The sequence below is a fragment of the Pseudomonas sp. B19(2017) genome (genome assembly GCF_002113165.1).
GTDB lineage: Bacteria > Pseudomonadota > Gammaproteobacteria > Pseudomonadales > Pseudomonadaceae > Aquipseudomonas.
The window spans coordinates 224,156-281,206 of sequence record NZ_NEJR01000001.1 but is presented as its reverse complement, the minus strand read 5'-3'; the positions used below and the strand labels follow the sequence as shown (position 1 = coordinate 281,206).

48 protein-coding genes and 1 pseudogene (2 of these 49 only partly in view) are annotated in these 57,051 nt (G+C 64.3%); 25 read left to right on the top strand and 24 right to left on the bottom strand.

Annotated features, from left to right (window positions below; translation table 11 throughout):
- Positions 1-1,602 carry the 5' portion of a polyphosphate kinase 1 gene (gene ppk1 / locus CAF70_RS01365; protein ID WP_085621571.1) on the bottom strand. 642 nt of this gene lie to the left of the window's left edge, so the window shows 1,602 of its 2,244 coding nt (coding positions 1-1,602); its start codon is at positions 1,600-1,602; its stop codon lies beyond the left edge, outside the window.
- Between the two features lie 213 nt (positions 1,603-1,815).
- Between ppk1 and CAF70_RS01360 the strand changes: the two genes are divergently transcribed.
- Positions 1,816-2,460, top strand: a complete 645-nt coding sequence (locus CAF70_RS01360; protein WP_178076335.1) for a DedA family protein — start codon at positions 1,816-1,818, stop codon at positions 2,458-2,460.
- Positions 2,461-2,961: 501 nt separating this feature from the next.
- Here CAF70_RS01360 and CAF70_RS27795 read toward each other — a convergent pair.
- Positions 2,962-3,354, bottom strand: a pseudogene (locus CAF70_RS27795) (sterol desaturase family protein); the annotation flags it as partial.
- 3 nt (positions 3,355-3,357) lie between these two features.
- Positions 3,358-3,588, bottom strand: coding sequence for a hypothetical protein (locus CAF70_RS27790; RefSeq protein ID WP_256573236.1), 231 nt, complete (start codon positions 3,586-3,588; stop codon positions 3,358-3,360).
- Positions 3,589-3,700: 112 nt separating this feature from the next.
- Between CAF70_RS27790 and elbB the strand changes: the two genes are divergently transcribed.
- Positions 3,701-4,369, top strand: a complete 669-nt coding sequence (elbB, locus tag CAF70_RS01350) for an isoprenoid biosynthesis glyoxalase ElbB (protein WP_085621570.1) — start codon at positions 3,701-3,703, stop codon at positions 4,367-4,369.
- 244 nt (positions 4,370-4,613) lie between these two features.
- Here the strand turns inward: elbB and CAF70_RS01345 are convergent, their stop codons facing one another.
- The gene (locus CAF70_RS01345; protein WP_085621569.1) at positions 4,614-5,066 is read right to left on the bottom strand and encodes a YaiI/YqxD family protein; all 453 of its coding nucleotides are present in this window, start codon (positions 5,064-5,066) and stop codon (positions 4,614-4,616) included.
- Between the two features lie 173 nt (positions 5,067-5,239).
- Between CAF70_RS01345 and CAF70_RS01340 the strand changes: the two genes are divergently transcribed.
- The gene (locus CAF70_RS01340) at positions 5,240-8,095 is read left to right on the top strand and encodes a class I adenylate cyclase (RefSeq protein ID WP_085621568.1); all 2,856 of its coding nucleotides are present in this window, start codon (positions 5,240-5,242) and stop codon (positions 8,093-8,095) included.
- A gap of 92 nt (positions 8,096-8,187) precedes the next feature.
- Here the strand turns inward: CAF70_RS01340 and rnk are convergent, their stop codons facing one another.
- The 3 genes from rnk to cyaY all read right to left on the bottom strand — a co-directional run bounded on the left by rnk (position 8,188) and on the right by cyaY (position 9,303).
- Positions 8,188-8,598, bottom strand: a complete 411-nt coding sequence (gene rnk, locus CAF70_RS01335) for a nucleoside diphosphate kinase regulator (RefSeq protein WP_085621567.1) — start codon at positions 8,596-8,598, stop codon at positions 8,188-8,190.
- A 146-nt stretch (positions 8,599-8,744) separates the two neighbouring features.
- Positions 8,745-8,969, bottom strand: a complete 225-nt coding sequence (locus CAF70_RS01330) for a DUF1289 domain-containing protein (protein WP_013974742.1) — start codon at positions 8,967-8,969, stop codon at positions 8,745-8,747.
- A 1-nt stretch (position 8,970) separates the two neighbouring features.
- The gene (cyaY, locus tag CAF70_RS01325) at positions 8,971-9,303 is read right to left on the bottom strand and encodes an iron donor protein CyaY (protein ID WP_085621566.1); all 333 of its coding nucleotides are present in this window, start codon (positions 9,301-9,303) and stop codon (positions 8,971-8,973) included.
- A gap of 333 nt (positions 9,304-9,636) precedes the next feature.
- On the opposite strand from cyaY, the gene CAF70_RS01315 reads away from it, so the two are divergent.
- Genes CAF70_RS01315 through CAF70_RS01290 form a run of 6 tightly spaced genes read left to right on the top strand, consistent with a single transcriptional unit; the run spans position 9,637 to position 14,254 of the window.
- Complete coding sequence (locus CAF70_RS01315) at positions 9,637-9,846, top strand: lipoprotein (RefSeq protein WP_085621565.1); 210 nt, start codon at positions 9,637-9,639, stop codon at positions 9,844-9,846.
- A 10-nt stretch (positions 9,847-9,856) separates the two neighbouring features.
- A complete protein-coding gene (gene lysA, locus CAF70_RS01310) occupies positions 9,857-11,104 on the top strand; it encodes a diaminopimelate decarboxylase (RefSeq protein WP_085621564.1) in 1,248 nt (415 codons plus the stop codon).
- Between the two features lie 4 nt (positions 11,105-11,108).
- A complete protein-coding gene (dapF, locus tag CAF70_RS01305; RefSeq protein WP_085621563.1) occupies positions 11,109-11,939 on the top strand; it encodes a diaminopimelate epimerase in 831 nt (276 codons plus the stop codon).
- A gap of 13 nt (positions 11,940-11,952) precedes the next feature.
- Positions 11,953-12,663: a DUF484 family protein gene (locus tag CAF70_RS01300; RefSeq protein ID WP_015272252.1), complete on the top strand. Its 711-nt coding sequence runs from the start codon at positions 11,953-11,955 to the stop codon at positions 12,661-12,663.
- On the top strand, positions 12,663-13,562 hold the full coding sequence (gene xerC / locus CAF70_RS01295; RefSeq protein WP_013974746.1) for a tyrosine recombinase XerC: 900 nt from the start codon (positions 12,663-12,665) through the stop codon (positions 13,560-13,562). Before CAF70_RS01300 ends, xerC begins: the two co-directional genes overlap by 1 nt.
- Positions 13,559-14,254 carry an HAD family hydrolase gene (locus tag CAF70_RS01290; protein WP_013974747.1) on the top strand — a complete coding sequence of 232 codons (696 nt, stop codon included), beginning with the start codon at positions 13,559-13,561 and terminating at the stop codon, positions 14,252-14,254. The genes xerC and CAF70_RS01290 overlap by 4 nt, the downstream gene beginning before the upstream one ends.
- A 137-nt stretch (positions 14,255-14,391) precedes the next feature.
- On the opposite strand, the gene sutA is transcribed toward CAF70_RS01290, so the two are convergent.
- The 3 genes from sutA to glnK all read right to left on the bottom strand — a co-directional run bounded on the left by sutA (position 14,392) and on the right by glnK (position 16,867).
- Complete coding sequence (sutA, locus tag CAF70_RS01285) at positions 14,392-14,721, bottom strand: transcriptional regulator SutA (protein ID WP_085621562.1); 330 nt, start codon at positions 14,719-14,721, stop codon at positions 14,392-14,394.
- A 429-nt stretch (positions 14,722-15,150) separates the two neighbouring features.
- Positions 15,151-16,482, bottom strand: a complete 1,332-nt coding sequence (locus tag CAF70_RS01280) for an ammonium transporter (protein WP_085621561.1) — start codon at positions 16,480-16,482, stop codon at positions 15,151-15,153.
- Positions 16,483-16,528: 46 nt separating this feature from the next.
- Entirely contained in the window at positions 16,529-16,867 is a 339-nt protein-coding gene (gene glnK, locus CAF70_RS01275) for a P-II family nitrogen regulator (RefSeq protein WP_002555808.1), read from the bottom strand.
- 402 nt (positions 16,868-17,269) lie between these two features.
- On the opposite strand from glnK, the gene CAF70_RS01270 reads away from it, so the two are divergent.
- From CAF70_RS01270 to CAF70_RS01260, 3 genes are all read left to right on the top strand, one after another.
- Complete coding sequence (locus CAF70_RS01270; RefSeq protein ID WP_085621813.1) at positions 17,270-17,536, top strand: accessory factor UbiK family protein; 267 nt, start codon at positions 17,270-17,272, stop codon at positions 17,534-17,536.
- Entirely contained in the window at positions 17,537-17,890 is a 354-nt protein-coding gene (locus CAF70_RS01265; protein WP_085621560.1) for a gamma-glutamylcyclotransferase family protein, read from the top strand.
- A gap of 163 nt (positions 17,891-18,053) precedes the next feature.
- The gene (locus CAF70_RS01260; protein WP_085621559.1) at positions 18,054-19,544 is read left to right on the top strand and encodes a YifB family Mg chelatase-like AAA ATPase; all 1,491 of its coding nucleotides are present in this window, start codon (positions 18,054-18,056) and stop codon (positions 19,542-19,544) included.
- Positions 19,545-19,697: 153 nt separating this feature from the next.
- Here the strand turns inward: CAF70_RS01260 and CAF70_RS01255 are convergent, their stop codons facing one another.
- Positions 19,698-20,066 (bottom strand): response regulator transcription factor, encoded by a 369-nt coding sequence (locus CAF70_RS01255; RefSeq protein ID WP_178076334.1) that lies wholly within the window; start codon positions 20,064-20,066, stop codon positions 19,698-19,700.
- Complete coding sequence (locus CAF70_RS01250; RefSeq protein ID WP_085621557.1) at positions 20,063-21,055, bottom strand: response regulator; 993 nt, start codon at positions 21,053-21,055, stop codon at positions 20,063-20,065. Before CAF70_RS01250 ends, CAF70_RS01255 begins: the two co-directional genes overlap by 4 nt.
- A 238-nt stretch (positions 21,056-21,293) precedes the next feature.
- Here CAF70_RS01250 and CAF70_RS01245 point away from each other — a divergent pair, with 238 nt between their 5' ends.
- Entirely contained in the window at positions 21,294-26,342 is a 5,049-nt protein-coding gene (locus tag CAF70_RS01245; RefSeq protein ID WP_085621556.1) for an ATP-binding sensor histidine kinase, read from the top strand.
- 117 nt (positions 26,343-26,459) lie between these two features.
- Here CAF70_RS01245 and ycaC (CAF70_RS01240) read toward each other — a convergent pair whose 3' ends face one another.
- Both ycaC (CAF70_RS01240) and CAF70_RS01235 read right to left on the bottom strand, forming a co-directional pair.
- A complete protein-coding gene (gene ycaC, locus CAF70_RS01240; RefSeq protein ID WP_085621555.1) occupies positions 26,460-27,086 on the bottom strand; it encodes an isochorismate family cysteine hydrolase YcaC in 627 nt (208 codons plus the stop codon).
- 72 nt (positions 27,087-27,158) lie between these two features.
- The gene (locus CAF70_RS01235; protein WP_085621554.1) at positions 27,159-27,521 is read right to left on the bottom strand and encodes a helix-turn-helix domain-containing protein; all 363 of its coding nucleotides are present in this window, start codon (positions 27,519-27,521) and stop codon (positions 27,159-27,161) included.
- A gap of 137 nt (positions 27,522-27,658) precedes the next feature.
- Here CAF70_RS01235 and CAF70_RS01230 point away from each other — a divergent pair, with 137 nt between their 5' ends.
- The 3 genes from CAF70_RS01230 (at position 27,659) to CAF70_RS01220 (ending at position 31,404) form a co-directional block, all read left to right on the top strand.
- Complete coding sequence (locus tag CAF70_RS01230; protein ID WP_085621553.1) at positions 27,659-28,633, top strand: GlxA family transcriptional regulator; 975 nt, start codon at positions 27,659-27,661, stop codon at positions 28,631-28,633.
- A 237-nt stretch (positions 28,634-28,870) separates the two neighbouring features.
- Positions 28,871-30,658, top strand: a complete 1,788-nt coding sequence (locus tag CAF70_RS01225; protein WP_085621552.1) for a monovalent cation:proton antiporter-2 (CPA2) family protein — start codon at positions 28,871-28,873, stop codon at positions 30,656-30,658.
- Between the two features lie 452 nt (positions 30,659-31,110).
- Positions 31,111-31,404, top strand: a complete 294-nt coding sequence (locus tag CAF70_RS01220; RefSeq protein ID WP_085621551.1) for a hypothetical protein — start codon at positions 31,111-31,113, stop codon at positions 31,402-31,404.
- Positions 31,405-31,582: 178 nt separating this feature from the next.
- Here the strand turns inward: CAF70_RS01220 and ycaC (CAF70_RS01215) are convergent, their stop codons facing one another.
- Positions 31,583-32,212 carry an isochorismate family cysteine hydrolase YcaC gene (gene ycaC, locus CAF70_RS01215; RefSeq protein ID WP_085621550.1) on the bottom strand — a complete coding sequence of 210 codons (630 nt, stop codon included), beginning with the start codon at positions 32,210-32,212 and terminating at the stop codon, positions 31,583-31,585.
- 280 nt (positions 32,213-32,492) lie between these two features.
- Between ycaC (CAF70_RS01215) and CAF70_RS01210 the strand changes: the two genes are divergently transcribed.
- The 3 genes from CAF70_RS01210 to CAF70_RS01200 all read left to right on the top strand — a co-directional run bounded on the left by CAF70_RS01210 (position 32,493) and on the right by CAF70_RS01200 (position 36,469).
- The gene (locus CAF70_RS01210; protein WP_085621549.1) at positions 32,493-33,404 is read left to right on the top strand and encodes a LysR substrate-binding domain-containing protein; all 912 of its coding nucleotides are present in this window, start codon (positions 32,493-32,495) and stop codon (positions 33,402-33,404) included.
- 202 nt (positions 33,405-33,606) lie between these two features.
- Positions 33,607-34,869 (top strand): OprD family porin, encoded by a 1,263-nt coding sequence (locus CAF70_RS01205; RefSeq protein WP_085621548.1) that lies wholly within the window; start codon positions 33,607-33,609, stop codon positions 34,867-34,869.
- 1 nt (position 34,870) lies between these two features.
- Positions 34,871-36,469 carry an MFS transporter gene (locus tag CAF70_RS01200; RefSeq protein WP_085621547.1) on the top strand — a complete coding sequence of 533 codons (1,599 nt, stop codon included), beginning with the start codon at positions 34,871-34,873 and terminating at the stop codon, positions 36,467-36,469.
- Between the two features lie 167 nt (positions 36,470-36,636).
- Here CAF70_RS01200 and CAF70_RS01195 read toward each other — a convergent pair whose 3' ends face one another.
- From CAF70_RS01195 to ycaC (CAF70_RS01180), 4 genes are all read right to left on the bottom strand, one after another.
- Positions 36,637-38,478: an amidohydrolase gene (locus CAF70_RS01195; protein WP_178076338.1), complete on the bottom strand. Its 1,842-nt coding sequence runs from the start codon at positions 38,476-38,478 to the stop codon at positions 36,637-36,639.
- Between the two features lie 391 nt (positions 38,479-38,869).
- Positions 38,870-39,688, bottom strand: a complete 819-nt coding sequence (locus CAF70_RS01190; protein WP_085621545.1) for an alpha/beta fold hydrolase — start codon at positions 39,686-39,688, stop codon at positions 38,870-38,872.
- Positions 39,689-39,727: 39 nt separating this feature from the next.
- Entirely contained in the window at positions 39,728-40,036 is a 309-nt protein-coding gene (locus tag CAF70_RS01185) for a hypothetical protein (RefSeq protein WP_085621544.1), read from the bottom strand.
- Positions 40,037-40,151: 115 nt separating this feature from the next.
- Entirely contained in the window at positions 40,152-40,781 is a 630-nt protein-coding gene (gene ycaC / locus CAF70_RS01180; RefSeq protein WP_015272313.1) for an isochorismate family cysteine hydrolase YcaC, read from the bottom strand.
- Positions 40,782-41,098: 317 nt separating this feature from the next.
- Here ycaC (CAF70_RS01180) and CAF70_RS01175 point away from each other — a divergent pair, with 317 nt between their 5' ends.
- Entirely contained in the window at positions 41,099-42,526 is a 1,428-nt protein-coding gene (locus CAF70_RS01175; protein ID WP_085621543.1) for a mechanosensitive ion channel family protein, read from the top strand.
- A 93-nt stretch (positions 42,527-42,619) separates the two neighbouring features.
- On the opposite strand, the gene CAF70_RS01170 is transcribed toward CAF70_RS01175, so the two are convergent.
- Positions 42,620-43,906 carry an FAD-binding oxidoreductase gene (locus CAF70_RS01170; protein ID WP_085621542.1) on the bottom strand — a complete coding sequence of 429 codons (1,287 nt, stop codon included), beginning with the start codon at positions 43,904-43,906 and terminating at the stop codon, positions 42,620-42,622.
- 165 nt (positions 43,907-44,071) lie between these two features.
- Positions 44,072-45,562, bottom strand: coding sequence for an aldehyde dehydrogenase family protein (locus tag CAF70_RS01165; protein ID WP_085621541.1), 1,491 nt, complete (start codon positions 45,560-45,562; stop codon positions 44,072-44,074).
- A 136-nt stretch (positions 45,563-45,698) separates the two neighbouring features.
- Here CAF70_RS01165 and CAF70_RS01160 point away from each other — a divergent pair, with 136 nt between their 5' ends.
- Both CAF70_RS01160 and CAF70_RS01155 read left to right on the top strand, forming a co-directional pair.
- A complete protein-coding gene (locus tag CAF70_RS01160) occupies positions 45,699-46,589 on the top strand; it encodes a LysR family transcriptional regulator (RefSeq protein WP_085621540.1) in 891 nt (296 codons plus the stop codon).
- 203 nt (positions 46,590-46,792) lie between these two features.
- Entirely contained in the window at positions 46,793-48,187 is a 1,395-nt protein-coding gene (locus CAF70_RS01155; RefSeq protein ID WP_085621539.1) for a VOC family protein, read from the top strand.
- Positions 48,188-48,311: 124 nt separating this feature from the next.
- Here CAF70_RS01155 and CAF70_RS01150 read toward each other — a convergent pair whose 3' ends face one another.
- Positions 48,312-49,238: a LysR substrate-binding domain-containing protein gene (locus CAF70_RS01150; protein WP_085621538.1), complete on the bottom strand. Its 927-nt coding sequence runs from the start codon at positions 49,236-49,238 to the stop codon at positions 48,312-48,314.
- Positions 49,239-49,393: 155 nt separating this feature from the next.
- Between CAF70_RS01150 and CAF70_RS01145 the strand changes: the two genes are divergently transcribed.
- The gene (locus tag CAF70_RS01145; RefSeq protein ID WP_085621537.1) at positions 49,394-50,782 is read left to right on the top strand and encodes a NorM family multidrug efflux MATE transporter; all 1,389 of its coding nucleotides are present in this window, start codon (positions 49,394-49,396) and stop codon (positions 50,780-50,782) included.
- A 100-nt stretch (positions 50,783-50,882) separates the two neighbouring features.
- On the opposite strand, the gene CAF70_RS01140 is transcribed toward CAF70_RS01145, so the two are convergent.
- Positions 50,883-52,550, bottom strand: a complete 1,668-nt coding sequence (locus CAF70_RS01140; RefSeq protein WP_085621536.1) for a bifunctional diguanylate cyclase/phosphodiesterase — start codon at positions 52,548-52,550, stop codon at positions 50,883-50,885.
- A 254-nt stretch (positions 52,551-52,804) separates the two neighbouring features.
- Between CAF70_RS01140 and rep the strand changes: the two genes are divergently transcribed.
- Both rep and CAF70_RS01130 read left to right on the top strand, forming a co-directional pair.
- On the top strand, positions 52,805-54,814 hold the full coding sequence (rep, locus tag CAF70_RS01135; protein WP_085621535.1) for a DNA helicase Rep: 2,010 nt from the start codon (positions 52,805-52,807) through the stop codon (positions 54,812-54,814).
- Positions 54,815-54,879: 65 nt separating this feature from the next.
- Positions 54,880-55,452 (top strand): xanthine phosphoribosyltransferase, encoded by a 573-nt coding sequence (locus CAF70_RS01130; RefSeq protein ID WP_009683322.1) that lies wholly within the window; start codon positions 54,880-54,882, stop codon positions 55,450-55,452.
- Positions 55,453-55,562: 110 nt separating this feature from the next.
- Here CAF70_RS01130 and CAF70_RS01125 read toward each other — a convergent pair whose 3' ends face one another.
- A protein-coding gene (locus CAF70_RS01125; protein WP_085621534.1) for an acetyl-CoA hydrolase/transferase C-terminal domain-containing protein crosses the window boundary here: on the bottom strand, positions 55,563-57,051 show its 3' portion. Its footprint extends 371 nt past the window's final position; only the last 1,489 of its 1,860 coding nucleotides appear in the window; its start codon lies off the right edge, out of view; the stop codon is at positions 55,563-55,565.

The following is a 57,051-nucleotide window of genomic DNA, read 5'->3' as shown; positions in this document are numbered from 1 at the left end:
GTCAGAGGTCAGCAGGCTGTAGTCGGTGTACAGGCGGGCGTTGCCGGCGTGGTAGTTGCCGGTGCCCAGGTGCGCATAACGCACGATCTCGCCCTGCTCACGACGCAAAATCAGCATCATCTTGGCGTGGGTCTTGAAGCCGACCACGCCGTAGATAACCACCGCACCGGCTGCCTGCAGGCGGCTGGCCATCTGCAGGTTGGACTCTTCGTCGAACCGCGCCCGCAGCTCGATCACCGCGGTGACCTCCTTGCCGTTACGCGCCGCGTCCACCAGCGCGTCGACGATTTCCGAGTTGGCCCCGGAACGGTACAGGGTCTGGCGTACGGCGAGCACGTGCGGGTCCTTGGCGGCCTGGCGCAGCAGGTCGATCACCGGGGTGAAGGACTCGAACGGGTGCATCAGCAGGATGTCCTGCTTGCCGATCACGCTGAAGATATTGTCGGCGTTCTGTAGCAGCTTGGGGATCGCCGGGGTGAATGGCGTGTACTGCAGCTCGGGGTGGCTGTCCAGGCCGGTAATGCTGAACAGGCGGGTTAGGTTGACCGGGCCGTTGACCTGGTACAGCTCGCTTTCACTGAGGCTGAACTGCTTGAGCAGGTAGTCCGACAGGTGTTTCGGGCAGGTGTCGGCTACCTCCAGGCGCACGGCGTCACCATAGCGGCGCGAGAACAGCTCGCCGCGCAGGGCGCGGGCCAGGTCGTCGACCTCTTCGGAGTCCAGCGCCAGGTCGGCGTTACGGGTCAGGCGGAACTGGTAGCAGCCCTTCACCTTCATGCCTTGGAACAGGTCGTCGGCGTGGGCATGGATCATCGACGACAGGAACACGTAGTTGGCACCTGGGCCACCCACTTCTTCCGGCACGCGGATGACCCGCGGCAGCAGGCGCGGGGCCGGGATGATCGCCAGGCCCGAATCACGGCCGAAGGCATCGACCCCCTCGAGCTCGACGATAAAGTTGAGGCTCTTGTTCACCAACAGCGGGAACGGGTGGGTCGGGTCGAGGCCGATCGGGGTGATGATCGGGGCGATTTCGTCGCGGAAGTAGCGGCGCACCCAGGTCTTGAGCTTGGGTGTCCAGTAGCGGCGGCGGATGAAGCGGATATGGTGCTTTTCCAGCTCGGGCAACAGCACGTCATTGAGGATCGCGTACTGGCGCTCGACTTCGCTGTGTACCAGGTCGCTGATACGCGCCAGCGCCTGGTGCGGCTGCAGGCCATCGGCACCGGCCTGTTCCCGGGCGAAGTTGATCTGCTTTTTCAGGCCGGCGACGCGGATCTCGAAGAACTCGTCGAGGTTGCTGGAGAAGATCAACAGGAACTTGAGGCGTTCGAGCAGCGGATAGCTCTCGTCCAGTGCCTGCTCCAGCACCCGGATGTTGAACTGCAGCTGCGAGAGTTCGCGATGAATGTACAGGCTGCTGTCGTCCAGGCCCGGGACGGCGATCACCGGGGCTGGTGCAGGCGCCGGCGCCACGGGCTCGGCCACCGCTTCCACTGCGGGCTGGGGCGCCGGCGGCAGGTCTGGCGGAGTCTGCACCATCTCTTCGGGGATTTCCTGAGCATCCTTGATCGCGACAGGGGTTAGCACTTCATTATTCATCTGGCGTTCCTGAGGACGTTAACGCCCTATCATCAATTGAGCGGCAAGATAAGCGCCCATTATGACGCCTGTGTTACACGCCAGGGCAAGCCATGGCGCGTGGCTTCTGGCATTCTCCGAGCAGGCATTGTTCATGTCGAGACACATTTGGACACTTTCACGAACGCGCGCGAAGGGGTAGGCTTCGCGTTCATTTCGCCAGCACCTCAGAAAATGCTTCAACAATTCCTGCAGGATTTCGGCTACTTCGCCCTTTTTCTAGGCACCTTCTTTGAAGGCGAGACCATCCTGGTGCTTGCGGGGTTCCTTGCGTTTCGCGGTTACATGGACATTAACCTGGTGTGCCTGGTGGCGTTTTTCGGCAGCTATGCCGGCGACCAGCTGTGGTACTTCATGGGCCGTCGCCACGGGCGCAGGATCCTGGCGCGCAAACCACGCTGGCAGGCGATGGGCGACCGGGCGCTGGACCACATCCGTCGCCACCCCGACATCTGGGTACTGAGTTTCCGCTTCGTCTATGGCTTGCGCACGGTCATGCCGGTGGCCATTGGCCTGTCCGGCTACCCGCCACGCCGCTACCTGCTGCTGAACGGTCTCGGCGCGGCCATCTGGGCAGTGGCGCTGGGCGCGGCAGCGTACCACTTCGGCGCCATCCTCGAAGGCCTGCTGGGCAACGTGAAGCGCTACGAGCTATGGGTACTCGGTGGCCTGCTGGCGCTGGGTGGCCTGCTATGGCTGCGCCGGCGCTTCCGCACCCTGCGTGCGGAGCGCAAGGCGGCGGGCATGCCCCAGGCCCCAGAGGCTGAACAGGCTGTAAGTCACGAGCAGGAACCAGGCCAGCGGCGCGACCACCGCTAGGCCCAATGCGCCGGCCAGGTACAGCGCCGGCGCGTTCACCAGCAGCCGCAACCGCTCCATGCGCACGGCCCATGGCCGATCCTCCAGCAGCGCGCCAAGCACGAACAAGCCAAACGCCATCAGCGCCCAGCCGAGTACCAGAGCGGCGGTCGGCAAGCGCTCGGCCACCTCCATCAGATAACTGCCGAGCGCCACGTAAACCACGAACTGCGCCGCCACATAGGCCTGCTGCGCACGGCCCAGGGCAACCTCGAACTTGCGAAACAACGTCAGGTCCTGCTTGGCCTGTGGGTAGCGTGCAGCCACATCGGCCGGGCGCCAGCCGGTGGGCATGAACCATATCCGCAGCTTGTCCCACAGGCTGTCGGCGCGCCGGGCATCGTGCCAGAGCTGGGCATAGAACTGCAGGTTGGCCCACAGCGGGTTCCAGCTGGCCAGCGGCGTGGTCACCCCGAACACCACCGGCTCGGCCGGGTCCTCCTCTTTGAAGGTACCGAACAGACGATCCCAGAGAATGAACACGCCACCGTAATTGCGATCCAAGTAAGCAGGATTTTGCGCATGGTGGACGCGATGGTTGGATGGCGTGATCAACACCCACTCGAGCCAGCCCAGCTTGGGAATGTGCCGGGTATGCACCCAGAACTGGTACAGCAGGTTGAGCGACGCCACCGTGATGAACACCAGCGGTGGCACACCGAGCAACGCCAGCGGCAGGTAGAACAGCCACGAGAAAATGAACCCGCTGCTGGTCTGGCGCAGCGCCGTGGTGAGGTTGTACTCCTCGCTCTGGTGATGCACCGAGTGCGCAGCCCACAGCACGTTGCGCTCGTGGCCAAGACGGTGCAGCCAGTAGTAGCAGATGTCGTACAGGACAAAGGCCAGCAGCCACACCCATCAGGCCTGCGCCGGCAGGCGCAGCAACGCCAGGTGCTCGAAGGCCAGGGCATAGGTCGCCAGCCCCACCCCTTTGGTCAGCAACCCGGTACTGGTCGACAGCGCGCCGATGCTAAGGCTGTTGATCGAATCGGCCAGGGTGAAGTTGCGCTGGCCACGCACGCGGTCGGCCAGCAGCTCGACGGCAATCAGTACGAAGAAGAACGGCACGGCCAGCAGGATCAGGTCCATGGGTACGACCTCAGGCGTTATCCGCCAAGGTTAGGCCGCGCGCGCAGGAATCCCTATGGCGACATCTGCCAAACTAGAGGACATTTAGCGCCTCGACACTGGAGTAAAAAGCATGACAAAAAAAGTAGCGGTGATTCTTTCCGGCTGTGGCGTGTATGACGGCGCCGAAATCCACGAAAGCGTGATCACCCTGCTGCGCCTCGACCAGCGTGGTGCGCAGGTGCAGTGCTTCGCGCCGAACATTGCGCAGATGCATGTGATCAACCACCTGACTGGCGAGGAAATGCCCGAGTCGCGCAATGTGCTGGTGGAATCGGCGCGCATTGCCCGCGGCGAGGTAAAGGATATTCGCGAAGCCAAGGCCGAAGACTTCGATGCGCTGATCGTGCCGGGCGGTTTCGGCGCGGCGAAAAACCTGTCCAACTTTGCCGTGGAAGGCGCCAACTGCAGCGTCCACCCGGATGTGCTGGCTCTGGCCGAAGCCTTTGCCGACGCTTGCAAGCCGGTTGGCCTGATCTGCATCTCGCCGGCGTTGGCGGCAAAGATCTACGGGCCGGGCGTGGTCTGCACCATCGGTACTGACGCCAGTACTGCGGCAGCCGTGCAGAAAATGGGGGGCACCCATGAAGAGTGCGATGTGCACGATATTGTCGAGGACACCCAGCGCAAACTGGTGACTACCCCGGCGTACATGGAGGCCAAGTCGATCAGTGAAGCGGCTGGTGGCATTTACAAGCTGGTGGATCGGGTGCTGGAGCTGACCCACGAGGGTGACCAGTAAATCCTCGGGCCTGCTGCGCAGGCCATCGCCAGCAAGCCAGCTCCCACCCGACCGCGTCGACCTCAAGCCATGCGCGATACCTGTGGGAGCGGGCGGGCCCGCGAACACGGGCGAAGCCCGTGCCATCCACCGCGTCGCCTGTTTCGCGGGCTTGCCCGCTCCCACAGGTACTGCGCATGGCTTGAGGTCAGCGCGGTCGGGTGGGAGCTGGCTTGCCGGCGATGGGCTGCAAAGCAGCCCCGCTTCAGGGTTTGGACAACCGGGCGATGATCCGGTCCAGCGCATTGGCAAACGCCTGCTTCTCGCGCTCGCCATAAGGCGCCTGCCCTCCCCCCACCTGGCCCTGCTCGCGCAGGTCGGTGAACAGGTTGCGCGCCGCCAGCCGGTCGCCCATGTTGCGCTCGTCGAACTCGCGCCCGCGTGGGTCCAACACCGCTACGCCCTTTTTTACCAGGCGGTCGGCCAACGGTACGTCACTGCAGATCACCAGCTCGCCGGGCACAGCGTGCTCCACCAGGTAATCGTCGGCCGCGTCCATGCCGCTGGGTACCACGATCAGGCGCACGATCGCGAACGCCGGCTTGGCCACAGCCTGGCCCGCCACCATCACCACCTCGAACTTGCGCTTGAGGGCGAACTTGACGATCAGATCCTTGGCCGCCTTGGGGCAGGCGTCGGCATCGATCCACACACGCATCGGAAAACCTCACAATCGGCTTGAGGCCACTATCATGCCTCAAGCGCAGCGAAAGCTGCAGCAACTGCCCACGCAGCGCTGGGAAAATGGCGCCAATATTTCAATTGCCGCTTATCCGCCCCCGCCACTCAGGCTACACTCGGCACAGCTCCGCTGGCCTGCCCGAGTGTGCAATGAACCACCCCCACGAAATCCGCCCCGACCTGGACGAAGGCATCGACCGCAAGGTACTGGCGACATTGCGTGCGCGCTTCCTGCAGCTTAACAAGGGCCGGCTGCAGCGGGCGCTGGAGGGCCTGTCGACGCGCCAGCAACAAGTGCTGACGCTGCTGCCGCTGCTGTTTCATGTGAACCACCCGTTGCTGCCGGGCTACGTCTCCGGCACTACCCCCGCCGGCGTATCGGGCTACGAGCCGAGCGCCGACCTGGTAGTCGAGGCCCAGCGCCTTGCCCGCTCGTTCACCTACAAAGCCCGCCATGGCAATCCGCCGCGGCTGATCCACGGCCTGTTCCTGATGGGCAGCCTGGGCTCGCTGGCCCAGGCCGAGCACAGCGACATGGACCTGTGGGTGTGCCACGCGCCCGGCCTGGCCGACGAGCTTCTGGGTGAGCTGCGTCGCAAATGCCAACTGCTGGAAGCGTGGGCGGAAAGCCTGGGTGCAGAGGCGCACTTCTTTCTGATCGACACGCAAGGTTTCGCCCAGGGCCAACGCGAAGGCCAGCTCGGTTCCGACGATTGCGGTACCACCCAGCACTACCTGCTGCTGGATGAGTTCTACCGCACCACTATCTGGCTGGCCGGGCGCACACCGCTATGGTGGCTGGTGCCGGTCTACCAGGAACACGATTACCACGCCTACACCCAGACTCTGCTGTCCAAGCGTTTCATCCGCAGCCAGGACGCCCTCGATCTCGGCAACCTGGCGCACATCCCGCCCGGCGAGTTCGTCGGCGCCGGCTTGTGGCAACTGTTCAAAGGCATCGATTCGCCCTACAAGTCGTTGCTCAAGTTGCTGCTGACCGAGGCCTATGCCAGCGAACACCCCGCCGTACGTTGCCTGAGCCTGGACTACAAGCAGGCAGTGTTCGCCAACCAGCTCGACCTCGACGAGCTGGACCCCTACGTTATGGTGTACCGGCGCATCGAGCGCTACCTGCTGCAACGTGGCGAGGCCGCGCGCCTGGAGCTGGTGCGGCGCAGCCTGTACCTGAAGGTGAACAAGAAGCTCAGCGACCAGGCCCGGGCCAATGGCTGGCAACGCCGCTTGTTGCAGCGCCTGGCCAACGAGTGGGGCTGGGATGAGCGCCAGCTGGCCCTGCTCGACAGCCGCAGCCAATGGAAGGTGCAGCAAGTTGCAGTCGAACGCCGTGAACTGGTGGCCGAACTGAACCACAGCTACCGCTTCCTCAGCCAGTTTGCCCGCTCCCAGAACGCCAGCAGCCGCGCCGACCAGCGCGACCTCAATGTGCTGGGCCGGCGCCTTTACGCGGCCTTCGAACGCCGCGCCGGCAAGGTCGAAGTGATCAACCCCGGTATCGCCCCGGACCTGGCCGAAGGCACCCTGACCCTGGTCCAGGCGCCTAACCGCAAGGAGCCCGGCAGCCACCACTGGGAGCTGTACACCGGCAACCTGAGCACCCATGAGGTGGACCACTTCAGCCCGCTAAAGCGCTGCCGCGAGCTGCTCGAGCTGCTGACCTGGGCCCATCGCAACGGGGTAATCGACAGCAGCACGCGCCTGGCGGTGCACCCGGGTGTCAGCGACCTCAGCGAATTCGAGCTGTTCAACCTGATCGGCTGCCTGCAACAGAGCATTCCCCTGCCCTTGCCGACCGTCAGCGAGGTGCGCCTGTTGCAACCCAGCGTTGCCGACGAAGTACTGTTGCTGGTCAACGTCGCCATCGACCCGTTGCGTCACCACCGCGACCTGAACATCCTGATGACCACCGAGCGCACCGACTCGCTGAGCTATGCAGGCGTGCGCGAAAACCTGGTCCTGACCCTGGACCAGGTCACCCTCAACAGCTGGAACGAGGTACTGGTCCAGCGCTATGACGGCGAGCATGCGCTGATGCGCTGCCTGCGCGACTTTCTCAACAGCCCGGTGTTGCGCGGCCAGCGGCCAAGGGTGCGGGTGCGCTGTTTCTGCCAAAGCCGCGCCCAGGCCATCGGCCAACGTGTGGAGGAAATTTTCGACACCGTGCAACTACTGCTGGACCAGGGCCTGAACCACCGCTACCTGCTGCAGGTGGCCCAGCACACCCATGTGCTGGAGCTGCTGGCCGGGCATGTCGGCCTGACCACCCTGGCCGAGCACGACGCGCTGCTGGACCACCTGGGCGAAGAGCGTAACGCCTACAGCCCGCTGTACCTGGACGCCAACGCTTTGCAGGACGACGACCTGCGCCTGGTGCTGGAGCAAGGCCGACCGGCCTGCATCCAGGTGTTCTACCGCCTGCAGGGTGGCTGGGCCGAGCTGTACGTGCTGGATGAATACAACGCCCTGTGGCAGCAACGCCTGCCGATGCACGACGACGTCCACCTGCTGTTGCCGCTGCAACGCTTTCTGCGCTCTGTGGTGATGCGCCGGGATGCCCGTCTGCCATTGGACACCCAGCGCGCGGCGTCACTGGACATCCACTACGCGCAACTGTTGCCTTCCGGGCCAGGCAAGGCGCGCAGTATCGAACCGCGCCAGGTCCCGTTCGAGGGTAACGACCAGCCTTGCTACGAGGTGCAGGCAATCATCCAGGCCGGGGTGGCGGGTGCGGCGCACGTGACGCTGTATTGCGACCAGCAGGAGTTTTCCGAACTGGAGCATGGTGAGCAGCTTTATGCAGTGGTGGCCCGGCAGATCATTGGGCAGCGACGGGGTGCAGGGCAGTACCGGTGCTACATCACTGATTTGGACTTGTCCGAGTTGCTGGATGACCAGTTGGGGTCGACGCAGATGTACCTGCGCTACAAGCGGGAGCTGGAGCAGGCGCTGAATGAGGGGTTGGAGCAGGTTTTGGCGGAAGGATCCTGAATTCGCAGCACAAGGCTGCTCCTACAAAGGATCGCATCTCCCTGTAGGAGCAGCCTTGTGCTGCGATGGGCCGCAAAGCGGCCCCCTGGGCCTTACAGGTCGAAATCGCCCGCCGCTTCCGGCTGGTACTCGACTTCCAGCAGCTTCAGCTTGAGGGTCTTGCCCCCCGGCGCCGGCCAGTCGATCTGCTCGCCCACCGAAAGCCCGAGCAAGGCGCAACCGATCGGCGCCAGGATCGAGACCTTGCCTTCCGGCCCGGCATCCTTCGGATACACCAGCGTCAGGTGGTAATCCTTGCCGCTGGCTTCCTCGCGGCAGTGCACGCGCGAGTTCATGGTTACCACGCCAGCCGGGACCTCCTCGTGACCGACCACCTGCTCGGCGCGGTCCAGCTCGCCGATCAAGGCGAGCACACCCGGCGTACTCTCGTCGAGGCTGTCGATCAGACGCTCCAGACGTTGTACGTCCAATCGGGTGAGGATGAGGGAAGGCTTGGTGCTCATGATCCAGTCAGACTCCTTTGAACAGGCGGTTTTCATCGTGCAGATAAAGCAAAACCCCGCCCAAGGGCGGGGTTTGTGAAGACTTTGGCGTCACCGACGCAGAACCCGACGTTACCACAGCCGGGTAAATACTCAAGCCCCTGCGATCAGTGTGCCTTAGCCTGGTCGCGCAGCGCCTGGGCCTCGCGGCAGATTTGCCGGCGCCGTTCGTCATCGGCCGAACGCCACTCACGGATGTGCTCGACATGCCGGTGGCACCCCGTGCACACCCGCTGTTCGTCCAGCCGGCAAACGCTGATGCACGGCGACGGCACGGCGGGGCTGACGTTGCTATAGAGTGGTTTGGGCGGCCGGGCCTGGGTACTGCTCATGTCAGATCTCGTCGAAGTCCAGCTTCTCGCCGGCCCGCTCCCAGACGATGCGTTCGAGCATTTCGCCCAGCAGTTCCTCGCTCTTTTCGCACACCCACTTGCCGCTGTCCTCGTCGTAGTCGAAGTGGAAACCGCCGGACCGGTCGGCCAGCCACAGCTGGCGCAGCGGCTCCTGGCGGCTGAAGATCAGCTGGCCGCCGCCCTCGAACTTGACGGTGAGGACGCCGCCGGAGTTCTCCATGTCCAGGTCCAGGCCGCTCTCGTCGAACAGGTCTTCCAGCGCCTGTTGGGTCGCGTCGACCAGGTCGTGGAAACGCGCTTCACTCAAACTCATTGCAGGAACCTCGAAATTGGCTGCGTTACAGGCAAGCCCGGCAAGATACGGGCGCTGGCCGCTGAATGCAAAGGTTTAGCCGTTGCCCTCACTGGCATGAACTCGAAGCCAGCGCAGTACCTGTGGGAGCGGGCACGCCCGCGAAGCAGGCTCTGCGGTGGTTGGCACGGGCTCCGCCCGTGTTCGCGGGCACGCCCGCTCCCACAGGTACCGCGAAAGGGCCCTTGCAGGCACCAAGAATAGCCCGCCCGGCGGACCGGCCCTTGCATAGGCAAGCCGTCGGTCGCTCGGTATACTCGGGCGCAATACTGCATATTCTAAGGATTTCACCCAATGAAGCGCCTGATTTCCTCCCTTGCGGCGCTGGTCGCTGTTGCCTGCCTCGTTTCGGCCTGCGGCCAGAAAGGCCCGCTTTACCTGCCTGAAGACGGCAAGGACGGCAAGGCCAGCCACAAGTCGCACCAGTACCAGCCAAAAGCCAAGCCGGCCCCGACGCAAGAGCAGCAGCCCGAGTCTGAGCCCGAGCAGTCGCCAGCGCAGTAAAGGAAATCAGATGAACGCTTTCAATTACCGCGACGGCGAGCTGTTCGCGGAAGGCGTGGGCCTGTCGGCCATCGCCGAACGCTATGGCACCCCCACCTACGTGTATTCGCGCGCCCACATCGAGGCCCAGTACCGCAGCTACGCCGACGCCCTGCAAGGCACCGAGCACCTGGTGTGCTTCGCGGTCAAGGCCAACTCCAACCTCGGTGTGCTGAACGTGCTGGCGCGCCTGGGGGCAGGCTTCGACATCGTCTCCGGCGGTGAGCTGGAGCGCGTGCTGGCCGCTGGCGGCCGTGCCGACCGCGTGGTGTTCTCCGGCGTCGGCAAGACCCGCGACGACATGCGCCGTGCCCTGGAAGTCGGCGTGCACTGCTTCAACGTCGAATCCACCGACGAACTGGAGCGCCTGCAAGTGGTGGCCGCCGAGATGGGCAAAGTTGCCCCGGTCTCGCTGCGGGTCAACCCGGATGTCGACGCCGGCACCCACCCGTACATCTCCACCGGCCTGAAAGAGAACAAGTTCGGCATCGCCATCGCCGATGCCGAGGCCATCTACGTGCGCGCCGCGCAGCTGCCAAACCTGGAAGTGGTCGGTGTCGACTGCCACATCGGTTCGCAGCTGACCACCGTCGAGCCTTTCCTCGATGCCCTCGACCGCCTGCTGGTGCTGGTCGACCGCCTGGCCGAGTGCGGCATCCACCTGCGCCACCTGGACCTGGGTGGCGGTGTCGGCGTGCGTTACCGCGATGAGGAGCCGCCGCTGGTGGCCGACTACATCAAGGCCATCCGCGAGCGCGTCGGCGACCGCGACCTGGCCCTGGTGTTCGAGCCGGGCCGCTACATCGTGGCTAACGCCGGCGTCCTGCTTACCCGCGTGGAATACCTCAAGCACACCGAGCACAAGGATTTCGCCATCATCGATGCAGCGATGAACGACCTTATCCGCCCGGCCCTGTACCAGGCCTGGATGGGCATCAGCGCGGTCAAGCCACGCACAGGCGAAGGCCGTGCCTACGACCTGGTCGGCCCGATCTGCGAGACTGGCGACTTCCTCGGCAAGGATCGCGTACTGAACCTGGCCGAAGGGGACCTGCTGGCCGTACAGTCCGCGGGCGCCTATGGTTTTGTCATGAGCTCCAACTACAACACCCGTGGCCGTTGCGCTGAAATCCTGGTCGACGGCGACCAGGCCTTCGAAGTACGCCGCCGCGAGACCATCGCCGAATTGTACGCTGGCGAAAGCCTGCTGCCGGAGTAACCCCATGCTGCTGCGTTTTACCAAGATGCATGGGCTGGGCAACGACTTCATGGTCCTCGACCTGGTCAGCCAGCATGCGCACATCCAGCCCAAGCACGCCAAGCAATGGGGTGATCGCCACACCGGCATCGGCTTTGACCAGTTGCTGATCGTCGAGGCACCGAACAACCCTGAAGTGGACTTCCGCTACCGCATCTTCAATGCCGACGGCTCCGAGGTCGAGCAGTGCGGCAACGGTGCGCGCTGCTTCGCCCGCTTCGTGCTGGACAAGCGCCTGACCGCGAAAAAGCGCATCCGCGTGGAAACCAAGAGCGGCATCATCGAACTGGACGTACAGAATGACGGCCAGGTCAGTGTCGACATGGGCCCACCGCGCTTCATCCCTGCCGAAATCCCCTTCGTCGCCGACGAGCAGGCGCTGAACTACCCACTGGAAGTCGACGGCCAGGTGCATTCGATTGCCGCCCTGTCCATGGGTAACCCGCATGCCGTGCTGCGTGTCGACGATGTGCGTACCGCACCAGTGCACCAGCTGGGCCCGAAGATCGAAAACCACCCACGCTTCCCACAGCGGGTGAATGCCGGCTTCCTCCAGGTCATCGACCGCCACCGCGCCAACCTGCGTGTATGGGAACGTGGCGCCGGTGAAACCCAGGCCTGCGGCACCGGCGCCTGCGCCGCCGCCGTGGCAGCGATCAGCCAGGGCTGGATGGACTCTCCGGTGTCCCTCGACCTGCCCGGTGGCCGCCTGCATATCGAATGGGCCGGCCCCGGCAAGCCCGTGCTGATGACCGGCCCGGCCGTACGTGTCTACGAAGGACAGGTTCGTCTCTAAGCGAGTAACCGCCATGACCGATCAGCCCCAGGTTGTACCCCAGCAGTCCGCCGAGCTCGATGCCGAAGCGGTGGTCGCCTACCTGCGCGCCCACCCCACTTTCTTCGCGGAGCACGACGAGCTGCTGATCGAACAGCGCATCCCGCACCAGCGGGGCGACAGCGTGTCGCTGGTAGAGCGCCAGCTCAAGCTGCTGCGCGACCGCAACATCGAGATGCGCCACCGCCTGTCGCAACTGATGGACGTGGCCCGTGACAACGACCGGCTGTTCGACAAGACCCGCCGGCTGATCCTCGACCTGCTCGATGCCGGCAGCCTGGAAGAAGTGGTGATGGCGGTCGAAGACAGCCTGCGCCAGGAGTTCCAGGTACCCTTCGTCAGCCTGATCCTGTTCGGTGAAAATGTCGCGCCGGTCGGGCGCTGGGTGAGCAACGCCGAAGCGCAGCAGGCCATCGGTGCCCTGCTGGGCGGCGGCAAGACGGTCAGCGGCAACCTGCGCGAGCACGAGCTGGCCTTCCTGTTCGGTGAAGAACAGCGCCGGGAAGTGGGCTCCAGCGCCGTGGCTGCCCTGGAATACCAGGGCCTGCACGGGGTGCTGGCGATCGGCAGCCGCGACCCACAACACTACAAGAGCAGCGTCGGCACCCTGTTCCTCGGCTACATCGCCGAAGTACTTGGCCGGGTTGTGCCCCGCGTTACCCAGACCCTGCGCCCGGTACGTTGATGGAACGCCAGCTGGAGGCTTATTGCGCACACCTGCGCAACGAGCGCCAGGTGTCCGAGCACACCCTGCTGGGCTACCGCCGCGACCTGGACAAGGTCGTCGCCTACTGCAAGGAACACGGCATTGCCGATTGGCAGGCGCTGCAGATCCAGCAGCTACGCCAGCTGATCGCCCGCCAGCACCACCACGGCCAGTCCTCGCGCAGCCTGGCGCGGCTGCTGTCGGCGGTACGTGGCCTGTACCGCTACCTGAACCGCGAAGGCCTGTGCCAGCACGACCCGGCCAGCGGCCTGAGCGCGCCCAAGGGCGAGCGCCGGCTGCCCAAGGTGCTGGACACTGACCGCGCCCTGCAACTGCTCGATGGCGGTGTCGACGATGACTTCATCGCCCGTCGCGACCAGGCCATTCTCGAACTGTTCTATTCGTCGGGCCTGCGCCTGTCCGAACTGACCAACCTCGACCTTGATCACCTCGACCTCGCCGCCGGGCTGGTGCAGGTGCTGGGCAAGGGCGGCAAGGCCCGCGTGCTGCCGGTCGGCCGCAAGGCCCGCGAGGCCTTGCAGGCCTGGTACCGCCTGCGCGGCATCGGCAACCCGCGCGACCGTGCGGTGTTCATCACCCGCCAAGGCAACCGTATCAGCCCCCGGGCCGTACAGCAGCGGGTGAAGGCGGCCGGTGAGCGCGAGCTGGGCCAGCACCTGCACCCGCACATGCTTCGCCATTCCTTCGCCAGCCACGTGCTGGAATCGTCCCAGGACCTGCGCGCCGTGCAGGAAATGCTCGGCCATGCCGACATCGGCACTACGCAGATCTACACCCACCTGGACTTCCAGCACCTGGCCGCGGTGTACGACAGCGCCCACCCTCGGGCCAAACGCAGCAAAGGCACAGACTCATGAGCATCAAGCTGATCACCTTCGACCTCGACGACACCCTGTGGGATACCGCGCCGGTGATTGCCAGCGCGGAAGTCGTGCTGCGCGACTGGCTCGAAGCCAACGCCCCAATCCTTGGCGGCGTGCCGGTGGAGCACCTGTTCGCCATTCGCGAACGCCTGGTACAGGCCGAACCTGGCCTGAAGCACCGCATCAGCGCCCTGCGCCGCCGAGTGCTGTTCCATGCCCTGGAGGAAGTCGGCTACAGCGAAAAGCATGCGCAGGAGCTGGCCAACGAAGGTTTCGAAGTGTTCCTGCATGCCCGCCACCAGGTGGAGATCTTTCCGGAGGTGCAGCCGGTGCTGGAGATCCTGCGCCACCACTACACCCTGGGCGTGGTCACCAACGGCAATGCCGACGTGAGCCGGCTGGGGCTGGCGGACTATTTTCGCTTTGCCCTGTGTGCCGAGGACCTCGGCATCGGCAAGCCGGACCCGGCGCCGTTCCTGGAAGCGCTGCGCCGTGGGGATGTGGAGGCCAGCGCGGCGGTGCACATCGGTGACCACCCGGGCGATGACATCGCCGGCGCTCAGCGTGCCGGGCTGCGGGCGGTGTGGTTCAACCCGCAGGGCAAGGCCTGGGTAGGCGAGCAGGCGCCGGATGCCGAGATCCAGCGCCTTTCGCAGTTGCCCGACATCCTCGCGCGCTGGCGCTGACAGGGGCTGCGCAAGGCTTAGGCCTGCGGTGATCCTGTGGGAGCGGGCATGCCCGCGAAGAGGTCGGCACAGGCAACACAAAACCCAAAGGCACAAAAAAGCCCGCAGCGACGGCGGGCTTTTTTTCGTTCAGCCACTCAGATAGGGCGGCTGCCGTACTTGTTGTCCGGCTTCTTGGGCGGATCCGCGACCACATTGGCCTCGACTTCCTGAACCTTGCCACCGCGAGCGAGGAACTCTTCCATGGCCTTGGCCAGGGCGTCACGCTCTTTCTGCTTGGCTTCCATGCTCGGCATCTCGTCTACCGAGACTGCCGCCTTGGATTTGCCCTTGGCAACGGGTGCCGGGCTGCTGTCGTCATCGCCAGCATCTTCGGCAACGTCATCAGTTGCCGCTTCGAGGCCTTCATCGCCCTCGTCTTCGTCGCCTACTTCGAGGTCATCATTTTCCAGATCGTCGTCGCTCATGTTCTACCTCATGACTTGCGAAAAGCAGGTTAGTTATAGACCAGTGCAGCCGTAGACCGGCAGCCACCAGTGAAAATTCAACTGGCCGTGGGTTAGGCCACTGCCCATGGGTCGGCGCTCCTGATGGGAGGCGGCACCCAGCAGGCCCTGCTCCTGGCAGGACCTGACAAATCCTTTAGCCCCTGCTGGCCACACGCTATTGGCAAGCCTAGCAAAGGCTGGCGAAGCGTGTGGACTACTCGTCAAACACCCTTCGGCGCGCATTCTAGCGCGCCAGCAGAAAAAGCAAAGCACCATGAATGCTCTGCGTTTTGTAAGTTTTCAGCCTAAGTCGCGAACGTGTCGAATAAACCGTTTGCCGTGCGGGAAATGCTAAAAATCTGGCAAAAAAATGCCCGGCAAGCCGGGCAAGTTTTTACCGCGTCGCAGTTACAGGTTGTAGCCGCGCTCGTTGTGCTGAGCCAGGTCGAGGCCGACCGACTCTTCTTCTTCGCTGACCCGCAGGCCCATCACCAGATCCAGCACCTTGAGGATCACGTAGGTAACGATGGCGGTGTAGACCACGGTGAAGATCACGCCCTTGGCCTGGATCCAGACTTGGGCACCGATGTCGGTGACCGCGCCAAAGCCACCCAGCGCTGGCGCTGCGAACACGCCAGTGAGGATCGCACCGAGGATGCCCCCGACACCGTGCACGCCGAAGGCGTCCAGCGAGTCGTCATAGCCCAGCTTGCGCTTGAGGCTGGTGGCGCAGAAGTAGCAGACCACGCCCGAGACCAGGCCGATCACCAGGGCGCCCATCGGGCCTACGGTACCGGCAGCCGGGGTGATGGCGACCAGGCCTGCGACCACACCCGAAGCGATGCCCAGGGCACTCGGTTTACCGTGGCCGATCCACTCGGCGAACATCCAGCCCAGGGCTGCGGCAGCGGTGGCGATCTGGGTCACCAGCATGGCCATGCCGGCAGTGCCGTTGGCGGCCGCGGCAGAGCCAGCATTGAAGCCGAACCAGCCGATCCACAGCATGGCCGCGCCCATCAAGGTGTAGCCCAGGTTGTGCGGGGCCATCGGGGTGGTCGGGTAGCCCTTGCGCTTACCCAGCACCAGGCAGCAGACCAGGCCAGCGATACCGGCATTGATGTGCACCACGGTGCCACCGGCGAAGTCCAGCACGCCCCAGTCCCACATCAGCGCACCGTCACCGCTCCAGACCATGTGCGCGATCGGCGCATAGACCAGGGTGAACCAGATGCCCATGAACACCAGCATCGCGGAGAACTTCATGCGCTCGGCGAAGGCACCGACGATCAGCGCCGGGGTGATGATGGCGAAGGTCATCTGGAAGGTGATGAATACCGCTTCAGGGAACAGCGCGGCAGCCGAGGTCAGGTTCGAGGGCGTGACGCCGCTGAGGAACGCCTTGGAGAAGCCGCCGACGAAGGAATTGAAGTTGAGCACGCCCTTTTCCATACCGGTGGTATCGAAGGCCATGCTGTAGCCGTAGACGACCCAGAGAATGCTCATCAGGCCAGTGATTGCAAAGCACTGCATCATCACCGACAGCACGTTCTTCGAACGCACCATGCCGCCATAGAACAGGGCCAGGCCCGGAATGGTCATGAACAGCACCAGCGCCGTTGCGGTCAGCATCCAGGCGGTGTCGCCGGAGTTCAGCGCTGGGGCAGCTTCCTCGGCCAGGGCAAGCCCGGGCATTACGAGGGACAATAGGGCTCCTAGCCCTGCGATCTTACGCAGAGTCATGTTGTTTTCTCCTGGGGCGTTGGGTTTGGTGAGGCTTTGTTGCTGTTTAGATCGCGTCGGTATCGGTTTCGCCGGTACGGATACGGATCGCCTGCTCCAGATTCACCACGAAAATCTTGCCGTCACCGATCTTGCCGGTGTTGGCTGCCTTGGTGATGGCTTCGATTACCCGATCAAGGTCCTTGTCATCGATGGCGACATCGATCTTCACCTTGGGCAGGAAATCGACCACGTATTCAGCACCGCGATACAGCTCGGTGTGGCCCTTCTGCCGACCGAAGCCTTTGACTTCGGTGACCGTGATGCCCTGCACGCCGATTTCCGACAGCGACTCGCGCACGTCGTCCAGCTTGAACGGCTTGATGATGGCTGTGACTAGCTTCATGAAACTCTCTCCCGATTTGGTGGACTTGCCCCAGGAAAACAAACCCGTCTCAAGTCTAAGCGCAGCAGTTGGCTTTGTAACGCGTCGTCGGCATCCGGCTCCGCATGCGCACTGCCTGGTCACAAAGAACCGCATCAGTGCATGGCTCGTACGGGGCGTTGCAGAAACCTTGCCAGTTCTGCCAACGCGCGGGAAAACAGCGAGTTATGTGAATCAGTCGGGATTGGCCAGTCGCCAGCATCGAAAACATGCACAATTTCGGTGCGGTCCGACCTGGCGCGTTGCTCGAAAAATGTGCAGTTTCAGAGGAGCGCTGCTTTCTGCAGGAGCCAGCGACGAGGCCGAATGCACATGCATGCGTGCTACACTGCCGGCCATTTCCCAGTATCAGTGGACCGCCCCATGCTCGCGCCCAAAGCCCTTCTCGACGCCCTGAGCGACCAGGCCTCGCGCCTGTTCAGCAGTGATACCGCCCAGCCCCGCGCCGAACTGGAAAGCCAGTTCAAGCTGCTGATGCAAGGTGCCTTCAGCAAGCTGGACCTGGTCAGCCGCGAAGAATTCGACAGCCAGATGGTCGTGCTGGCGCGTACCCGTGCACGCCTCGAGGCCCTGGAAAAACAGGTAGCCGAGCTGGAAGCCCGGCTTGACCCGACCCCACAGGATGATTGAATGCAGCCCTCCAGCGCTTACCCGGTATTGTTGTTTTCCTACGGCACCTTGCAGGACAAGGCCGTGCAACTGGCCAACTTCGGCCGCGAACTGAGCGGGCAGGCCGACCGCATGCCGGGCTACCGCCAGGACTGGGTCGAGATCACCGACCCGGCCGTGCTCGCGGCCAGCGGCAAGTCCCATCACCCTATCGTCAGCCCCAGCAGCCAGAGCGACGACAGCGTGGCCGGTATGGTCTTCCAGATCAGCGAAGAGGAGCTGGCGGCAGCGGACCGCTATGAAGTCGCCGACTACAAACGCGTGGCCGTCACCCTCGCTTCGGGCCTGAGCGCCTGGGTCTATGTCCGCGCCTGAGTCCTTCGGGCGCGCAGCCGGCACCCACCCAACGGGGTGAGCATGCAGCGGGCAATCGCTGCCTGAAAAACCAGGACGCACACTTCCTGCGCCGCTCCGTGCCGCGCTCGCTATGCTTGCAAAGCCGCAGGAAGCGGCCCTTTTCAGCGACAACGGAGCGTCCATGTCCCTAGCCCTCGTCCACAGCCGCGCCCAAGTGGGTGTGCAGGCACCGGCAGTCAGCGTCGAAACCCACCTGGCCAACGGCCTTCCCCACCTCACCCTGGTCGGCCTGCCGGAAACCACGGTCAAGGAAAGCAAGGACCGGGTACGCAGCGCCATCGTCAACTCCGGCTTGAACTACCCGCAGCGGCGCATCACCCAGAACCTCGCCCCCGCCGACCTGCCCAAGGATGGTGGGCGCTATGACCTGGCCATTGCCCTGGGTATCCTCGCCGCCGATGGCCAGGTGCCAACGGCCAGCCTTGCCGAGGTCGAATGCCTGGGTGAACTGGCGCTGTCTGGCAAGTTGCGCCCGGTGCAGGGCGTGTTGCCCGCTGCACTGGCGGCACGCGAAGCAGGCCGGGCGCTGGTGGTGCCACGGGAAAACGCCGAGGAAGCCAGCCTGGCAGGCGGGCTGGTGGTGTATGCGGTGGGGCACCTGCTGGAGCTGGTCGCCCACCTGAACGGCCAGGTGCCGTTGCCGCCGTATGCCGCCAACGGCCTGATCCTGCAACAACGCCCGTACCCGGACCTGAGTGAGGTGCAGGGCCAGCTGGCGGCCAAGCGCGCCCTGCTGCTAGCGGCAGCCGGGGCACATAACCTGCTGTTCACCGGCCCCCCCGGCACCGGCAAAACCTTGCTCGCCAGCCGCCTGCCGGGGCTGTTGCCACCGCTGGACGAGCACGAGGCACTGGAAGTGGCGGCAATCCAGTCGGTCAGCGGCCATACGCCACTGAACAGCTGGCCGCAGCGGCCTTTTCGTCATCCGCACCACTCCGCTTCCGGCCCGGCACTGGTCGGCGGCAGCAGCCGGCCACAACCGGGCGAAATTACCCTCGCCCACCACGGCGTGCTGTTTCTGGATGAACTGCCGGAATTCGAGCGGCGTGTGCTGGAAGTGTTGCGCGAACCGCTGGAGTCGGGCGAGATCGTGATTGCCCGGGCCCGCGACAAGGTCCGTTTCCCCGCACGCTTTCAACTGGTGGCGGCAATGAACCCCTGCCCTTGCGGCTATCTGGGCGATCCCACTGGCCGCTGCCGTTGCAGCACCGAGCAGATCGCGCGGTATCGCAACAAGCTGTCCGGGCCGTTGCTGGACCGTATCGACCTGCACCTGACCGTGGCGCGGGAGAGCACCACGCTGAACAATCAGCCCTGCGGCGAGACCAGTGCCGATGTGGCGGCCAAGGTGGCCGAGGCACGTGAACTGCAACAACGTCGGCAAGGGTGTGCGAATGCGTTTCTCGACCTTGAGGGGTTGCGCCGCCATTGTGGGCTGGCGGCGGCGGACCAAGCCTGGCTGGAGGGGGCCTGTGAACGGCTGACCCTGTCGTTGCGCGCGGCGCATCGGTTGCTGAAGGTTGCGCGAACGCTGGCGGATCTGGAAGGTAGCCAGGCAATTGGCCGGGCGCATCTGGCCGAGGCCCTGCAGTACCGGCCGGGGAGCAGTTAGATTGCCGGGGCTGCTTTGCAGCGCCGGATCGATGTTAAAGCTACCGGCCTCTTCGCGGGCTTGCCCGCTCCCACAGGTACTGCGCAGGTCTCAAGAACTGTGCGATCCCTGTGGGAGCGGGCGAGCCCGCGAAGGGGCCGGGACCGCAATACCTCACTGATCGCCAGTCAAAGCCTCTTCAACCAGCTTCAGTAGCACCTCGTCAGAAAATGGCTTGCCCAGGCAGGCCAGCGCCCCGAGCGCCATCGCCGCGTGCACCGCCCCTTCATCCCAATGCGCCGACATGCAGATCACCGGCAAACGCCAGCCCAGCCGGGCCAGTTCGCGCTGCACCGCCAGCCCGCTCATGCAGGGCATCCTCAGATCGAGCAGCACACACCCCGCCTGCCGCGCCGACGCCGAGGCCAGAAACACATCGCCCGCAGCGAAAGACAGGCTCTCGAACCCGGCTGAGCGCAACAGGTTGGCCAGGCTTTTGCGCACCGACGCATCGTCGTCGACGATGCACACCGCTCTGCTCATGCGCCGCCCAGGCCCTCAGGCCGCGTCCCGATGACGTTGTGCATGGCCACCAGCTCCAGCAGCGAGCGGGACTGCATCTTGTTCATGATGTTCTTCTTGTGCACCTTGGTCGTAACCTCGCTGGTGCCGATATGCCTGGCGATCTGCTTGTGCGACAGGCCGCCGACCACCAGCGAGAACACCTGGCGCTCACGCTGGGTCAGGCGCTGGTACTTTTCCTCGACCTGCCGCGCATGGTGCCACTTGCGGCCTTCGACCACTGCGCGCGTGCGCACCGCCGGCAACAGTGTCAGCAGCTGGTCTTCGTCGAACGGCTTGGTCAGGAACTCCACTGCCCCGGCACGCATGGCCTGGACAGTCATCGGGATGGTGCCGAAGCCGGTCATGAACACGATCGGCCAGGGTAGCGCCAGCCGGCGCAGCGCGTCTTGTACCTCCAGGCCGCTGGTATCGGGCAGGTGCATGTCCAGCAACAGGCAGGCACAGGGCGTTTCCAGGCGGGCCTCGAACAACGCCTCGGCACTGGCGAACAACTGATGGGGAATGTCCTGAGAACGCAGCAGACGGCCCAACGCCGTACGCACCGACGGGTCGTCATCCACCACCAGCACCGGCACGTTGAAGTGCTCATCGAACAGCTCGAGAGTGTCGGCCCCGGCGCACAGTGGCGACTGGACCGACAGGGTGCCAGGCACCTCGAAGCTGATCTCGGCAGCCAGGCGGTAGCCCCGCCGCGGCACGGTCTGGATCAGGCCACGGTCGCCGAAGGCCTTGCGCAGCAAGGACACCTGCACCTGCAGGTTGTTGTCCTCGACCACCGTGCCGGCCCACACCTGGCTGAACAGCTCGTCCTTGCCGACCACCCGGCCCTTGGCCTTGATCAGCGTCGCCAGCACCTCGAAGGCTCGCCCGCCCAACAGGATCGGCCGGCCGTCAATATAGACTTCGCGCCGCTCCAGCGACACCTGGGCATTACCTATTCGGATCATGGCTTCCTCGCGCGGGCACGGGCGTTCCCCAGCCCCGGGCAGCCTAGGCCAGCGTACGCCTTCAGACAATTATCCCGAGGGATAGGTTGACCTGAGGACTATACAAAAGCCCGTCACCCAGCAGGGGACGATAACGGACAACAGCGTGCCCGTTTCTGCCAAGCAGGCTGCAGCCCGCATCCGTACTGGGCCCGCTGCGTATACTCGCACGTCAGGATGTCGCTAGCAGGGGTGCCTTATGCTCGATGAACGCCTTGCCCACAGGCCAATCGATTACGACCAGTCCATCGACGAGGGCTGGCTGAATCGGTGTGACATCAGCGCGCTGGGCCAGGAAGGTGAGCTCAGCTACTTCCGGCTTCAAGACCCTGACACCCAACAGGCCTGGATCGCCGTACGCGCCCCGCGCGAGGCCCCCGCCGCCTGCCAGCGCCTGGAGCGTGACTACCGCCTGCAACTGGACCCGCAGTGGGCGGTGATCCCCTCGGCGTTCGTGCGTTCGGCCGAAGGCCCGCTGCTGGTGTACCCTGCCGGCCGCTCCATCGCTGACCTGATCGCTGAAGGCCCGATGGCCCTGGCGCCGTTTCTCGAAGTCGCGGTAAACGCGGCCACTGCCCTGGCCCTGGCCCACGAACGCAATGTGCTGCACGGCGCGCTGCAACCCGAGCATGTGTGCCTGCACACCAACCAGCGCGTGCGGCTGGGCTGCTTTCGCGCCGACCCGGCGCAGCTGATCAGCGAACAAGGCACCCCGCTCGGCAACTGGGCGTACCTGGCGCCGGAACAGGTCTGCCCGCACGGCAGCAGCAGCGACCGACGCACCGACATCTATGCCCTGGGCGCGATCCTCTACCAGCTACTGCTGGGCGAACTGCCGCTGGCCGGGCGCGACACCCAGCACTGGCGACAGCTGCATGCCGGTGTGCAGCCGCGGGCGGCCTGCGAAGTGAACCGCAATGTCCCGCAGCCCCTCAGCCGGATCCTGGCCAAGGCCTTGGCCAAAGAGCCGGACGCCCGCTACCAGAGTGCCCGCGCCTTGGCGGTGGACCTGGCCCACTGCCAGCGGCAGTCGGCTGCCGGCAAGACGATGGAGGCTTTCGAACCAGCTTGTGCCGACCCGGTCACGCCAAGCCGCGCACGCCTGTATGGCCGCTGCGCCGAACAGAAAGCCATCGCCCTGCTGCTCAAGGCCCTGCGCCGCGACAGCCAACCCCATGCCCTGTTGATCAACGGTGCCGCCGGCATGGGCAAGTCGAGCCTGGTCGAGGCAGCTCTCAAGGCCAACGCCAAGGGCTACTGGGCCATCGGCAGGTGCAACAGCGTTGCCCAGGCCATTCCCTACGCGCCCTGGGTCGAAATTCTCGGCGCACTGACCACCCAGTTGCTGGCCAAGAACAGCCAAGACCTCGACACCCTGCGCCGCGAGATCCTGCGTCGCATCAAAGGCCACGGCCGGCTGCTCGCCAAGCTGGCGCCAGACCTGCAACTGGTCCTCGGCCCCCTGCCCGAACTGCCAGCCAAGCCCACGCGTCTGACGCTGCAGAAGGAGCTGCGGGCGGTCGTCGAATTCCTGCAAGTGTTCAGCCGCCCCGGCCAGCCGCTGGTGCTGTTCTTCGATGACCTGCAGTGGGCCGACGACGCCAGCCAGCAACTACTGGCGCTACTGCTGGCTCACGCGCCAGGCAACCTGCTGCTGATCTTCGCACGGCGTAATGATGCACCAGCCGGTAGTACAACTCTTGCTCTACCTGCAACAGTGCGCAGCACCACGCTGAACCTGCGGCCCCTGGACGTGGGCGCGGTGACCGAGCTGATCGGCGAGCGCTACCACGTCGGCCCCGAGGATGCATTTCAGGTGGCCGAACTGGTGCACGGCAAAACGGCGGGCAACCCGTTTTTCATCAATCAGATCCTCCGGGCCATGGTGGAGGATCAGCTGTTCACCTTCGACGCCCAGGCCATGCGCTGGTCATGGTGCCTGCAGGCCGTGGCCCGCCATCGCTACTCCGACAATGTCGCCGACCTGCTGATCGACCGCTTGGCGCGCCTGCCAGCAGCGCAGCGCGACCTGCTGCGGGTGGCTGGCGCCGCGGGCAGCCGTTGCGATGAACGCCTGCTTCACCATGTCCTCGTCAAAGTGCCCGGCGAACCGTTGAAAGCCCTGATTGACGCGGGTTTCCTGCAAACGGGCCAGAACGGCCTGGGCTTTGCCCACGAACGGGTGATGGAGGCCGCATACGCTCTCACGCCCGTGCGCGAGCGTGCCCCGCTGCATGCACATATTGCCCTGGCCATGCGCCGCGCCTGGCAAGATGACTTGCACGAGGTGCTGTTCGAACTCGCCAACCAGCTGCAACGCGCCAGCCCATACGGGTTTGCAGCGGCCGACTGCGAAACGTTCCTGCTGCATTTACGCGAAGCAGCATCACGCGCACGCGACGACGGCGCCTTAGAGCAGGCCGCTGGCTACCTGCATACGGCCGAGCAGTTGCTGCACCACGGCGCCACGTTGGAAAGCCGCGCCACGCATGGCTTTGCCATCGCCTGCATGGCCACCGAGTGCGACATGCAACTGTCGCGAATGACCGCGGCCGAGGCGCGCATCAGCGAATGCCGCCAGCGCGCACGCTCGTCGCTGGACCAGGCGCGGGTGTGCCGGCTGCAGGCTCTGCTGTACACCTTGCGCGGCGACTATCAGGCGGCCATCGACAGCGCCATATCCGGCCTGGACTTGCTGGGTACAAGCCCGGTGCGGGGTGCCGACTGGCAACAGGTCGAGGCCAGTCATGCCCGGGTACAGGCTCTGGTCGAACAGAAAGGCCGGCACTGCCTGGAGTCGCTACCGTGCACCGATTCGGAGGAAGTGACGGTTGCCATCAGCCTTCTGGCCACCCTTTCGTCATCGTTTTTCGTAAAGGATGACATCTGCTTCCTGCACCTGGCCAAGCTCATGGAGCTGTCGCTGCTGCACGGCGTTGCCCCGGGGAGCACCTACGGCATGGCCTGGTACGGGGTGATGATCGCCGAGCATTTCGGCGCCTACCATGACGGCCATGCCTGTTGCCTGGCCGCGCTCAAGCTGATCGAGCGGCACGGTTTCGACGCTGACCTGACCAGCGCGCTACTGGCCCTGGACCAGGTCAGCGCCTGGACCTCGCCCATGGAGTTCGCCCGCCGTACCGCGCTGGATGCGGTCGACTCGGGGCGCCTGAGCGGTGACCTGGCGATGAGCTGCTATGCCTGCAACCACCTGGTTTCCGATTCGCTGTTCATGGGCCGCTACCTGCCGGATGTGTTGGAGGAACTGGCGCAAGGCCTGGCCACCGTGCGTCACTACGGTTACCGCGACATCGAGCAGATCCTGCAGGCCCAGCAAGCGTTCGTCGCAAAATTGAGCAGCATGCCCTGCCCGGCCTTGCCCGCAGCCTCGAAATCGCCCACCACGCGGTTCTTCCAGTACCTGATGGCCGGTATGTGCGACTTCTACCTGGGCAACATCCCGCAGGCCATGCGCAACCTGGCACTGGCCGGCGACAACACCTGGGCGGTACCGGCGCACATCAACCTGGCCGACTATCACCTGTTCCGCGGCCTGGCCCTGGGCAGCCCCGAGGCCGCTGGCAGCCCTGCCGACAAGCTGCGCGAGCTTCAGGCCCTGCGCGAACGCTTCGGCCGCTGGGCCGGCTTCAACCCGGCCACCTTCCGCAACAAGCTGTTGCTGATCGAAGGCGTGATCGCCAAGCTCGAAGGCGACGGCCTGGCCGCCATCCGCTGCTTCGACCAGGCACAGATCGCCGCCAGCGCTGCCGGTTTCATCCACGAGCAGGCGCTGGCCCACGAACAGCTGGCCGAGGTATGTATCCCCAGCGGCCTGATCTCCGGCGCCAACCTGCACCTACGCATCGCCCGCGACTGTTTCCATATCTGGGGCGCGACCGGCAAGGTGCACCAGCTGGAGGCTTTGCACCCGTTCCTGCGCACCCAGCCGATCCAGGAAAGCCATCGCGCCACCCACCAGGCCAGGCTCGATCTGGAAGCCGGTATAAAGGCAGCCCGGGCGCTGTCCGAGGAAGTGCTGCTCGAGGGCCTGATCGAAATCCTGATGGGCCAGCTGACCCAGCATTCCGGCGCCGACCACGGTGCACTGCTGATCGTCAGCGGTGCCGAATTCCAGATGGCTGCCCTCGCCTACATCGACGACGCCGGGCTGCACGTGAGCATGGACGATTGCCAGAAGTTCATGACCCAGGCGCCGCTATCAATCATCAACGCCACCATGCGCACCAAGAAACCGCTGGTGCTCAACGATGCCCAGATCGATTGCCCCGAGGCCTTCCGCCAGCAGCTGCAGGCGCGCAATGCCCGTTCGGTGCTGTGCCTGCCGCTGGTGATCCAGGGCGTGCTGATCGGCCTGGTGTACCTGGAAAACCGCCTGGTGCCGAACCTGTTCGGTAGCCAGCGCCTGGCCATGCTGGAAATCCTCGCCTCGCAGGCGGCGGTGTCGCTGCAGACCGCCAAGTTGTACACACGCCTGGCCGAAGACAACCAGACCCGCGCCCAGATGGAAGCCGAGCTACGCCGCTCACGCGCGGAATTGGCGCGCACTGCGCACCTGCAGGTGATGAACGAGCTGTCGGCATCCATCGCCCACGAGATCAGCCAGCCGCTGCTGGGCATCGCTTCCAACGCCGCTGCCAGCCTGCGCTGGCTGAAGCGCGCCAAGCCCGACCTGGCAGAGGCGATTGCCGGCCTGGAAGACATCCGCAACGACAGCGAACGGGCCGCCAACATAGTGCGTGCGCTGCGCTCGCTGGCCAAGCAGTCGCCAATGCAACTCAAGGTGGTGAAGCTGGACGAACTGATCCGCGAGGTGGTGCGCCTGACCTCGGCCGATGCCGCCAAGGGCACGGTGGACGTGCAGACGCAGTTGCAGGCGGGGGTGAGCGTGATGGCCGACCCGGTGCAGTTGCAGCAGTTGGTGTTCAACCTGATTACCAATGGCCTGGAGGCGCTCGCGGGGTATCGCAGCGACGGGGTGCTGCGCATTGCGTTGGCGGTGGTCGGGGACGGGGTGGAGGTCTGCGTGGACGACAACGGGCCGGGGATAGCCGCGGATGAGCGAGAGCGGGTGTTCAATGCGTTTCATACCACCAAGATGGGCGGCATGGGGATGGGCTTGGCGATTTGCAGCTCGGTGGTGCAGGCCCATGGTGGGGAGTTGCAGGCGCTGGTGTCGGAGCTGGGCGGGTGCCGGATTCGTTTCACGTTGCCTGTGAATGCTTCTTAAGCCTGTACCTGCCTCTTCGCGGGCACGCCAGCTCCCACAGAAACCGTGCAGCTCTCAAGCTGTGCGCTATCCCTGTGGGAGCGGGCGTGCCCGCGAAGGGGCCGGTACAGGTTTACATCAACGGGCGCTCAAGGCCGCATAGCTGTTCATCAGGTTGCGGTAGTTGGGAATGCGCTGCGACAGCAGGTTACCCAGCCCTTCGATGTCGTTGCGCCAGTCCCGGTGCAGCTCACAGGCCACCGAGAACCAGTTCATCATCTGTGCACCCGCCTGGGTCATGCGCACCCAGGCCGCCTGCTGCACGGTTTCGTTGAAGGTGCCAGAAGCATCGGTCACCACGAACACTTCAAAACCTTCTGCCAACGCCGACAGCGTCGGGAACGCCACGCACACATCGGTCACCACGCCGGCGATGATCAGCTGCTTGCGGCCAGTGGCCTTGATCGCCTTGACGAAGTCTTCGTTGTCCCAGGCGTTGATCTGGCCTGGGCGGGCAATGTACGGCGCATCCGGGAACATCTCCTTCAGCTCGGGTACCAGCGGGCCGTTCGGGCCTTGCTCGAAGCTGGTGGTGAGGATGGTCGGCAAGCCGAAGAACCTGGCCAGGTCGCCCAGGGCCAGCACGTTGTTCTTGAACTCGTTGGGCGAGAAGTCCTGCACCAGCGAAATCAGGCCGGTCTGGTGATCGACCAGCAGCACCACGGCGTCGTCTTTGTTCAGGCGCTTGTAATCGGGTTGGCTCATCGGGGTGACTCCTTGGGTTGGGAAACGGGCCGGCACTGTCCACAAGGGGCTATACCGGCGGATAGGTTCGGCTTAAGAATGGGCGTGCGCCTGGCGCCAGGCCTTGGGCGGCTGGCCGACCAGGCGGCTGAAGGCACGGGTGAAATGGGCCTGGTCGCAGAAGCCGCATTCCAGGCTCACATGGGTGATCGGCGCCTCGGTGGCGAGCAGGCGCTTGGCCTTTTCCATGCGTGCCAGCAGGCGCCAGGCTTGTGGCGAGAGGCCGGTGTTGACCTTGAATGCGCGGGAGAAGTGGCTGCGTGTGAGGTTGCACACGCCGGCGATCTCGATGATCGACAACGGGCTGTGCAACATCAGTTCCTTGGCCCGGCGCAACCGCGCAGGCGTAAGCGCGCCGGGAGTTTGCAGCGGCGCTTGGGGCGTCCCGAGGTGCATGGCGACTCTCCTGTTCAATGCAGAAAGTCTCGCCCTCGGCACATGACAAAGTCCTGAGGCAAACCTGAATTGTTATTAATTGTGTGCGGCTGGATACCTTAAGATGCATGACATATTCAGCTACAGAGCCAAGAGGTATGCAGCAAAACGCCCACCGCACCGTGGCCATGGTGCTGTTCAATGATGTGTTGTTGCTGGATGTCACGGGGCCCATGGATGCGTTCGCCATCGCCAACCGGTTCCTGCCTGCCGAGCGGCAATACCGCTTGCTGACCCTGGCCGAGGGGCAAACGGCGGTGCGTGGCTCATGCGGGCTGAAGGTGATCGCCGACCTGCGTCTGGAAGACTTGCCGGAAGCCGTCGACCTGTTGCTGGTGCCAGGCGGCCCAGGGGCCTATGACATCGCCCTGCCAGGCATCGAACGCTGGCTGCCCCAGGCCGTGCGCCGGGCCAAACGCTTCGGCGCCATCTGCACCGGGGTCTTCCTGCTGGGCCGGGCCGGGCTGCTGAATGGCTATCGCTGCACCACCCACTGGAACTACGTGGAGCGCCTGGCAAAGGCGTTCCCCGAGGCCAAGGTCGAGACCGAGCAGATCTACGTGATTGATCGCTGCCTGATTACCTCGGGCGGCATCACCGCTGGCATCGACCTGGCGTTGGCGGTGGTGGCCGAGGACCATGGCAAGGCGCTGGCCCTGGAAGTGGCCAAGGTGCTGCTGGTCGCCCGCCATCGCCAGGGCGGGCAGACACCCTACGGGCCACTGCTGGCGGCAGTACCGCGAGACGATTCGCCGATTGCCCGGGTGCAGGCGTACATCGTCGACCATATCGAGCAAGCCTTCACCGTGCAGAAAATGGCAAACCTGGTGGCCATGAGCGGGCGCAACTTTGCCCGGACCTTTCTGCGCGAGGTTGGGATCACGCCGCTGCAGTACCTGCAGAATGCGCGCATCGACCGGGCGCGCAAACTGCTGGAAGGCACCGACCTGCCCTTGAAGGTAGTGGCGGCGCAGTGCGGGTTTGGCAGTGACCGGCATTTGCGCAAGGTGTTTTGCGAGCGGATTGGCATGACGCCAGCGCAGTATCGGGCGCAGTTTGGTGGCGGTGAATAGTCGGATCTGCGCTGCCTTCTTCGCGGGCACGCCCGCTCCCACAGAGATTACACCGGCCTCAGGGGCAGTGTTGTACCTGTGGGAGCGGGCGTGCCCGCGAAGAGATCACCACAGGTTGTCACCCGTATCGGGACAATGTTTCTCCCCGAGAGCAGATTGTTCGACGCCATCTCAACCCCCAGAATCGTCCGCCAAACTGATCTAACGCTGCCCCGGCAGCTCATGGAGTACGAGCCAATGCCACACGAAGGCAGCCTTCTGCAAACCGCGGTGATCTTCCTGCTCGCCGCTGTCCTCGCCGTCCCGCTGGCCAAGCGCCTGCAACTGGGGGCGGTGCTCGGTTACCTGCTCGCCGGTGTGATCATCGGCCCGCAGGCGCTGGGCCTGATCCGCGACACCGAAAGCGTGGCGCACATTTCCGAGCTGGGCGTGGTTCTGCTGCTGTTCATCATTGGCCTGGAACTGTCGCCCAAGCGCCTGTGGCTGATGCGCAAGGCCGTGTTCGGCGTCGGTACCGCCCAGGTGCTGCTGACCGGTGCGCTTATCGGCGCCATTGCCCTGTTCGGCTTCAGCCAGACGCTACCGGCGGCCATCGTGCTCGGCCTGGGCCTGGCGCTGTCGTCCACCGCCCTTGGCCTGCAGAGCCTGGCCGAGAGCAAGCAGCTCAACGCCCCGCACGGCCGTTTGGCGTTCGCCATTCTGCTGTTCCAGGACATCGCCGCCATCCCGCTGATTGCCTTGGTGCCGCTGCTGGCAGCCAGCGGCCCGGACACCAGCCATGGCGACAGCTTGCAACACGGCCTGAAAGTGTTCGCCAGCATCGCCGTGGTGATCATCGGCGGCCGCTACCTGCTACGCCCGGTGTTCCGCACCGTCGCCCGTACCGGTCTGCCAGAGGTATCCACCGCCACCGCGCTGCTGGTGGTGATCGGTACTGCCTGGCTGATGGAAGAAGCCGGCATTTCCATGGCCCTGGGCGCCTTCCTTGCAGGCCTGCTGCTGGCCGACTCGGAGTACCGCCATGAGCTGGAATCGCAGATCGAGCCGTTCAAGGGCCTGTTGCTGGGGCTGTTCTTCATCAGTGTAGGCATGGGTGCCAACCTGCACCTGCTGCTGGAAATGCCGTTGGTTGTGCTGGGCCTGACCCTGCTGCTGGTGACCGTGAAGCTGGTGCTGCTGGTCGGCGTCGGCCGCCTGGCCGGTGGCCTGAACAGCGCCAGCGCCCTGCGCCTGGGCATGGTGCTGGCTGCCGGTGGCGAATTTGCCTTCGTGGTGTTCAAGCTGGGCAAGGACCAGGGCCTGTTCGATACCCAGACCTACGACTTGCTGCTGATGACCATCACGTTGTCGATGGCTATTACGCCGCTGCTGATGATTGGCTGCGCCCACGCCCTAAAGCGCCCGCAACCGGCGCGTGAGGTGCCGGAGCATTACAAGCAGATCCAGGCTGACACGCCACGGGTGGTGATCGTCGGCATGGGCCGCATGGGCCAGATCGTCGCGCGTATCCTGCGGGCACAGAAGATTCCGTTCATTGCCCTGGAAACCTCGGTAGACACCATCGAGATGACCCGTATGTTCGAACAGGTGCCGGTGTTCTACGGCGACCCGCTGCGCCCCGAGGTGCTGCATGCCGCCAAGGTGGGCGAGGCGGAGTATTTCATCATCACCATCGATGACCCGGAAGCTGCCATTCACACGGCGGAACGGGTGAAGCGCCTGTACCCGCACCTGAAAGTGCTGGCCCGCGCGCGTAACCGCCAGCATGTGCACAAGTTGGCGGATGTCGGCGCCGAGCCGATTCGCGAGACGTTCTACTCCAGCCTGGAGATGACCCGCCGGGCATTGGTGGGGCTGGGGTTGAGCGAAGAGCAGGCGGCGGACCGGATTGCGCGGTTTACCCAGCATGACGAAGAGGTGCTGGTGGCCCAGGGGCAGGTGCGGGATGACCGGGCCAAGGTTATGCAGACAGCCAAGGAGGCCCGGGCGGAGTTGGAGCGGTTGTTTGATTCGGATGCGGATTGAGCTATCGCCTGTGCCGGCCTCTTCGCGGGCTTGCCCGCTCCCACAGGAATATGCGCAAACCTGCCAGGCAGCGCAGTCCCTGTGGGAGCGGGCGAGCCCGCGAAGGGCCGCGTAGCGGACCCAATGCACAAAAATATCAGCAGCATCCTACTTCGTTGCGAGCCATTTCCTACTCAGCCATACCATCTGACGAATTATCCTACGCACCGTGTCGAAGCCCGTCTGATTGTCCGGGGAAAGCCTGCTCTCTAGGCTTGCCGGGTCGCTGTCGGTTCAGCGATCGGGTGTGGAAACCCGGCAGGTAAATCGGAATAGCTGTTGTCATGGCAGCTGCGCGCGGGAGGCCGAATGGCCTGCCGGGGTTCCGATAGCCTGGCTTTCCACCCCGCGTGCAGCCGCCACCCTTCGCGTGGAAACGGATGGTGCCGGCCAACCTCTATCGGAGTTTGGCTATGAAAAAAATTGTTCCCAATCCACCTCTCCCCAACACCAAAGAACGCGCCTTCAGCCGCTGCGATGCCGGCCATCCACCTTTGTTCACAGTAAACCCAGACGTCTCTGCCCACGACGCCCTGGTGCATGTCGCCCAGTACCTGCGCGGCGCCTACGATTGTGGCTACAAAGCCCTGGAACACCTGGATGAAACCGGCAAGAGCCTGTTCTGGAGCAACCTGAATGCGCTCGAAATGGCAGAAGGGCTGGTTGAGGCATTGCTGGATGGGATTGAGTCGCAGCCCATGAATTGATGTTGTCCTTGCTGGCCTCTTCGCGGGTGAACCCGCTCCCACAAGGATCACCACAGGCGCTGAAACTGTGCAGTACCTGTGGGAGCGGGTTTACCCGCGAAAGGGCCAGCGCAGCAAACAAAAAAGGCCAGCTCCCTACAGAGGGAGCCGGCCTTTTTTGCATTCAACTAACGGGCTGTTACTTACCCGCAGTCAACGCGCTGTAGCTGGTAATCAGGTTGCGATAATCCGGAATGTGGTTGGAGCACAGCGCCGCCAGCCCTTCGATGTCGTTGCGCCAGTCGCGGTGCAGCTCACAAGCCACGCCGAACCAGGTCATCATCTGTGCGCCAGCGCGGCTCATGCGGTCATGGGCAGCATCGCGGGTCATTTCGTTGAAGGTGCCGGAAGCATCGGTCACCACGAACACTTCGAACTCTTCTTCCAGGGCCGACAGCGCTGGGAAGGCTACGCACACTTCGGTCACCACGCCGGCGATGATCAGCTGCTTCTTGCCAGTGGCCTTCACCGCCTTGACGAAGTCCTCGTTGTCCCAGGCGTTGATCTGGCCTGGGCGGGCGATGTACGGGGCGTCCGGGAACAGGGCTTTCAGTTCCGGTACCAGCGGGCCGTTCGGGCCTTGTTCGAAGCTGGTGGTGAGGATGGTCGGCAGGTTGAAGAACTTGGCCAGGTCGGCCAGGGCCAGCACGTTGTTCTTGAACTTGTCCGGCTCGATGTCGCGGACCAGGGACAGCAGGCCAGCCTGGTGGTCGACCAGCAGGACAGCGGCGTCGTCTTTGTTCAGGCGGTTGTAGGTGAATTTGCTCATGGTCTGTGCTCCTGAAGGTTATGAATTTTTCAGCAATCTGGGGTGTTTCGCGTTGATGGGCACAGATTAAAATCATCACCTTTGTGGCGGTAGATAGCAGAATTTGGCTTTAGCGTTCCGTTTTATGAACGATGGATTTGTAGGGGCTGTGCCGGCCTCTTCGCGGGTGAACCCGCTCCCACAGGGATGGCGCCGGGCTTGAGCCCTGTGCAGTACCTGTGGGAGCGGCTTTAGCCGCGAAAGGGCCAGCACAGGCAACCAAGTACCTGGAGACCGATCATTGGAAGACCTCAACTCCCTCTACTACTTCACCCAGGTAGTCGAGCACGGCGGCTTCGCCCCGGCTGGCCGGGCGCTGAACATGCCCAAGTCGAAGCTCAGCCGGCGCATCGCCGATCTCGAAGACCGCCTGGGCGTGCGTCTGCTGCACCGCACCAGCCGCCATTGTTCGCTCACCGAGATCGGACAGGCCTACTACAACCGCTGCCTGGCCATGCGCGTGGAGGCCGAGGGCGCGGCGGAGATCATCGAGCGCAACCGCAGCGAACCGCGCGGTCTGGTGCGTATCAGTTGCCCGACCACCCTGCTCAATTCCTGGGTCGGGCCGATGCTGACCCGCTACATGCTCAAGTACCCGCAGGTGGAGCTGTTCATCGAGAGCACCAACCGCCGTGTCGACCTGCTGCACGAGGGTTTCGACGTCGCTCTGCGGGTACGCTTTCCGCCGCTGGAGAACACCGACATGGTGATGAAGGTACTCAGCAACAGTACCCAGTGCCTGGTCGGTCAGCCGCAGTACCTGGAGCAACTGCCCAAGGGGTTTGACCCACAGTTGCTGGGCACGCTGCCCAGCGTGCATTGGGGCAGCGCGCAGCGGGAGTATCAGTGGGAGCTGTTCCAGGGCGAGGACAGCAGCCGCAGCATCGTCATCCCGCACACGCCACGCATGGTTACTGACGACCTGTTCGCCTTGCGCCACTTCGTGGTGGCCGGGGTGGGTATTGCGCACCTGCCTCGGGTGGCGGTGCGTGAAGACCTGGCGGCGGGGCGGCTGGTGGAGTTGCTGCCGGACTGGCACCCGCGTTGCGGCATCGTGCATGCGATCTTCCCGTCGCGGCGGGGGCTGCTGCCGTCGGTGCGGGCGTTGATCGATCATCTGGCCGAGGAGTTTGCGATCAGCGACATGGCTTGAGTTCTGGGTTGGCTGTACAGGCCTCTTCGCGGGCTCGCCCGCTCCCACAGGTATTGCACAGGGTTCAGAGCCTGTGGTGAACCTGTGGGGCGGGCAAGCCCGCGAAGAGGCCGGCACAGGCAAGACCAGCCAGAGCACACACATACAAGCCCCCTTGCCTATCCTTCATCCACAATCCCGGATCATCCCCCCTGGAGCCCCCATGATCCGCGCCACTCACGGACCAGGCCGCGCCCTGCTCGCCACCCTCGCCCTGTACCCGGCGCTCAGCCAGGCCGAAGAGCCCGGCTGGTCGCTGCTCAGCCGCAACTACTTCCTGCACAGCGACTTCCGCTCGCCCTCCGGCAGTGGCCAGAACTACCGCCAGGAATGGGCCCAGGGCTTCATCGGCGAAATCCGCTCCGGTTTCACCGAGGGCACACTCGGCGTCGGCATCGATGCCCATGGTTTTCTCGGCTTCAAACTGGACGGCGGCCGCGGCCATGCCGGCACTGGCCTGCTGCCGCGCGACAGTGATGGCCGTGCCGAGTCCGACTACTCCAGCGCCGGTGCAGCACTCAAGCTGAGGATGGGCAATACCCAGCTGCGCTACGGCGAAATGACCGTGGAAACCCCGGTGTTCGACACCAGCGACAAACGCCTGCACCCGGAGTACGCCACCGGCTGGTTCCTGGATAACACCGATCTGCCCGACTGGCGCCTGCAGGCCGGGCGCTTCACCGCCTTCAACAATCAGGACAACAGTTCCAGCCATGATGACTTCAGCGGCTACGGCGCTAGCACCGACAACCGTGCCATCAGCCTGGCCGGTGCCGCGTTCGCTCCCGACGGGCCATTCGGCGGTGCACTGTACGCTGGCCAGCTGGAGGACACCTGGCGCCAGGCCTACCTCAACCTGAACCTGGCCGAAGGCAACTGGCGCCTGGACGGCAACCTGTACAAGACCCGCGACACCGGCAATGCCAGTGCCGGGGCAATCGACACCCTCGCCTACAGCCTGCTGGCCAGGTACAGCTTCGGCGCCCAGGCGCTGAGCCTGGCCTACCAGAAGGTCGAGGGCGACACGCCGTTCGACTTCGTTGGCGGCGACTCCATCTACCTGGCCAACTCGATCAAGTACGCCGACTTCAATGGCCCCGGCGAGCGCTCGTGGCAACTGCGCTACGACCTCGACTTCGCCAGTTTCGGCGTCCCCGGCCTGAGCCTGATGGGGCGCTATGTCAGCGGCCGTGGCATCGACGGCAGCCATGCCCCGGCGGGCGGCGCCTACGTGGGCCAGTACGGCGAAGGCGGCAAGCACTGGGAGCGCGACATCGACCTGAAGTACGTGGTGCAGTCGGGCGCCGCCAAGGACCTGAGCCTGTCGTTTTCCCACGTCAGCCACCGCGCCAACCAGGCCCAGGCCGGCGATGACATCGACCGGATCTACCTGATCATCGAATACCCACTCAAAGGCAGCTTCTGACATGAGCACATCCCCTTCAGGCGCCTGGAGCCCATTGCGTAACACCACCTTCCGCATGCTGTGGATTGCCACCATCGCTTCCAACATCGGCACCTGGATGCATGAGGTAGGCGCCGGCTGGCTGATGACCACACTGTCGGCCAGCCCGTTGCATGTGGCGCTGATCCAGGTAGCCGGCTCGCTACCGATGTTCTTCCTCGCCCTGCCGGCCGGCGCGGCGGCGGATATCGTCGACAAGCGCCGTTACCTGTTGCTGGTGCAACTGTGGATGTCCGCGGTTGCCGTGGTGCTGGCGGCCCTGACCCTGCTCGGGCTGATGAGCGTCACCCTGCTGTTGGTGCTTACCCTGGCGCTGGGCATCGGCACGGCACTGATGATGCCGGCCTGGAGTGCGCTGACACCGGAGCTGGTAGGCAAGGACGACCTGGCCAACGCGGTGGCGCTGTCCAGTGTCGGTATCAATGTGTCGCGCGCCATCGGCCCGGCTTTGGCGGGCGTGGTGGTGAGCATGGTCGGCCCCTGGCTGACCTTCGCCCTGAATGCCATCTCGTTCGCCGGGGTGATTCTGGTGTTGTTCCTGTGGAAACGCGAGGTCAAGGAACCGCTGCTGCCGGCCGAGCGCTTCGTCGGCGCCATGCGCACCGGGCTGCGTTTCGCGCGCAGCGCCAAGCCCTTGCAAGCCGTGATACTACGCGCCTTGGCGTTCTTTTTCTGCGCCAGCGCCGGCACCTCGCTGCTGCCGCTGATCGTGCGTGGCGAGATGCATGGCACTGCCGCCGATTTCGGCTTGCTGCTGGCGGCCATCGGCATCGGTGCGGTGGCCGGCGCCACCTTGCTGCCACGCCTGCGCGAACGCATCAGCCGCGACCGCCTGGTACTGCTCGCCAGCCTGCTGTATGCCCTGTTCCTGCTGGCCCTGGCGCTGGTGCGCAATTTCTATGTGCTGCTGCCGGCGATGCTGCTCAGCGGCGCTGCCTGGATAGCTGTGTTGTCCAACCTGCAGGTGGCGGCGCAGACCTCGGTGCCGGCCTGGGTACGGGCGCGGGCGTTGTCGGTGTACATCCTGATCTTCTTTGGTGCCATGGCCAGTGGCGGGTTGCTGTGGGGCACGCTGGCCAGCCATGCAACGATCACCTTGAGCCTGCTGCTGGCCGCAGGTGGTTTGGCGCTGGGCACGCTGCTGACCTGCAAGGTGACGTTGCCGGAAACCGCAGCCGAGGAGCTGACTCCCTCACTGCATTGGCCAGTGCCGCTGCTGAGCGACGACATGGACAAGGAAAGCGGGCCGGTGATGGTCACCGTGGAGTACCACGTTGACCCGGCCAAGGCCGAGGCATTCCAGCAGGCAGCTCGGGAGCTGGAGGCGATGCGCAAGCGCAATGGCGCGTTGTCGTGGGGGTTGATGCGCGACAGTGCGGACCCGGCGTTGTGGCTGGAATTCTTCTTCGAGGAGTCGTGGCTGGAGCATTTGCGGCACCACCACCGGGTAACCCGGGGTGAGCTGAAGATCGAGGCCCGGGTGCGGATGCTGCAGACCGATGGGGTTGAGGTGAAGATTCGGCATCTGTTGGCGGGTGGGGAGCACAAGGCCCACCAATGATGTTGGCTTTTCCGGCCTCTTCGCGGGCTCGCCCGCTCCCACAGGGATCGCACAGAGCCTGAGGACTGGGGTGAACCTGTGGGAGCGGGCGAGCCCGCGAAGAGGCCAGCACTGAAGGAACAAAAAAGGGGGCCAATAACTGGCCCCCCTTTTCACATCAGCTCAGCTTAGAAAGCAAAGCACGAACAACCCAACGCCCCCCAGAAGCCCTGGTAGTCATTCACCGGCACGCTCGAATGCCGCGCCTTTTCATGGCTATGCGCATGCACCCCGCATGGCCCGCTGCACTGGTGCACGGCGGCTGCCAGCGATGGCGTGCCCACCCGCCAGTGGCCTGGCACCTTGGTCACCGGCGACCACTCCGGCAAGACTGGCACCTGAGGCGGGCCGAGCTTGTCGAATTCCGCCGCGCCATACACCACCTTGCCATCGACCACGGTCAACACCGACTCGATGCCCTTGATCGCCTCTTCATCAACACTGAAGAAGTCCAGCGACAGCGCCGCCAGATCGGCCAGCTGGCCCACCTTGATCTGGCCTTTCTTGCCCTGCTCGCTGGAGAACCAGGCGCTGCCCTGGGTGAACAGCTGCAGCGCGGTGTCACGGCTGAGGCCTTCCGGGTACAGCTCCATACCACCGACGGTCTTGCCGCTGACCAGCCAGTACAGCGAGGTCCACGGGTTGTAGCTGGATACGCGGGTGGCGTCGGTACCGGCGCCCACCGGCACGCCCATGTCGAGCATGCGCTTGATCGGCGGGGTCTGTTCGGCGGCTTTGGCGCCGTAGCGGTCGACGAAGTACTCACCCTGGAAGGCCATGCGGTCCTGGATGGCGATGCCGCCGCCCAGCGCACGCACGCGCTCGATGTTCTGCGGGGTGATGGTTTCGGCGTGGTCGAAGAACCACGGCAGGCCATTGAACGGGATGTCGCGGTTGACCTTTTCGAACACGTCGAGCATGCGCGTGATCGATTCGTTGTAGGTGGCGTGCAGGCGGAACGGCCAGCGCTGCTCGACCAGATGACGCACCACCGGCTCAAGCTCTTGTTCCATGGTCTGCGGCAGGTCAGGGCGCGGTTCGAGGAAGTCTTCGAAGTCGGCGGCGGAGAACACCAGCATTTCGCCGGCACCATTGTGGCGCAGGAAGTCGGTGCCGCTGTGCAGCTTGACGCTGGAGGTCCACTTGCGGAAGTCGTCCAGCTCTTCCTTGGGTTTCTGGGTGAACAGGTTGTAGGCAATGCGCACGGTCAGCTGGTTGTTGTCGGCCAGCTCCTGGATCACCTGATAGTCGTCCGGGAAGTTCTGGTAGCCACCACCGGCATCGATGGCGCTGGTCAGGCCCAGGCGGTTGAGCTCGCGCATGAACTGGCGGGTGGAGTTGACCTGGTATTCCAGCGGCAGCTTCGGCCCCTTGGCCAAGGTGGCGTAGAGGATCATCGCGTTGGGGCGGGCGATAAGCATGCCGGTCGGGTTGCCGAACTTGTCGCGCTGGATCTCGCCACCCGGTGGGTTGGGCGTGTCCTTGGTGTAACCGACGGCCTTGAGTGCGGCGCGGTTGAGCAGCGCGCGGTCATACAGGTGCAGCAGAAACACCGGGGTATCCGGCGCGGCCTGGTTGATTTCTTCCAGGGTGGGCATGCGCTTTTCGGCGAACTGGAACTCGTTCCAGCCACCGACCACGCGCACCCACTGCGGGGTGGGCGTACGTGCAGCCTGGTCCTTGAGCATGCGCAGGGCATCGGCCACCGACGGCACGCCTTCCCAGCGCAATTCCAGGTTGTAGTTCAGGCCACCACGGATCAGGTGCAGGTGCGAGTCGTTCAGGCCCGGGATGACCGTGCGTTGCTTGAGGTCGATGATCTGCGTGGTGGCGCCCTTGTGGGCCATGGCCTCGGCGTCGTTGCCCACGGCGATGAAGCGGCCATCCTTGATGGCAACGGCGGTCGCGGTGGGCTTTTCACGATCAACGGTGTGCAGTTTGCCGTTGAACAGAATGAGATCGGCGGTCATGGAACCTCCTTGGGTGGATGCGTGAGCGGAACCGGCGGAACCGGTAAAGGGCAATGCGGACCAGAACGCGCCGGCGGCACCGAGCACGGTACTGGTGGCGAGGAACTGGCGACGGGTCTTGTCGTTGCGGTCCTGGGACATGGGGTTCTCCGTCTGGGTGCGGCAGCGGCAGGCGCAACTGCGGAGCATGCCGTTTGGTGTAGGGGCAAGGCTTGGATGGATGTGCGGTGGGTTGTAGAAGGTTAGCCCTGATCAGGTTTTGTGCTGCCTGGGCTGGCCTCTTCGCGGCGGTTCGACGCCTCGACATGCCCGCTCCCACAGGACACCACCGGCCTTGAAGACTGTGGTAACCCCTGTGGGAGCGGGCGAGCCCGCGAATGCACCAGCACAGTTACTTCTGGAGGAACGCCAGCAAGTCCTCGTTCAGCTGCTGTGCATGAGTCACCGCAAACCCGTGCGGCGCCCCTGCATACACCTTCAGCTCAGCCCCGCGAATCAGTTCCGCCGCCAGCTTGCCGGTGGTCTCGAACGGCACGATCTGGTCATCGTCGCCGTGGATCACCAGGGTCGGCACATCGACCTTGGCCATGTCCGGACGGAAGTCGGTTTCGGAGAACGCGGTCACGCAATCCAGGGTGCCCTTGATCGATGCCATCAGCGCAATGTTCAGGGTCTGGGTCTGCACGCCCTGGGACACCTGCTGCCCATGGTTGATGCCATAGAACGGCGCAGCAAAATCGGCGATGAACTGCGCCCGGTCGGCACGCAGGCCGGCGCGGATGCCCTCGAATACCGACAGGTCGACGCCTTCAGGGTTGTCGTCACGCTTGCCGAACACCGGCGTTACCGCGCCCAGCAGTACCAGCCCGGCCACCCGCTCGCTGCCGTGGCGGGCGATGTAGCGGCTGACGTCACCGCCACCCATCGAGAAGCCCACCAAGGTCACGTCGCGCAGGTCGAGGTGCTCGATCAGCTGGGCGATGTCGTCGGCAAAGGTGTCGTAGTCGTAACCGCTCCACGGCTGGCTCGAACGGCCGAAACCACGGCGGTCGAAGGCGATGGCGCGGTAGCCGCGGCTGGCCAGGAATTCCATCTGCGAATCCCACATGTCGGCATCCAGTGGCCAGCCGTGGCTGAACAGCACCGGCTTGCCGCTGCCCCAGTCCTTGAAGTAGATCGAAGTGCCATCGCGGGTAACGAAGGTGCTCATGTCGGTATCTCCTTGAAAATGTCGAGGTAAAGGCCTGGCTCAGCCACGCAGCCAGTTGGCGCAGCGGCGGGTTACCCAAGGCATGATGTAGAACACCACGGGCAGGATGACGAACACATTGACGATCAGGTTGCCGGCAATCACACCGCCCAGCTGCGGAAAGCGTGCGAACAGCGGCGCCAGCAGTTGCGGAATGACCATGGTCATCGGGCAGATCACCAGGTAGGTCAGCAGCGCCTGCTTCCAGCGCGGCGGTTGCGCTGCCGTGGTGCCCGGGGTGCTATCAAGAACCTGGTGTTGCAGGCATACGGTTACCACTTCGCGGTTGTCTTGGAGTGCGGTGTTCATCAGCGTTCCTTGGGATGAGCTTGCCCGCATCCACTGTGCAACGGCGGACGGGCGCTGGATTGGACAGGTGTGCTGCCTTGCCGGGCACCGACTGGCGGTGCCCGGGGCGATCGGTTTACTTGCTGGCGTTGAAGGCGTTGTAGCTGGTGATCAGGTTGCGGTAGTCCGGGATGTGGTTGGAGCACAGCGCAGCCAGGCCTTCGATGTCGTTGCGCCAGTCGCGGTGCAGCTCGCAGGCCACGCCGAACCAGGTCATCAGTTGTGCGCCGGCCTGGCTCATGCGGTCATGGGCGGCGTCGCGGGTCATGGCGTTGAAGGTGCCGGAGGCATCGGTGACCACGAACACTTCGAACTCTTCTTCCAGGGCCGACAGCGCCGGGAAGGCTACGCACACTTCGGTCACCACGCCGGCAATGATCAGTTGCTTCTTGCCAGTGGCCTTCACCGCCTTGACGAAGTCCTCGTTGTCCCAGGCGTTGATCTGGCCTGGACGGGCGATGTACGGGGCGTCCGGGAACAGGGCTTTCAGCTCTGGCACCAGCGGGCCGTTCGGGCCTTGTTCGAAGCTGGTGGTGAGGATGGTCGGCAGGTTGAAGAACTTGGCCAGGTCGGCCAGGGCCAATACGTTGTTCTTGAAAGCGTCCGGCTCGATGTCACGGACCAGCGACAGCAGGCCAGCCTGGTGGTCGACCAGCAGTACGGCGGCGTCGTCTTTGTTCAGGCGGTTGTATTTGAAGTTGGTCATGGGGTAGCTCCTAAGGGTTTTGATTTTCAGTAAGTTGGGTGTTTCGCGTTGATGGGAGAAGATTAAAACCAACACATTTTCAGCGGTAGATAGCGGTTTTTGGCCCTAGCGTTCTGTTTAAGGAACGATAAATTGATGTTGGTCTCGCCGGCCTCTTCGCGGGCTTGCCCGCTCCCACAGTAGTTGTGCATAACTTGATGGATGTGCGATCCCTGTGGGAGCGGGCAAGCCCGCGAAGAGGCCGGCACAGGCTGTCATTGCCTGCCCGGCCAACCTGCTCTATTACTACCCACAGCCCTCCCTCACCCGAGACCACCATGCTGGCGTTCATCCAGTCATACCCGCTGTTGCTCGGCATCGCCCTGATCCTGCTCGACCTCGTGCTCTGGCAGCTCATTCCTCTGCAGCACCGGGCCTGGCGCATCGCCGCGCGGCTGGTGTTGTTCCTGCTGTTCAGCGCGGTGCTGATGGCAGCTGGCATGAGCCCGCTGCAACCGCCACCCTGGCCCGATGACGTCTCGCGCAACCTGCTCGCCACGGTACTGGCGATCGGCTGGTGGCTGTTCGGCGCACGCACGGTTACGGTGGTGTTCGGCCTGTTGCTGGTGGCCCGCGGCAGCCATGGCGGGCGTTTGCTGCAGGATGTGCTGGGGGCGCTGATCTTTCTGGCTGCCGTGGTCGCTGCCGCAGGCTATGTATTGCAGCTGCCGGTGAAGGGCCTGTTGGCCACGTCGGGGGTGATGGCCATCGTCATCGGCCTGGCGCTGCAAAGCACACTGGCCGACGTGTTCAGTGGCATCATCCTCAACACCACGCGGCCGTATCAGATTGGCGACTCGATCTCCATCGACAGCACCGAAGGCAAAGTGCTGGAAATCGACTGGCGTGCCACCCGCCTGCTCACCAGCAACGGCAGCCTGGCAGTGATCCCCAACTCGGTGGCGGCCAAGGCGCGGCTGCTCAACCACAGCCGCCCGGCCGATGTGCACGGGGTATCGATTACCGTGGTGGTGCCGGCCAAGGTGCGGCCCAAGCGGGTGTTCGATGCGCTGGAAAAGGCCTTGCAAGGCGTCAGTGCCATTCTTGCAAGCCCAAAACCAAAGGTGACGGTGAAAGCCTCGACGCTGGAATCAGTGGAGTACGAAGCCAGTGGCTTCGTGGCCGACGCAGGCGCCAAGGGCGACGCGCGCAACCAGCTGTTCGACCTGGCCCACCGGCACCTGGAGGCCAGCGGGGTAATGTGGAATGCCGACCTGGCCATGCCACCCCGCAGCCGCCAGCGCGAGGTGCTGGACGAGGTGCGGGTGTTCCGCTCGCTAAGCAGTGAAGAGCGCGATGCGCTGAGCCAGCGCATGACGGCGGTGGAATACCTGGCGGACCAGGTAATCCTGGGCGTGGGCGAGCATTCCGATCATTTGCTGGTGATTGGCAGCGGGGTGGTGTCGGCGTCGATTCGCGATGGCGACAGGCTGGTCGAGGCCGGGCGCATGGGGCCGGGTGAGGTGCTGGGTATCGAGGGGATCATCGACGAAGAGGAATCGCTGGCCGAGTTCCGCACGCTGACCGGTTGCGTGTTGTATCGGATCGACAAGGAACAGGTGAAGAGCTGCCTGGTGCAACGCGGCGATGTGCAGACGGCGTTGAGCAAGTTGCAGCGGTTTCGGCGGCAGAGCCGGGAGTCGTTGTTGCTGCAGAAGCCGGTTTCAATCAAGAAAGGCGGCTTCCTCAGCTGGCTGCACAAGTAAGCCTGTGCTGGCCTCTTCGCGGGCGCGCCCGCTCCCACATGTCCACCACAGCACTCACTGTGGGAGCGGGCATGCCCGCGAAGGGGCCAGTGCTTACAACACAACTCTCAGGCATTGCCCCGCGTGGTACAGCGAGAACCCGGACTCGTAGAACGCCGTCCGCAGCGAGGGCGCACTCACGCCCTTCATCGGCGAGAACGGGATCGGCAGGCTGCCCTCCTCCCCCTTCAGCAAGAACTCGGCGAACGCCCGGCCAATCACGGTCCCGGTGGTATTGCCCCGCCCGTTGTAGCCAGTCACTGCCACCAGCCCCGGCGCCGGTTCGAACAGGCGCATCAGGTGGTCTGGGGTGAAGTCGATGCAGCCGGTCCAGTGCATTTCCCACTCGACCTTTCCCAGTTCCGGGTAATAGTGGCTCTGGATCCGGTCGGCCCAGCTGCGCACGAACCATGCCGGCTTGTTGTCGACCCGGCCCAGGCTGCCGAGCAGCAGGCGGCCCTGGTCGTCGCGACGGATGCTGCTGAGCACGGTGCGGGTGTCCCAGGAGCCTTGGCCATGTGGCAGCACCTTGTCGGCTGCGGCGCCCTGCAAAGGCTTGGACGCTACCTGGTAGTAGTAGCCACGGAAAAACTGCTTCTGCAGGTTGCTCCAGTCGCCCTCGGTGTAGGCGCCGGTGGAAATCACCACCTTGTCGGCACGCACCGAACCACGCGCGGTCTTCACCCGCCAGGCATCACCGTCACGCTCCAGGCCTTCGACCGATGACTGCTGGTACAGCTTGCCACCCAAGCGCGCCACCGCTGCGGCCAGGCCCTGGGTGTAGCCCATGGGGTTGATGGTTCCGGCGCGGCGGTCGAGCAACGCGGCGGAGATCTTGTCGGTGCCGCAGTATTCCTGGCACTGGGCACCGGTCAGCAGCTCCACATCGGCACCACGGCGGCGCCATTGTTCGTGGCGGGCTTCGAGGTCGGCGATACCGGTGGCGTTATGCGCCATGTGCAGCGTGCCTTTGTGCTGGGCCTGGCAGTCGATGCCAAGGCGTTCGATCATGGCGAACACTTCGGCCGGGGCTTCGCCAAGCACCTTGTTCAGGCGGCTGCCCTGCTGCAGGCCGAGGGTGGCCTCGACATCGTCGGGGCGGATCCAGGTGCCGGCGTTGACCAGGCCGACGTTGCGCCCGGAGCCACCGTGACCGATCTTCCAGGCCTCCAGCAGGATCACCGACTTGCCCTGTTCGAGCAGGTGGATGGCCGCCGACAGGCCGGTAATGCCACCTCCGATCACGCAGACATCGGCCTTGTGCTCACCGGCCAGGGCCTGGGCGGCGACGCTCGGTTTGCTGACGAATTCCCACAAGCATTCTTGACGCAGTTCGGACATGGCCCGGCTCCAGCAATTTGTTCTTGTTGGGGCTGCTTTGCAGCCCATCGCCGGCAAGCCCGCTCCCACAGGGACCACACAGGCCTCAAGGGCAGTGGAGATCCTGTGGGAGCGGGCTTGCCCGCGAACCGGGGGCCATGCCCCCGGCCATGCAGCATCAACCGATCAGTCGAACACGATACCCTGCGCCAGCGGCAGCTCGCGCGAGTAGTTCACGGTGTTGGTCTGGCGACGCATGTAGCCTTTCCAGGCATCCGAACCAGACTCACGACCACCGCCAGTTTCCTTCTCGCCGCCGAACGCACCGCCGATCTCGGCGCCGCTGGTACCGATGTTGACGTTGGCGATGCCGCAGTCGCTGCCCGAGGCGCTCTGGAAGCGCTCGGCTTCACGGATGTCGGTAGTGAAAATGCACGACGACAGGCCTTGTGGCACTTCGTTGTTCAGGCGCAGGGCCTCTTCGAAGTCGTCGTAAGCCAGCACGTACAGAATCGGGGCGAAGGTTTCGTGGCGCACCACGTCGCTCTGGGCCGGCATTTCGGCAATGGCAGGCGACACGTAGTAGGCATTCGGATACTGGTCGGCCAGCTGACGCTCGCCACCAAACACTTGGCCACCTTCGTCGCGGGCCTTGGCCAGCGCGCCCTGCATGGCGTCGAACGACTGCTTGTCGATCAGCGGGCCCACCAGGTTGTCCTTGCGTGGGTCGCCGATGCGCACCTTGCCGTAGGCAGCTTTGACGCGGGCCACCACTTCGTCCTTGATCGAACGGTGCACGATCAGGCGGCGCAGGGTGGTGCAACGCTGGCCGGCGGTGCCGACGGCGGAGAACAGGATGCCACGCACGGCCAGGTCGAGATCGGCGCTCGGGGCCAGGATCATGGCGTTGTTGCCGCCCAGCTCGAGGATGCTGCGGCCGAAGCGGGCAGCCACACGCGGGCCGACTTCGCGCCCCATGCGGGTGCTGCCGGTGGCGCTGACCAGCGGTACGCGCGGGTCGTCGACCATGGCTTCGCCGGCTTCACGGCCACCGATCACCAGTTGTGCCAGGCCAGCCGGGGCATCGCCGAAGGCTTTCAGGGCTTTTTCGAACAGCGCCTGGCAGGCCAGGGCAGTCAGCGGGGTCTTCTCGGACGGTTTCCACACTACCGAGTTACCGGCGACCAGGGCCAGGGCGGTGTTCCAGGCCCAGACGGCAACCGGGAAGTTGAAGGCGCTGATCACACCGACCACGCCAAGCGGGTGCCAGGTTTCACGCATGTGGTGGCCAGGGCGCTCGGAAGCGATGGTCAGGCCGTACAGCTGGCGCGACAGACCGACGGCGAAGTCACAGATGTCGATCATTTCCTGCACTTCGCCCAGGCCTTCCTGGGTAATCTTGCCGGCTTCGATCGATACCAGCTCGCCGAGGTCGGCCTTGTGCTCACGCAGCACTTCACCGAACAGACGCACCAGCTCGCCACGACGTGGGGCCGGTACGCTGCGCCAGGCTTCGAAGGCGCTTTGGGCCTGATCGATGCGGGCGATGGTCTCGGGCTTGCCGAGCAGTTTCACCGAGGCGATCTGGCTGCCGTCGATCGGCGTGTGAACAGGGTAGTCGCCCTGGGTGTAAGCCTCGGCGGCAACGCCAAGGCGCTCGAGCAATCCAGCAACCATTTGTGCTTCTCCTACATCGGGTGATGGGGTGGAAAAATGATGTGGATCAGTATTAATCCGATCACATAGGTACAACAAACGACCTTTATTCCGCATATCATTCCGTCAGGTAATGATTTGAGCCGCAGAGACCGCTATGTCCAAACGCCTGGTGCCCTCCATGACCGCCCTGCAGTGCTTTGAAGCTGCAGCCCGCCATTTGAGCTTTACCCGTGCCGCCGAAGAGCTGCACCTGACCCAGAGTGCCGTCAGCAAGCAGGTGGCGCAGCTTGAAGACATGTTGCGCCACCACCTGTTCCTGCGTATCCGCCGCCGCCTGCAGCTGACACCGGCGGGCAGCCTGTACCTGGCCGAGGTCAACAAGATCCTCACGCAGGTGGATATGTCCAGCCGCTACGTACTTACCTACGGCGAGCAGACCGAGATACTTAAGGTAGCCACTCAACCGAGTTTTGGCGTGCGCTGGTTGATCCCGCACCTCAAGGGCTTTGGCAAGCGCTACAGCAATATCCACCTGGACATCCGCAACGAGATGGAGCCGTTCGCCCTGCTGCAGGGCTCGGCAGACGTGGTGTTCTTCTATGGCCAGGGCACGTGGCCGGGGGCCACCTGCGTGGAACTGTTCGGTGAAGAGGTGGTGCCGGTGTGTGCGCCGGAATTGCTGGCCGGGCGGGAGCTGGAGGGTGCCGAGGCGTTGGCCGGGCTGGTGCTGTTACAGAGCACCTCGCGGCCGGAGGCCTGGCACGAGTGGTTCCTGGAATTGGGTTTGCAGAGCGTCAGCGCCTACCACGGGCCGCGCTTCGATACGTTCTATATGGCCTTGAGCGCGGCACAGGCCGGGTGCGGGGTGGCGCTGGTGCCGCGTTACCTGGCGGCGAAGGAATTGGCGGAGGGGAGTTTGGTGGTGCCGTGGAACCATGCGATGCGCAGTGCCGGGGCGCATTACCTGGCGTATGCCGAGCATGCGGCGGAGGTGCCCAAAGTAAGGGCGTTGGTGGAATGGATTCGTGAGCAGTTATCGGCTTGAGGGCCTCTTCGCGGGCACGCCCGCTCCCACAAGGTACTGCATAAGGTTCAGACTGCGCACAGTCCCTGTGGGAGCGGGCGTGCCCGCGATAGGGCCCTTGAGGTCGATCAAAAAAGGAATGACACACTCACTTTTTTTCGCTTGTGAGGCGAGTGCATTCCCAGCTTTCATGTAAGCGTCCGAACCCAACCAGGAAGCTAGCGATGCCCGCCCAAGATTTCGTCAGCCCCGACAGCATCCGCGCGCAGTTCTCTGCCGCCATGTCGCTCATGTACAAACAGGAAGTGCCCCTGTACGGCACGTTGCTGGAGCTGGTGAGCGAAATCAACCAGCAAGTCATGGACCAGCAACCCGAGGTTGCCGAGGCCCTGCGCTGGACCGGCGAAATCGAGCGCCTGGACCAGGAACGCCATGGTGCCATCCGCGTCGGCACCGCGGCAGAGCTGGCCACCATCGCCCGGCTGTTCGCGGTCATGGGCATGCAGCCGGTCGGCTACTACGACCTCAGCTCGGCCGGCGTGCCGGTGCATTCCACCGCCTTCCGTGCGGTGCATGAGCAGTCGCTGCACGTTAGCCCGTTCCGCGTATTCACTTCGCTGCTGCGCCTGGAGCTGATCGACAACCCGCAACTGCGCGAGCTGGCAGAGAGCATTCTGGCCAAGCGCCAGATTTTCACCGCCCGCGCCCTTGAACTGATCGACCAATGCGAACGCGATGGTGGCCTGAATGCCACCGATGCCGAGGCGTTCGTGCAGGAAGCGCTGCACACCTTCCGCTGGCACCACGACGCCACCGTCACTGCCGAGCAGTACCAACAGTTGCACGACCAGCACCGCCTGATCGCCGATGTGGTGGCCTTCAAGGGCCCACACATCAACCACCTGACCCCACGCACCCTGGACATTGATGCGATCCAGCTCGGCATGCCGGCCAAGGGCATCCCGCCGAAGGCTGTGGTCGAAGGCCCGCCCACCCGCCGTCACCCGATCCTGCTGCGCCAGACCAGCTTCAAGGCCCTGCAGGAAAAGGTCGCGTTCAGCGGCCAGCAGGGCAGCGAAGGCAGCCACACCGCGCGCTTCGGCGAAATCGAGCAACGCGGCGCGGCGCTGACGCCGAAAGGTCGCCAGCTGTACGACAAGCTGCTCGACGCCACCCGCGCCGCCCTGGGTGGCGCCCCGGCCGAGGCCAATGCCGAACGCTACATGGCGTTGTTGCAGGACACCTTTGCCGAGTTCCCGGATGACCTGGCGCAGATGCGTGAGCAAGGGCTGGCCTACTTCCGCTACTTCGCCACCGAAAAAGGCCTGGCCGCGCGCGACCAGGATGACCGCCCGACCACACTGGAAGGGCTGATCGAGGCTGGCCATGTGCACTTCGAGGCGCTGGTGTACGAGGACTTCCTGCCAGTGAGTGCAGCGGGGATCTTCCAGTCCAACCTGGGTGACGATGCGCAGGCCGAGTATGGCAGCAACGCCAACCGCGACGCGTTCGAAGCGGCGCTGGGGCTGCAGGTGCAGGATGAGCTGGCGCTGTATGCGCAGAGCGAGCGCCGGTCGCTGCAAGCCTGTGCACAGGCGTTGAACCTGGGCTCGATGTAAGGCTCTGGGTCTCCTGCGCCGGCCTCTTCGCGGGCTTGCCCGCTCCCACAGGGACGGCATCTGCCTCAGGCCTGATGCGATCCTGTGGGAGCGGGCAAGCCCGCGAAGAGGCCGGCACAGGCGATCAGAGGGGCGGCAGGATTTCCACATCCGGCAAATCCATCGCCGCCACCTCTTCTTCCAGAAAATCGCTCAGCCGCCGCAACCGCTCGCCCCCCGGACGAGTGCGCGGCCACACCAGGTAATAATCCATCCCGCTAGGCACCGCCGTCGGCCAAGGCAAGCTCAAGCGCCCCTGCGCCACATCCTCGGCCACCATCAGCAAATCGCCCATGGAAATGCCATAGCCACGCGCCGCGGCAATCATGCCCAGCTCCAGGGTGTCGAACACCTGCCCGCCTTTGAGCGAAACCTTTTCACTCAGGCCCATTCGCTCCAGCCATTCCCGCCAGTCGCGCTTGTCCACCGTGGGGTGCAGCAATTCGATGCAGGCCAGCCGGCGCTCGTCCCAGGGTTGCTCGTCGAGCAGGTCAGGCGCACCCACGGGGATCAGCAACTCCGGGAACAACTTGCGCACTTCCCAGTCTGGCGGAAACACCCCGTCGCTGAGCAACACCGCGCAATCGAAAGGTTCCTGGTTGAAGTCCACATGGTCAACATCCATCCAGGCACTGGTCAGCTGCACTTCATTGCCAGGCTGCAAATGGCGAAAGCGGCTCAGGCGCGCCAGCAACCAGCGCATGGTCAGGGTCGAGGGGGCCTTCATGCGCAGGATGTCATCCTCACCGCGCAAGGTATCGCACGCCCGCTCCAGCGCAGCAAAGCCTTCGCGTACACCAGGCAGCAGCACCCGCGCCGCTTCGGTCAGTTGCAGGCTGCGGCCACTGCGCACGAACAGGCGGCAGGCAAAGTGCTCCTCCAGTGTGCGGATATGCCGGCTGACCGCGCTCTGGGTAATCGACAGCTCTTCACCGGCACGGGTGAAGGAGCTTAGCCGTGCGGCGGCTTCGAATGCGCGCAAGGCATACAGCGGGGGGAGCTGACGGGACATGGGGCACCTGCCATAAGGGGATGTGGAGCGAATCACCGAGAAGCATATATGCATGAGTCAGACTCATGCCAATGATCGCTTTTATCCTTTTGTGCAAAGTTGACCAAAGCCTCAGAATCGCCCTTCGTCGATCACCCCAGGAAAAGGACTGCCCCATGCATGTCGCGCCCACCACAGAACTCAAGGCTTTGCTGCGCCTGGCCGGGCCGCTGATCGCCTCGCAGCTGGCGCACATGCTGATGGTGCTGACCGATACCCTGATGATGGCCCGCATCAGCCCGCAAGCCCTGGCCGGTGGCGGGCTGGGCGCGGCGAGCTACTCGTTCGTGTCGATCTTCTGCCTGGGCGTGATCGCGGCGGTCGGCACCCTGGTGGCGATCCGCAAGGGCGCCAACGATATCGAGGGCGCCACCCGCCTGGCGCAGGGCGGCTTGTGGCTGGCCTGGGGCCTGGCCCTGTTCGCTGCGCTGGTGCTGTGGAACCTGGAGCCGGTGCTGCTGCTGTTCGGGCAAAAGCCCGAGAACGTTGCCTCGGCCGCCGAATTCCTCACCCTGCTGCCACTGGCCCTGCCCGGCTACCTGACCTTCATGGCCTTGCGCGGCTTCACCAGCGCGCTGGGCCGCTCGACCCCGGTGATGGTCATCAGCCTGGTCGGCACGGTGCTCAACTACCTGTTCAACGTGGCGTTGATCGAAGGCATGTTCGGCCTGCCCAAGCTGGGCCTGATGGGCATCGGCCTGGTCACTGCAGTGGTGTCGATGGGCATGGCCATCGCCTTGGCGCTGTATATCCGCTGGCACCCGGCGTATGCCGCCTACCCGCTGCGCAAGGGCCTGTCACGCCCGTCGCTGCCGGCACTGCGCGAGCTGTGGCGGCTGGGCCTGCCGATTGGCGGTACCTATATGGTGGAAGTCGGCCTGTTCGCCTTCGCCGCGCTGTGCATGGGCGTACTGGGCAGTACCGAACTGGCGGCGCACCAGATCGCCCTGCAGATCGTCTCCACGGCGTTCATGGTGCCGACCGGGTTGTCGTATGCGGTGACCATGCGCGTGGGGTTGTACTACGGCGCCGGCAACCTGCTGGCGGCGCGCAGCGCCGGGCGGGTGGGCATCGGCTTCGGGGCGATGATCATGTTTGCCTTCGCCGCGCTGTTCTGGCTGCTGCCCGATGCGCTGGTGGGGTTGTTCATCGACCGTGACGACCCGGCGTTTGCGGCGATCTTCCAGCTGGCGGTGCAGTTGCTGATGGTGGCGGCGTGGTTCGAGCTGTTCGATGGCATGCAGACGATTGCCATGGGCTCGATCCGCGGGCTGAAGGATGCCAAGACCACCTTCCTGATCGGGCTGGTGTGCTACTGGCTGGTGGGGGCGCCGAGTGCCTGGCTGTTCACCTTTACCTTGGGCGGTGGTGCGGTTGGGGTATGGTGGGGGCTGGCGTTGGGGCTGGCGTGTGCGGCGGTGGCGCTGACCTTTGGCTTCGAGTGGCGCATGAAGCGGCTTTTGGGTAAGGCCGGGATGGGTGGCGCGGCTACGGCTTCGGCCTGACTTGCGGGCCTCTTCGCGGGTAAACCCGCTCCCACAGGGACTGCGCAGGGTCTGAATCCTGTGCAAAGCCTGTGGGAGCGGGTTCACCCGCGAAAGGGCCCTAAAGGGCTGCGCCCAACTGGCAGCCGGTCGCCTGCAGCAAGAACTCCATCAACTCCCCCACCGGCAGCGGCTTGCTGACCAGGAACCCCTGCACCTGGTCACAACCAAACCCGCGCAACAACGCCATCTGCTCCTCACTCTCCACTCCCTCGGCCACCACTTCGAGGTTGAGGTTGTGCGCCAGGTTGATCATGGCGTGCACCAGCTTGCGGTTCTCCTCGCGCATTTCCATCTCCGCGACAAAGCTGCGGTCCACCTTGAGCAAGGTGATCGGCAGGCTGTTGAGGTGAACGAAGGAAGAGAAGCCGGTACCGAAATCATCGAGCGAAAAGCGCACCCCCAGGCGCCCCAGGGCGTCCATGGTCTGGCGTACCAGCTCGTTACGACGCATCACCGCCGTTTCGGTCAGTTCGAACTCCAGCCAGCGGGCATCCACGCCATGCTCGAGAATCAGGCGGCTCAGGGTTGCCAGCAGCTGGCTGTCCTGAAACTGGCGGAAGCTCAGGTTGACCGCCATGTGCAGCGGCTCCAGCCCGCGCTCGCACAGCGCCTGCATGTCACGCAGGGCACGGGAAATCACCCAGTAGCCCAGCGGCACGATCAGGCCGCTCTGCTCGGCCAGCGGCACAAACTCGCTGGGCGGCAGCAGGCCGCGCTCGGCATGCCGCCAGCGCACCAGCGCTTCGAGGCCGACGATACGCCCGTCCGCCAGGTTCAACCGCGGTTGGTAGTGCAGCTCCAGCTCGTCACGACGCAGGGCGCGGCGCAGTTCGCTTTCCAGGTCGGCCAGGCTGCGGGCGTTGCGGTTGATGCGTTCGTTGAACACATGGAAGGTGCAACCCTGGCTGCCCTTGGCCTGGCGCATGGCGATGTGCGCGTGCCACATCAGTGGGTCGGCGCCACTCTGGGCACGGGCATGGGCCAGCCCCAGGCTGCAACCCAGCAGCAGGCTTTCGCCGTCGATCCAGTAGGGTTCGGCCAACGCCTCGACAATCCGCTCGGCAATCCATTCGGCACGGTTGGCGTCGCGACGGGTGTCGATCAGCAGGGCGAACTCGTCGCTACCCAGGCGCGCCAGCTGGTCGCCCGCCTCCAGTTGCTGTTTCAGGCGTGCCACCACCTGCAGGATCAGCCGATCGCCGCTCTGGTGACCGAGGGCATCGTTGACGTGGCGGAAGTTGTCCAGGTCCAGATGGCCGAGGGCAACGCCGCGGCCTTCGTTCTCGGCCAGACGCGCGGTCAGCAGAGCCTGGAAGCCCTGGCGGTTGGCGATACCGGTCAACGGGTCCTGCTCGGCCAGGCGCTGCAGGGTGGCCACCAGTACGCCGCGCTCGCGCACGTGGCGCAGCGAACGGCGCAAAGTATCGGTATCAAGGCGGTCACGCACCAACCAGTCGCTAACGGCACTGGGCGCTACCTGGGGCTCGTGGTCAAGCAGCAGGATGGTCGGCAGCTCGCAGCGTCCGGGCGCCGGTTGCAGCGCTGGCGTCGCCAGCACGACGGCCTGGCGATCCTGGCTGAACAGGCTGTCGACCGACTCCCAGTTCGGTGCAGTCAGCAGCACCGCAGTGCCACCCAGGTCAGGCATGCAGGCGTGCAACAGGGCGGCCCATTCCGGCTCATCGGCCAACAGCAGCAAACGCAACGGTTCGACAGGCGTGGACAAGCGGGCTCCTTAGGGCTTTACGGTGCAACGGGACTGCCAGGTATGCTACTGCATTAAATGAAAATGCTTTTCACTTTAATACATGTATCTGCGCGCGTAGCATCCCGACGTATTTTGTCGTGCATCCTGCGCGAAACTGCGCTTGCCGGCAAATCCCGTTTACATATTTGACTCAGACGTCAGACGGTCGCGCCACAACTGCCCCATGCCTGTTAGAATGCGCGGCTATTTTCTGGCGACCCCCGGTTTCTAGCATGTCCCGACTCAATCCCCGGCAGCAGGAAGCCCGTGACTATGTCGGCGGCCCTCTTTTGGTGCTCGCCGGTGCAGGTTCGGGCAAGACCAGCGTGATCACGCGCAAGATTGCCCACCTCATCCAGAACTGCGGCATCCGCGCCCAGTACATCGTGGCGATGACCTTCACCAACAAGGCCGCCCGCGAGATGAAGGAACGGGTAGCGACCCTGCTGCGTCCGGGGGAAGGCCGTGGCCTTACGGTCTGCACCTTCCACAACCTGGGCCTGAACATCATTCGCAAGGAGCACGAGCGCCTGGGCTACAAGCCGGGTTTCTCGATCTTCGACGAGTCCGACATCAAGGCGTTGCTGTCGGACATCATGCAGAAGGAATACTCCGGCGACGACGGCATCGACGAGATCAAGAACATGATCGGTGCCTGGAAGAACGACCTGATCCTGCCCGCCGAGGCACTGGAGAAAGCGCGTAACCCGCGTGAGCAGACCGCCGCCATCGTCTACACCCATTACCAGCGCACGCTCAAGGCGTTCAATGCGGTGGACTTCGACGACCTGATCCTGCTGCCGGTCAAGCTGTTCCAGGAGCACCCCGACGTGCTGGAGCGCTGGCAGAACCGCGTGCGCTACCTGCTGGTGGACGAGTACCAGGACACTAACGCCAGCCAGTATCTGCTGGTAAAGATGCTGATCGGCATGCGCAACCAGTTCACCGTGGTGGGCGACGACGACCAGTCGATCTATGCCTGGCGTGGCGCCCGGCCGGAAAACCTGATGCTGCTCAAGGAGGACTACCCCTCCCTGAAAGTGGTGATGCTGGAGCAGAACTACCGCTCGACCAGTCGCATTCTGCGCTGCGCCAACGTGCTGATCGCCAACAACCCGCACGCGTTCGAGAAGCAGCTGTGGAGCGAGATGGGCGTGGGCGACGAGATCCGCGTGATCCGCTGCAAGAACGAGGAAGCCGAGGCCGAACGCGTGGCCATGGAAATCCTCACCCTGCACCTGCGCACCAACCGCCCGTACAGCGACTTTGCCATCCTCTACCGCGGCAACTACCAGGCCAAACTGATCGAACTGAAGCTACAGCACCACCAGGTGCCGTATCGCCTGTCGGGCGGCAACAGCTTCTTCGGCCGCCAGGAGGTCAAGGACCTGATGGCCTACCTGCGCCTGCTGGTGAACCCGGACGATGACAACGCCTACCTGCGGGTGATCAACGTACCGCGCCGCGAAATCGGCTCCACCACCCTGGAAAAGCTTGGCAACTACGCCACCGAGCGCGGCATTTCGATGTACGCCGCCAGCGAGGAGCTGGGCCTGGGCGAGCATCTGGATGCCCGCTACACCGAGCGTTTGCAGCGCTTCAAGCATTGGCTGGACGGGGTGCGCCACAAGGTCGCCCTGGAAGACCCGATTGCCGCGCTGCACGAGATGATCCGCGATATCGACTACGAGAACTGGATCCGCCAGCAGACCGCCAGCGACAAGGCGGCCGAGTTCCGCATCAGCAACGTCTGGTTCCTGGTCGAAGCGCTGAAGAACACCCTCGAAAAGGATGAAGAGGGTGACATGACCATCGAAGACGCCATCGGCAAGCTGGTGCTGCGTGACATGCTTGAGCGCCAGCAGGAAGAGGAAGAGAACGCCGAAGGTGTGCAGATGATGACCCTGCATGCCTCCAAGGGCCTGGAGTTCCCCTACGTGTTCATCATGGGCATGGAAGAGGAAATCCTCCCGCACCGCTCCAGCATCGAGGCCGACACCATCGAAGAGGAACGCCGCCTGGCCTACGTGGGAATTACCCGCGCACGCCAGACCCTGGCCTTCACCTTCGCCGCCAAGCGCAAGCAGTACGGCGAAATCATCGACTGCACGCCCAGCCGTTTCCTCGACGAACTGCCGCCGGACGACCTTGCCTGGGAAGGCCTGGACGATGCACCGGTCGAGGTAAAGGCCGCACGGGGCAACAACGCCCTGGCCGATATCCGGGCAATGCTCAAACGCTGATCAACCATTACTCTTTAACTTTGCCGCTATGTGCGGCCACCTTTGTTACATCGAGGAATACCACAGTGGAAGCACTGCATCAGAAGATTCGCGAAGAAGGCATCGTGCTTTCCGATCAGGTTCTAAAAGTCGATGCGTTTCTCAACCACCAGATCGACCCTGCACTGATGCAGCTGATCGGTGACGAGTTCGCCCGTCTGTTCGCCGACGCGGGCGTGACCAAGATCGTCACTATCGAGGCTTCGGGCATCGCCCCGGCGGTGATGACCGGCCTGAAGCTGGGTGTGCCGGTGATCTTCGCCCGCAAGCACCAGTCGCTGACCTTGACCGAGAACCTGCTGACCGCTTCGGTGTATTCCTTTACCAAGCAGACCGAGAACACCGTTGCCATCTCGCCGCGCCACCTCAACAGCAGCGACCGCGTGCTGGTGATCGACGACTTCTTGGCCAACGGCAAGGCGTCGCAGGCACTGATTTCGATCATCAAGCAGGCCGGCGCCACCGTCGCCGGCCTGGGTATCGTGATCGAGAAGTCGTTCCAGGGCGGCCGTGCCGAGCTGGACAGCCAGGGCTACCGCGTTGAATCGCTGGCCCGGGTGAAGTCGCTGGAAGGTGGTGTGGTGACCTTCATCGAGTAATCGCGGCGCCTGCTTCGCGGGCACGCCCGCTCCCACCGGTACACCACAGATTTCAGGACCTGTGTTGGCCCTGTGGGAGCGGGCATGCCCGCGAATGGCCTCAACCCTCTCTATCTGGCAGCCGCCAACCCCGCCAGCAACAGCCGCTGGTACAGCTCTTCCTTCAGCCCCTGCGGCTGATCCAGCTGCATCCGCGCCAGATGCCGCTCATACCCCTCCGGCCCCGGCGCATCCAGCGCTGCCTTGCCCAGCTCCAGCACCTCGCTCAGCTTGAACTTGCTCTTCAGCCAGTTCAGCGCCCGCAACAAATCCTGCTCTTCAGCCGTAAAGTCCGTACCCAGCGGATACTCCGGGAACAATCGCGCATACCGCGCCCTGATCGCTTCCAGGCGCTGCGGCGTGTTGTCGGTAAAGCGCGCCTCCAGTTGGAAATCCCTGGCCAGCTTGCCGGCATCCTTTGCCTGTTCGATCAGCCCTTGCTGGAACCGCGAGTCGCACACCGCCAGCAACCGCGCAATCACCTCGCTGTCGGTCTGCCCACGCAGGTCGGCAATGCCATACTCGGTCACCACGATATCGCGCAGGTGCCGGGGGATGGTGCAGTGGCCATAGTTCCAGAACAGGTTCGAGGTCACCTCCCCGCCCGCCTCACGCCAGCTGCGCAGCAGCAGGACCGAACGCCCGCCCTCCAGCGCATGGCCCTGGACGACGAAGTTGAACTGCCCACCCACGCCGCTGAGCACGCGACCGTCTTCCAGCTGGTCGGCCACCCCGGCACCGAGCAGGGTCATGCCGAACACCGTGTTGATGAAGCGCGCATCGCGGCGCTGTCGGCGTTTGAGTTCCTCCTGCCCGTACAGCTCGTTGATGAAGCTGATACGCGTCATGGCAAACCTTGCGCGCTGTTCCAGCGGCATGTCGCGCAGGCGCTGGTAGAACGCCTGCGGGCCGAGGAAGAAGCCGCCATGCAGTAACGCGCCCTGCTCATCCGCCGGGCGTCGCAACAGGCCTGCCTCGGCCAGCACCAGCAAGCCGTTGACGAACATCTCGCTGCAGCCATACAGGCCTTGAGCGAAGGTATCCAGGCCCCCTTCCCGCTCGATCAGCGCCTGCCAGGGGCCGACATCCAGCGCATTGAGCACCGCACGGTAGCCCGCGTTATCGCCCTGGCGCGCCAGCAATGCCGCGGCGATCGCATCGCCCATGGCACCAATGCCGATCTGCAGCGTACCGCCGTCACGCACCAGGCTGCTGGCGTGCAGGCCTATGCAATGGTCCTGGGTGTTGACCGGCATGTTTGGCGTGGAGAACAGGCGGCGCTGCTCGGCTGAGTCGATCAGCAGGTCGAACGTATCGATGGGTAGCTCGGCGTCGCCCGGCATGTAAGGCAGCTCTGCATGCACCTGGCCGAGCATGAGGATGGTCTCGCCGGCGGCACGGCGCTTGGCGATCATCGGCAGCAGGTCGAGGGTGATGTCGGGGTTGCAGGCCAGGCTCAGGTGCACAGGTTTCTCGGGGGTGGCAGCAACCAGCTGGGCGACCAGGTTCAGGCCCTTGGCGTTGATGTCGCGCGCGGCATGGCTGTAGTTGCTGCTGACG

Excerpts from the sequence above, each read along its gene's own strand:
- CAF70_RS01360 (WP_178076335.1), top strand. The coding sequence starts at position 1,816 with ATGCTTCAACAATTCCTGCAGGATTTCGGCTACTTCGCCCTTTTTCTA.
- CAF70_RS27790 (WP_256573236.1), bottom strand. The coding sequence starts at position 3,588 with ATGGACCTGATCCTGCTGGCCGTGCCGTTCTTCTTCGTACTGATTGCC.
- elbB (WP_085621570.1), top strand. The coding sequence starts at position 3,701 with ATGACAAAAAAAGTAGCGGTGATTCTTTCCGGCTGTGGCGTGTATGAC.
- CAF70_RS01345 (WP_085621569.1), bottom strand. The coding sequence starts at position 5,066 with ATGCGTGTGTGGATCGATGCCGACGCCTGCCCCAAGGCGGCCAAGGAT.
- CAF70_RS01340 (WP_085621568.1), top strand. The coding sequence starts at position 5,240 with ATGAACCACCCCCACGAAATCCGCCCCGACCTGGACGAAGGCATCGAC.
- rnk (WP_085621567.1), bottom strand. The coding sequence starts at position 8,598 with ATGAGCACCAAGCCTTCCCTCATCCTCACCCGATTGGACGTACAACGT.
- CAF70_RS01330 (WP_013974742.1), bottom strand. The coding sequence starts at position 8,969 with ATGAGCAGTACCCAGGCCCGGCCGCCCAAACCACTCTATAGCAACGTC.
- cyaY (WP_085621566.1), bottom strand. The coding sequence starts at position 9,303 with ATGAGTTTGAGTGAAGCGCGTTTCCACGACCTGGTCGACGCGACCCAA.
- CAF70_RS01315 (WP_085621565.1), top strand. The coding sequence starts at position 9,637 with ATGAAGCGCCTGATTTCCTCCCTTGCGGCGCTGGTCGCTGTTGCCTGC.
- lysA (WP_085621564.1), top strand. The coding sequence starts at position 9,857 with ATGAACGCTTTCAATTACCGCGACGGCGAGCTGTTCGCGGAAGGCGTG.
- dapF (WP_085621563.1), top strand. The coding sequence starts at position 11,109 with ATGCTGCTGCGTTTTACCAAGATGCATGGGCTGGGCAACGACTTCATG.
- CAF70_RS01300 (WP_015272252.1), top strand. The coding sequence starts at position 11,953 with ATGACCGATCAGCCCCAGGTTGTACCCCAGCAGTCCGCCGAGCTCGAT.
- xerC (WP_013974746.1), top strand. The coding sequence starts at position 12,663 with ATGGAACGCCAGCTGGAGGCTTATTGCGCACACCTGCGCAACGAGCGC.
- CAF70_RS01290 (WP_013974747.1), top strand. The coding sequence starts at position 13,559 with ATGAGCATCAAGCTGATCACCTTCGACCTCGACGACACCCTGTGGGAT.
- sutA (WP_085621562.1), bottom strand. The coding sequence starts at position 14,721 with ATGAGCGACGACGATCTGGAAAATGATGACCTCGAAGTAGGCGACGAA.
- CAF70_RS01280 (WP_085621561.1), bottom strand. The coding sequence starts at position 16,482 with ATGACTCTGCGTAAGATCGCAGGGCTAGGAGCCCTATTGTCCCTCGTA.
- glnK (WP_002555808.1), bottom strand. The coding sequence starts at position 16,867 with ATGAAGCTAGTCACAGCCATCATCAAGCCGTTCAAGCTGGACGACGTG.
- CAF70_RS01270 (WP_085621813.1), top strand. The coding sequence starts at position 17,270 with ATGCTCGCGCCCAAAGCCCTTCTCGACGCCCTGAGCGACCAGGCCTCG.
- CAF70_RS01265 (WP_085621560.1), top strand. The coding sequence starts at position 17,537 with ATGCAGCCCTCCAGCGCTTACCCGGTATTGTTGTTTTCCTACGGCACC.
- CAF70_RS01260 (WP_085621559.1), top strand. The coding sequence starts at position 18,054 with ATGTCCCTAGCCCTCGTCCACAGCCGCGCCCAAGTGGGTGTGCAGGCA.
- CAF70_RS01255 (WP_178076334.1), bottom strand. The coding sequence starts at position 20,066 with ATGAGCAGAGCGGTGTGCATCGTCGACGACGATGCGTCGGTGCGCAAA.
- CAF70_RS01250 (WP_085621557.1), bottom strand. The coding sequence starts at position 21,055 with ATGATCCGAATAGGTAATGCCCAGGTGTCGCTGGAGCGGCGCGAAGTC.
- CAF70_RS01245 (WP_085621556.1), top strand. The coding sequence starts at position 21,294 with ATGCTCGATGAACGCCTTGCCCACAGGCCAATCGATTACGACCAGTCC.
- ycaC (WP_085621555.1), bottom strand. The coding sequence starts at position 27,086 with ATGAGCCAACCCGATTACAAGCGCCTGAACAAAGACGACGCCGTGGTG.
- CAF70_RS01235 (WP_085621554.1), bottom strand. The coding sequence starts at position 27,521 with ATGCACCTCGGGACGCCCCAAGCGCCGCTGCAAACTCCCGGCGCGCTT.
- CAF70_RS01230 (WP_085621553.1), top strand. The coding sequence starts at position 27,659 with ATGCAGCAAAACGCCCACCGCACCGTGGCCATGGTGCTGTTCAATGAT.
- CAF70_RS01225 (WP_085621552.1), top strand. The coding sequence starts at position 28,871 with ATGCCACACGAAGGCAGCCTTCTGCAAACCGCGGTGATCTTCCTGCTC.
- CAF70_RS01220 (WP_085621551.1), top strand. The coding sequence starts at position 31,111 with ATGAAAAAAATTGTTCCCAATCCACCTCTCCCCAACACCAAAGAACGC.
- ycaC (WP_085621550.1), bottom strand. The coding sequence starts at position 32,212 with ATGAGCAAATTCACCTACAACCGCCTGAACAAAGACGACGCCGCTGTC.
- CAF70_RS01205 (WP_085621548.1), top strand. The coding sequence starts at position 33,607 with ATGATCCGCGCCACTCACGGACCAGGCCGCGCCCTGCTCGCCACCCTC.
- CAF70_RS01200 (WP_085621547.1), top strand. The coding sequence starts at position 34,871 with ATGAGCACATCCCCTTCAGGCGCCTGGAGCCCATTGCGTAACACCACC.
- CAF70_RS01195 (WP_178076338.1), bottom strand. The coding sequence starts at position 38,478 with ATGACCGCCGATCTCATTCTGTTCAACGGCAAACTGCACACCGTTGAT.
- CAF70_RS01190 (WP_085621545.1), bottom strand. The coding sequence starts at position 39,688 with ATGAGCACCTTCGTTACCCGCGATGGCACTTCGATCTACTTCAAGGAC.
- CAF70_RS01185 (WP_085621544.1), bottom strand. The coding sequence starts at position 40,036 with ATGAACACCGCACTCCAAGACAACCGCGAAGTGGTAACCGTATGCCTG.
- ycaC (WP_015272313.1), bottom strand. The coding sequence starts at position 40,781 with ATGACCAACTTCAAATACAACCGCCTGAACAAAGACGACGCCGCCGTA.
- CAF70_RS01175 (WP_085621543.1), top strand. The coding sequence starts at position 41,099 with ATGCTGGCGTTCATCCAGTCATACCCGCTGTTGCTCGGCATCGCCCTG.
- CAF70_RS01170 (WP_085621542.1), bottom strand. The coding sequence starts at position 43,906 with ATGTCCGAACTGCGTCAAGAATGCTTGTGGGAATTCGTCAGCAAACCG.
- CAF70_RS01165 (WP_085621541.1), bottom strand. The coding sequence starts at position 45,562 with ATGGTTGCTGGATTGCTCGAGCGCCTTGGCGTTGCCGCCGAGGCTTAC.
- CAF70_RS01160 (WP_085621540.1), top strand. The coding sequence starts at position 45,699 with ATGTCCAAACGCCTGGTGCCCTCCATGACCGCCCTGCAGTGCTTTGAA.
- CAF70_RS01155 (WP_085621539.1), top strand. The coding sequence starts at position 46,793 with ATGCCCGCCCAAGATTTCGTCAGCCCCGACAGCATCCGCGCGCAGTTC.
- CAF70_RS01150 (WP_085621538.1), bottom strand. The coding sequence starts at position 49,238 with ATGTCCCGTCAGCTCCCCCCGCTGTATGCCTTGCGCGCATTCGAAGCC.
- CAF70_RS01145 (WP_085621537.1), top strand. The coding sequence starts at position 49,394 with ATGCATGTCGCGCCCACCACAGAACTCAAGGCTTTGCTGCGCCTGGCC.
- rep (WP_085621535.1), top strand. The coding sequence starts at position 52,805 with ATGTCCCGACTCAATCCCCGGCAGCAGGAAGCCCGTGACTATGTCGGC.